The following is a 55747-nucleotide window of genomic DNA, read 5'->3' on the forward strand; positions in this document are numbered from 1 at the left end:
TGGTGGCGTTCCTTCGCGGGAATCAGGTGACGTGAACAATCACCAGCCTGCCATGACCGCCCCCTCTCAGCGAATTTGCAGAACTCTCAGCACACTACCTTGAATTGGTGGCGGCAGTGTATGTCACTGCCGGCGCAGCCACAGAGCCACTTTGCCGCAATGCCTTGCCAACGGCAGGCATCGGCCGTCGCACTCTACGGCGCCCCCCTCTGTCCTGCCGGACATCTCCCCCACAAGAAGGGAGATTGGCTGTCGCCTCAGCCTTCGCCAATTTTCACCGTCGCAAGAAAAGCACGGCGCCGACGCTGCTGATCTCCCCACTCGTGGGGGAGATGTCCGGCAGGACAGAGGGGGGCGCCGTAGAATGCTATTGCTGGCCAGTCACCCGTCCTCAACCCTGATGCGCGGCCGCGAGTTCCTTCACGTGCTTCTCGTGCATCTGCAGCGTCGGCAGCGTCTTCTTGGCGAATTCCTTCATCGCCGGGTCGTCGCCCGAGTTGGCATAGCTGCTGAACAGGGCTACGGCCTCCTTGTGCGCGTCCGTCTGCATCTGGATGTACTTGGCGTCAAAATCCTTGCCGCTTGCGCTCTTCAACTCGTCGAGCATTGCCTGCTCCTTCGGCTGCAGGGCCGGCCCCGCGGCTTTGGTCGAACCGGTGGTCTGGCCCTGGCTCAGCGCCGCCTTGAACTCCTTGCCGGCTTTGGTGTGGTCCTTGACCATCTGCTTGGCGAATTTCCTGACGTCAGCCGCCTTGGATTTTTCCTCGGCGAGCTTGCTCGACTGGATTTCGAATTCGTTGGAGCTAGGCACCGTCTTGACGAAGGTTGGGGTATCGACCTTGCTGGCGGCCATGGCAGGCGCGACCGCAGTCGAGTTGGCCGCAAAGGCGGCAGGGGCACCGGCGAACAAGGCGACGGCGGCAATGGTGAGAAGCGTTTTCATCTGAGTTCTCCGATTTGAAAATTTCCCTCGGCTAATCAAACGCGGCATTGGCGGCAGGGTTGCGTCCGGAGAACTATTCGTCAGCGACCATCTGCCGAAGAGCCGTCCCGAGCCCCTGGCGGACAAACCTCAGGACAGCACGCCTCGCCATATTGCAGCTGTTCGGTCCAGTTCGGCCGACCTCAGGCGTGACATCCATAAGGTTCCACAGGATCTCGCACGCGCCGATGGCGCGCGGATCCTGGTCCTGATGGACGGCGCGGCATTGGGAACCGGTTGCTTTTCCCGCATTGGGTCCGCAGGCTAGGCTTCCGGAGCTGGGGAGACACATGCAAGAGGATGAAGAGATCGATCTGCGCTGCCCGCAAGTGGTGGCCGACAATGCCGCCAAGGGGTTGAGGCTGCGCAAGCAGTTCGGCCGTGGCGGCACCGAGATCGGCGTCGCGCGGGCGACGGAACTCAAGAACCGCGAAAAGCTGGCGCCATCCACCATCCGCCGCATGGTCAGCTACTTCGCCCGCCACGAGGTCGACAAGCGCGGCAAGAATTACGGCAATGAAGACAATCCTTCGGCCGGCCATATCGCCTGGCTGTTGTGGGGCGGCGACGAGGGCCGCGCCTGGGCGATTGAGCTCAAAAAGAAGATCGGCAATGCGCCCGATATCTGAGGGCGACCGTAAAACGACTGGCGGGCCCCAAACCCCCGCCTGGGACCCGCCAAGGAGCGGCTGAACACATGCCGGTGCAGCCCCTCCACATCTGCCAGTCGTCGATCCGCCATCGGTCGAAAGGCATGGATGGTGAGGTAGCATCCGGTTGCGGCGGCCAATGTGAAGCAGTTCACAATCCGGAGGTTTTCAACAGCGCTCGAGCAATTCCAGGAAAGGTGGGAACCGGTTTTCCCGGGAAAAGCGCGTAGCGTTTTCCCCAGGGAATTGCGGCAAGAAAAAAGCCCTTACCCTTCCCAGGCGACAGGCATCATTCCCAGCCGCTCGTAGAGCCGGAGCGCGGCGGCGTTCTCGACCGTGTTGGTCTTGAGGTCGACATGGGCCGCGCCTCGATCGCGAAAGGCGTTGAAGGCCTGCCACATCAGCGCTTCGCCAATTCCTTTGCCGCGCGCTCCGGGATGGACCGCGAGGTCCTTGACGAAGGCCCTCGTCCAGCACAGCGCTGCCGCCGCCAGCCGTCCCTTGGCGTCGATGACCAGGAAACACAGCGCCGGGTCGAATTCGGCATCGCTGGATATGCGCGGCCACCATTCGTCGAACGGGCCGTCGGTGCCGTCGTCGAACACCTCGGTCAAAAGCGCGTGCAGGGGCTGCGCGTCACCATGTTCGAAGCAGCGCATGGCAAAGCCGTCCGGCCAGTGCGGCGCAACGAGCGTCTCGTCGAGGATCTTGCGCAGCCGGATGTCGTTTGGAGCCGGCGGGCGCGGTTCAGGCATCGCGCTCAGGCGTCGGGCTGCAGCCGGCGGCGCTTGCGGTCGACACCGAGGCCGGTGGCCTCGAGCAGGCCTTTGCGCTTGGCGTCGAAATAATAGCCGGTCTGGTAGAGCCAATCGGCCTTCTTGGCGTTGCCACCCGCCACCAGCCAGGCGCCACGCAGATATTTGACCGCGTATTTCAGATTGGTTTCGGCGTCGAACAAGCCCTTGGCCGGCCCGTCATAGCCCATGCCGCGCGCCGTCGCGTGCTTGATCTGCATCAGGCCCCAATGGCCGTTATTGTAAGCCTTCGGATTGTAGGTGCTTTCGCGGTTGACGACGTGGCGCACCAGATCGACCGGCACCTCGTAGAGAGCGGCGTATTTCTGGATCAGCCGGTCGACGTCGCCGCGCATGCCGGTCGCATGCTCTTCTTCCGGGAGACCGAGCGGCGCGGCGGGGAACAGGCCCAAGGAAGCCGGGTTCTGCGGCACGACATAGGCTACCTGCTGCACGCCGGGCATGGCGTTCTGGCCGCCCTTGGCGGTCGCCGGCATGACAAGGCTGGCGGTCGTATATTGCGCCGCGACCGGCTGTCCGGCGTTGGCGGGCGCAGGCGCCTGCCAAGCATTGGCGGCCATCACCGCAGGCACGGCCGGGGCCGTGGGCGTCGCGCCGGCAAAGGCCGCGGTCGCGGCAACCGGCTGCGCAGCGGCATCGAGCGCTGGCGTGGCCGGCGCCGCTTCGGCCGCCTGGACGGGTGTTATGCCCGAGGATTGCGGCAGCACCGAAACCGTATCGGGCAGCGGCACGGTAAAGCCGGCATCGCTGCCGGCAGCGGTCGCGGTTTCGGTCAGCGCAGGCGTGGCCTTCATCTGCGAGGTCGATTGGCAGCCGCTGAGGGCAGCTGCGCCGACGATCACAGAGATCGCGAAAAGGTTGAATTTTGCTGGCAAGCCGCGCGGGTCCGATTTGTCGGTTGTTAAGAAGTCCTTACACCAGCGATTCCTGGTGGGCAATCGGGACCATCTGGTGGTTTTCGGGTGGCGAGAGCCGGGATCAGATGCCATATTGTTCTGCATATGTACCGGTTGGCATCCCGGTTTTCGCCGCTTTGCGGAAAGGAGCGCATCATGGAAACGGCATCTTCGATCACAGCCGGCCACGCAGTGTTAGAAACAGTGATCGGCTTCATGGGCATCGCCTGGAGCGAAAAGGGCCTGATCCGGCTCTGCCTGCCCGAAAGGAGCCGCGAAGCGGTGGAGCGCCGGCTGATGCGGCATGCCGGTGTTGCCGCCAATACCACTGCGAACATTGGGCAGCCGCAATGGGTGGTCGAGCTGATCGCCTCGATCAAGGCGTATGCGTCAGGCGAGGACGTCGATTTCTCCGGCGTGCCGGTCGATCTCGACGGCGTCGACGACTTCCGTCTCGCCATCTACGAGGCGGCGCGGAAACTGCATTATGGCGAAACCACCACCTATGGCGAACTGGCCAAGCGCGCTGGCCAAGCCGGCCTGCCGCGCGAAACCGGGGCAGCGCTGGGCGCCAACCCGGTGCCGCTGGTCATCCCCTGCCATCGGATTCTAGCCGCGGGCGGCAAGATCGGCGGCTTCTCGGCGCCCGGCGGCTCGGCCACCAAGGAAAAGATGCTGGCCATGGAAGGCGTGCGCGTCGGCCCGCCGCCGGCGGCGCAGGTCTCGTTCGGGTTCTAAGAGCTTGAATGGTATGCCGGCTGGGTATGTTGAGATTCAGGTCAGGCCGCACCGAGAACTATGGTCTTCGAGAACCGGAGCGGAGCGTACTTAATGTACGTGGGCGCCGGAAGCGCAGAAGACCATCGTTCGCAGGCCGGCCTCACCCGAATATCAATATGCCCTAATGACGGCGCAGGAAGCGGCGGTGAAAATGGTCGTTCTCGATCCGCTTGCAGAGATAGACCGGGCAGGATTCGGTATCGGCGCTCGGTACATAGGCGCGCTTCCTGACCTCGCCGACATTGCAGAATTGCTGGCTCTGCACATAGCGGTCGAAGAGCGGCAGCCCCGGCACGCGCCTGGACTGATAGCGCAGGATGACCGCGCCCTGGCGGGCGATCGTGCCTTGCACCGTGTCGCAGCTCATACGAGTGGGGTCGTAGCGCGAAATTGCCTGCGCCTCGGCGGCCGCCAGCGTCAGGCAGGCGGCAAGCAGAATGGTTTTCACAACCGTTTTCATGACAGTCTCCCAAAACCGGACTAACGCCGTCGGGCGTCCCGGTCTTCCCGATTGCTCGACGCTTTCATGCGATTGGGGCGGCCTTTGGGCGGCGCCACCGCAACGCCATTTTTCGAGCCATCTTGTTTTTGGTGCGAAACCCGCCTATATCAGCTCCATTGATATTTCGGCCGATCGATCCGGGCCTCGCGATCTTCGCGTTTGCTGACGTCTATCTCCAAAATCTCGATACAAACCGGCTGAACCTCGGTTCGGTCAAACCAAAGCAAATGCGAGGACTATTCATATGGCAACTGGTACGGTCAAGTGGTTCAATGCCACCAAGGGCTTCGGCTTCATTCAGCCTGATTCGGGCGGTGCGGACGTTTTCGTTCACATCTCCGCTGTCGAGCGCGCTGGACTGTCGACCCTGGTCGAAGGCCAGAAAATCAACTTCGAGATCGAGCAGGACCGCCGCACAGGCAAGTCGTCCGCTGGTTCTCTGAGCAAGGCAGCCTGATTTTGCGATAGCGCGCGCCGGACGAGAGTTCGGGGCGCGCGGCAAGTCACGGATGTACTGACGGTCGCGCGAGAAGCGCGCTGGAGCGGAAAGACCCGACAAGCTGGATCAGCAGATAGCTGCCGGCCCGGACTTAAAGCTCCGATCAGGCTACCGAAAATGGGAAGGCGGGATTTATCCCGCCTTTTTGTTTGTCTGGAATTGGACGATGGCCATGCTATTAGTTTCGCCCCATGACCAAGCTCGAACAGATTGAAAGATCCATCGCAGCCCTGAACACCACAGAACTAAAGGCCTTTGCCAAATGGTTCGCAGCGTATCAGGCAGAGGTGTGGGATATGCAGATCGAGGCGGACGCCAAGGCTGGCCGGCTGGATAAGTTTGCCGAGCAGGCTTTGGCTGAACTTCACGCGGGCCGAGTTCGCCCTCTTTGAATGCGCGCTACGGCCGAAGGCCGCAAGCCCAACCGGGCATCGCGCCCGTTGGCGTCCCGTCCGGAACGAGCCGCGAAGCGGCGGCAAGCGTGAGGACAAAATCAGCGCCGCAGATGCAGCGGCACCACCTTGTTGTCGGCGCCAAGCAGCGCCTCGATCGACAGCGGCTCCCGGTTGAAGATCGTGCCGGCCAGCGCCGGGCGGCCGAGATGGAACCCCTGTAGCAGGTCGACGCCGCCATCCAGCGCGACGCGCAGATGCACGGATTGCTCGATGCCTTCCACCAGCACCTTGGCGCCGCGATCGTGCAGCGACGAGACGAGCGGCCGGAAGAAGCGCTCGGCGGCAGCGTGGCGGCAGAATTCGGCGAACCAGCCGCCGTCGATCTTCACAATATCCGGTTGAAGCAGGCTCATCCGCTCCGCGGTCGAGTGGCCGGTGCCGAAATCGTCGATGGCGATGCGGATGCCGTGGCGCCGCATCTCGCGCACCAGCGGGGCCAGCACATTATCGTCGGCCGCCTGTTCGGTGATCTCGCAGACCAGCATGGCGGCATGCAGGTCGAGATCGCCGAGATGCCGCGTCATCAGCCGGATCTCGGCCAGCGCCCGCCCGAGATGATCGTTGATCATCGGGTTGTAATTGAAGAACAGGCCGAGCCCGTCGACGCCGATGTTGCGGAAGTTTTTCAGATGCAGCATCCGGCACATCGTCTCGACAAACAGGCGGTCGCCCGGCGCAACACTGTCGAAGAACATGGCGGGTGCAACCGGCATGGAAGCGCGCTGCGGTTCGATCAGCGCCTCGACTGCAACCGCGGCCAACGCGCCGCCGCGTGGCGCAAAGATCGGCTGGTAGGCGCTCTTCAGCCGGAACGTGCCGTAGACGCCGTATTCGATGCCGACCTCGTCGGCAAAGATCGCTTCGCCGATATCGCGACGCCTCTCGCGCTGCCCGGTCATGGCCCGGTCCTGCGCCCGAACACCCTGCCCGGCCGCGCCGGAGGCGCTGCAGTCGGGCCGGCAGGCGTCTTGCCAGGCTCGGCCGCCGCGACAGACGGCTGCCCATCCCTGCCGAAAGCGCGAAAGCTGGTCGGCGCCAGTTCCGGCTTCGCCAGCACGAAGCCCTGCACCATCGATGCGCCGGATTTCTCGGCCAATTCAAGCTGCCAGCCTTCCTCGATGCCTTCGAACACGGTGCGGATGCCCTGTAGTTCGAAGTTCGTCACCATGGCAGTCAGCAGGGCAAAGCCGGCGCCGGATTCCATGAGCTGCGTGATCCAGTGCGCATCGAATTTGACGATGTCGGGCTTGAGCTCCTTGATGCGGTTGATGTCGGATTCATCGGCGCCGTAATCGTCGACGGCAATGCGAAAGCCATTGGCCCGCAGCGCCTCGACAAAGCTGTAGAGCGTTTCCTGCGACGCCGACTTCTGCTCGGTCACCTCGCACACGATGCGGCGCGGATCGATCCCGGCTTCGTGCAGCACCAGCCGCATGTCGCGCAGCGCGTTATCGGCGATGGAGCGCTCGGTAAACACCGACGGATCGAAATTGACGAAGATCGAAGCTTCTTGCGGCAGGCAGGCGCCGGCGTTGAGCAAATGCAGCGTGCGCGTCAGCGCCTCGATGTGCAGGCGGTCGCCGGCCGGACAGGTGCGGAAGAAGTTCATTGGCGATTGCGGCTCGCCGTCACGAAACGGCCGGATCAGCCCCTCGAACGCTGCGATCGAGAGCTTGCTCTCCTTGAAGGCGAAGATCGGCTGAAAGGCGCTCTGCAGCGTGTAGGGACCCCAGACACCTGAAACGGTGCCGTCATCGTGACGGATGATGTGGGCAAGCCCGGTGCTGCGCGACAAGGGTCCCTCGCTCCGCGAGACAGGCGAAATGGCTGGCGATCCTGCCGTCAAAGGTTTTAGCGGCCGTTGATGAATTTAGTCTTGCTGGGGATAGGCGTCGATTGCAGAGCCCGCAACGCAGAGTGAAACCGTCATGCACGCGCTCCAAAAAGGCATCTTCACAGGTCCTTGAGCCCTGGCTCATCCGACAATGCTTGCACTTGCCGGGTCGATGCGACATGAGAAGCGCCGCAGCTGTTTGCGGTTGCGCCGACCCCTCTGGAGATATCTGGTCATGGCCTTTCTTGCCGACGCCCTTGCCCGCGTAAAGCCTTCCGCCACCATCGCGGTGACGCAGAAAGCCCGCGAGCTGAAAAATGCCGGCCGCGACATTATCGGCCTCGGCGCTGGCGAACCGGATTTCGACACGCCCGACAACATCAAGAATGCGGCGATCGAGGCGATCCGCCGCGGCGAGACCAAATACCCGCCGGTTTCGGGCATCGCGCCGCTGCGCGAGGCGATCGCGAAAAAATTCAAGCGCGAGAACAATCTCGACTACAAGCCCGAGCAGACCATTGTCGGCACCGGCGGCAAGCAGATCCTGTTCAACGCCTTCATGGCGACGCTGAACCCAGGCGATGAGGTCATCATCCCCCGCCCCTATTGGGTGAGCTATCCCGAAATGGTGGCGATCTGCGGCGGCACCTCGGTGTTCGCCGACACCTCGATCGACAATGGTTTCAAGCTCACTCCCGCCGCGCTGGAAAAGGCGATCACGCCGAAGACAAAATGGCTGCTGATGAACTCGCCGTCGAACCCGTCCGGCGCCGCATACACGGAAGCCGAGCTGCGCGCGCTGGCCGACGTGCTCTTGAAGCATCCGCATGTCTGGACACTGACCGACGACATGTACGAACACCTGACCTATGGCGACTTCGTCTTCAGGACGATCGCCGAGGTCGAGCCGAAACTCTACGAGCGCACGCTGACCATGAACGGCGTCTCGAAAGCCTACGCCATGACCGGCTGGCGCATCGGCTATGCCGCGGGTCCCGTCCAGCTGATCAAGGCGATGGACATGATCCAGGGCCAGCAGACCTCGGGCGCCTGCACCATCGCGCAATGGGCCTCGGTCGAGGCGCTCAACGGCCCGCAGGATTTCGTCGCCAGGAACAAGGCGATCTTTCAGGGCCGTCGCGACCTCGTCGTGTCGATGCTCAACCAGGCGCGCGGCATAACCTGCCCGTCGCCGGAAGGCGCCTTCTATGTCTACCCGTCCTGCGCCCAGCTGATTGGCAAGAAGACCAAAGCCGGCAAGATAATCGACACCGACGAGACTTTCTGCTCCGAATTGCTCGAAGGCGAGGGTGTCGCAGTGGTGTTCGGCTCGGCCTTCGGCCTCGGCCCCAACTTCCGCATCTCCTACGCCACGTCGGAGACGCTGCTGGAGGAAGCCTGCGCCCGCATCCAGCGGTTCACGGCATCGCTGACCTGAACTGGCGGCACCGAGACGTGAAACCCGGCTTCGAGCCGGGTTTTTTGTCAGGAGCAGACCTCAGCCGCCACACTGCTCGCTGGTGACCGCTTCCATCCAATCGGCATGGACGCCGTCCAGCGCTTCCTGCATGGCGACGTGGGTCATTGTCGTCTTTGGACCCGCGCCGTGCCAGTGCTTCTCGCCGGGCTCGAACGAGATCACGTCGCCCGCCTTGATCTGCTGGATCGGCCCGCCCCATGTCTGCGCAAGGCCGGCCCCCGCAGTGACATAAAGCGTCTGGCCGAGCGGATGCGTGTGCCAGTGGGTACGCGCACCGGGCTCGAAGCTGACCAGCGTGGCTCTGAGCCGGGCCGGCGCTTCCTTCTCGATGATGGGCGTCTGCAGCACGCGGCCGGTGAAATACTGGTCCGGCGCGATGATGGTCGGCACGCTGCCGCAGGCAATGATCTTCATCTCTGGTGATCCCTAAGTTTGGCAGAACCTACCCTGCCCCGGTGCCGGCTACCACCCCAGCCGGGGCCAGAACAGGCCGGCACGTACGCGATAGTCCGCGTAGGCTCCGGCCAGCGGCGTGCGCGAAAATTTCTTCTCTTCGTCCAGCGCCGCAAACACATAGAGGATAGCGATTCCGGCGATCGGCACCACCGCCCAGATCGACCAGGTCGCGATCCCCCACCCGATCCAGAAGACGATGTAGGACGTATAGAAGGGGTGGCGGACATGGCCGTAGGGGCCGTCGGTCAGCAGGCTGTGTGGATCGTCGGGTGCGAAGGCGAAGCGCAATCGCGCCTTGCGCGACGTGACAATCGCCCACCAGAACAGGGCAGAGCTCGCCAGTTCGACGGCAAGTCCGGTGAGCTTTGCCGAACCCGGCTGCGATTGGATCCAAAGGATGGCGAGAAGGAACAGCGCCGTGGCGATGACCGCCGCCGAAATCACCATGGCGCCTGGAGACATCGCCTGCGATTGGAAATGCGCCCGCATCGACCAGACATATTGGCCAAGCGTCGCGATGCTGCAGATCGAGACAAGAAGATCAAGGACTGGTTCCATTGTCGGGATTCCGCGCGTGATTGCCATGGAGCCAGCGATCGTGCCGGCTATCTCTTTAGAAATCCTTTCTTAACCACATGTTTAAAGAACATATAGAGCCAGCGATGCGATGTTGGCGGTCAGGCAAATCTCAAGGTCTAATCCAGCATGAGCATCACTCACCGCACCATCCGCACGCCGCAGGCCGACTTGCGCCTCAGCCAGTCGTCTGGGTCCGGCATGCCCATCGTCATGATCCATGGGTCGGGCAGTTCGCGCGCCGTGTTTGCCCGTCAGTTCGATAGCCCGCTTGCCGACGGCCATCGGCTGATCGCCTTCGACCTTCCCGGCCACGGCGAGTCCTCCGATGCCCGCGACCCGGCGACCGCCTATACGATTACCGGCCTTGCCCAGACCACAGCCCGGCTTCTCGACGCTTTGGGCATCGGCCACGCCATCATCTTCGGCTGGTCGCTCGGCGGCCATGTGGCGGTCGAACTGGCCAGCTTCCACCATGCGGTGAACGGCCTGGTGCTGACCGGAGCGCCGCCGGTGTCGAGGGGGCCGTTCGGTATGCTGCGCGGCTTTCACGCAAACTGGGACATGCTGCTGGCCTCCAAGAAGGTCTACTCCGAACGCGACATCGAGCGCTTCGAGGCGCTTTGCTTCGGCGACACCGCCAGTCCGTCTTTCCGCGAAGCCATCAGGCGCACCGACGGCCGGCTTCGCGCCGGCGTGGCGCGCAGCATGTTTGCCGGCAAGGGCGCCGACCAGAAACAGGTGGTCGAGCACGCCCCGTTCCCGGTTGCGGTGATCAATGGGGAGCATGATCCGCTGGTGCGGCTGAGTTACTTCGAGACGGTGGCCTATGGCTCGCTGTGGGAACAATGCCATGTCATATCAGGCGCCGGCCATGCACCGTTCTGGGAACGCCCAGACCTGTTCAACCCGCTGCTGTCGCGCTACGCCGAGACGGTGGTGAAGCACAGTGCAGCCACGCCGGCGCGCCGCACCCAGGCCAGCTGAAATCTTCTGACGGTTTCTGAGCCGGGCTCTCGCCCTCTCCGCCTGATGGCGGCTGAGGTGTAATTTCTATTTTCCTTGCCCTGCCGGCTAACCCGTGGGACGATGGGTTGGGCAGGTGGCTAAATGAAAACAACCCCGCCCGCGACGGTCGAACAGGCCGGCCGCCGCTCACGACAGGGTGCGATCGGCGCAAAACGTTTCCACTTTTGCTGATCGCTTCCAAGGGCAACGCCTGAGTGGAGGTCAGCCATGGGTACTCGCGCCGGAGGACGACGCACGGGACCGAAATGCATTGCCATAGTCGGTCCCTTTGCAAGCGGTAAGACGACACTTCTCGAAGCCATCCTCGCCCGTACGGGCGCCATCCCCCGCCAAAATCCCGTTTCATCGGGAAGCACCGTTTCCGATCATTCGCCCGAGGCGCGGGCGCACGCCATGAGCGTCGAGGCGACCTTTGCCACCACCGAATTCATGGGCGAGCAGATCACCTTCGTCGACTGTCCCGGATCGATCGAATTCTCCTTCGAGGCCGAGCCGGTGCTGGCAGCCTGCGATCTCGCGGTGGTCGTCGCCGAGGCCGACGAGAAGAAGATCCCAGCCTTGCAGCTCATCATTCGCAAGCTCGACGATCTCGGCGTGCCGCGCATCCTGTTCCTCAACAAGGTCGACAAGGCAATCGCCGGCGTACGCGATACGCTGAAGATGCTGCAGCCGACGAGCGCGGCGCCGCTGTTGCTGCGCCAGATTCCGCTGCGCAAGGACAATGTGGTGATCGGTTCGATCGACCTGGCGCTGGAGCGCGCCTACATCTACCGCGAATATGCCGAAAGCCAGGTTGCCGAAATTCCAACTGACGACAAGGCGCGCGAACTGGAGGCTCGCTTCTCCATGCTGGAGACGCTTGCCGACCATGACGACCAGTTGATGGAGCAGTTGCTGGAGGAGATCGAGCCGCCGAAAGACGCGGTTTTCGACGATCTGTCCGCCGACCTGCGCGCCGGCGCCATAACGCCGGTGCTGATCGGCACCGCCGAAAAAGGCAACGGCGTGCTGCGCCTTTTGAAGGCGATCCGCCATGACGCACCGGATGTCGAGGCAACGCGCAAACGGCTCGGCGTCCCCGACGGCAATCACACCGTGGTCCAGGTGATGAAGACCATCCACACCGCGCATGGCGGCAAGCTGTCCGTGTCGCGCGTACTCTCCGGCCAAATCGCCGATGCCGCCGAACTCTATTTGTCGAATGGCGAGACGGCGAAGGTCTCCGGCATCTACAAGATGCTCGGAAAGGACCAGTCCAAGCTCACCGCTGCCAAGGCCGGCGACACGGTGGCGTTGGGCAAGCTGGACGAGGTCAAGACCGGCCAGACGTTGAGCTCCACGAAGGGCGGTATCAAGCCGCTGGTCACGCTGACGCCGCCGCAGCCGGTCTTTGCCTTTGCCCTGCGGCCGAAGGAGCGCAAGGACGAGGTCAAGATGTCGGCGGCCATCCAGCGCCTGGCCGAGGAAGATCCCTCGCTCACCTTGCGCCACAACCAGGACTCGGCCGAGACCGTGCTGTCCGGCCATGGCGAGATGCATCTGCGGGTCGTGCGCGAGCGGCTGGAAGGCAAGAATCAGATTCCGGTCGAAGGCCATGCGCCTGCCGTCCCCTATCGCGAGACGATCCGAAAGACGGTGCAGCAGCGCGGCCGCCACAAGAAGCAGTCCGGCGGTCATGGCCAGTTCGGCGATGTGGTGATCGAGATCAAGCCGCTGCCGCGCGGCTCCGGCTTTCAGTTCTCGGACACCATCACCGGTGGCGTCGTGCCCAAGACCTACATCCAGTCGGTCGAAACCGGCGTGCGCGATTATCTGAAATCCGGCCCGCTCGGCTTCCCTGTGGTCGATGTCGCCGTCAACCTCTCCGACGGCTCCTACCACGCCGTCGATTCCTCCGACATGGCTTTCCAGATGGCGGCCAAGCTGGCCATGAAGGAAGGCATGGCGGCCTGCTCGCCGGTGCTGCTCGAGCCGGTCATGAAGGTCGAGATCGTCACGCCGTCCGAAGCCACTTCGAAGATCATCGCGCTGATCCCGCAACGGCGCGGCCAGATCCTTGGCTACGACGCGCGGCCTGACTGGCCGGGATGGGATGTCGTGGAGGCGACCATGCCGCAGGCCGAGATCGGCGACCTGATCATCGAACTGCGCTCGGCGACCTCCGGCGTCGCCAGCTATCGTTGCGCCTTCGATCACATGGCCGAGCTGACCGGACGGTTGGCCGACGAGGCGATGAACGCCAACGGCAAGGCTGCCTGACAGGCCAAAGGATGATCCGCACAAAAAACGGCGCCCGGATGACCCGGACGCCGCTCTTATTGCGGACCGTCTTCTTGGGAGGAAAACGGCAGGTCCGCCGCACGTATCCGCCGCGCCATACGGCACTGGCAGACGAATAGGTTCGGACGCGGTAGCCGCCTGAGCCCGGATCTTCCGAGTGATGCCCCCATCTCCCGGTCGAACCACACCGCGTCCTATGATCTGCTTAAACGATGAATGGCGCTTGCGGCATGTTACCTGAGGTTACATGTCACTGTTACGCGGCGATTTTGCTCGATTTTTCGCTGGCTACGGCAGGCCCGGAAACAAAAAAGCCGGATCAATGAAGATCCGGCTGAGTTTGATTGGAAGTGCCTGTTAAGGCTAACCTCCAGAGGGGAACACTCGAGGGCGCTAATGGGAGGAGAACGCGCCCAGGAGATGATCTATATATGTGCTGTTCATGCCCAAGAAACAAGCATCTATTTTGCAACACACGCATGCAAAAAGGTACAGGCTGTGGTCTAACCCATGTCTAGGGGCCATAGGACCACGAAAAGTTGCCAAATGAATGGCGCGACCGTGCTGTTGCCTTCGCAGAACCGCAAGTCGGGCTGATTCTCGCGCTCGCGGGCAAAAAGCCGAATGACGTTGAATCGGGCAGCAGGCGTTTATTTTTGCGGCAGCGGGATGGGAAGGGTCGGCCGGAAGAAGGGAGACCTGACATGCGGACACCCCAGGCGATCGCCGGCAGCGCGGTCTTCTTCATCGCCGCACCTTGTGTCGTCGCCGGGCTGGTGCCCTGGCTGCTGACGGACCGCTACCGTCTGCCGCTGTCGACGGTGCCCGGCTTCGTGCCGGCTGGCTCCCTCCTGATCGTCGCGGCCATCGCCCTGCTCGTCCATTCCTTTGCCCGCTTCGCGCTCGAAGGCCTGGGCACGCCGGCGCCTGTAGCACCCACCGAGAGACTGGTGATCGGCGGCGTCTACCGCCATGTCCGCAACCCGATGTATGTCGCCGTGCTGTCGATCATCCTCGGCCAGGCGTTGCTGTTTTCAAGCTGGAGCCTCGCTACCTATGCCGCCATCGGCGCGATCGTCATGGGCTCTTTCGTCAGGTTCTATGAGGAGCCGACTCTCGCCCGCCGCTACGGTGGCGAATACGAGACCTACGCCGCAATGTTCCCGGCTGGCTGCCACGGCTGACGCCTTGGCGGGGGTGACCAGCACCTCCCAAGGGCATGTTTAAAATGACCAGCTGCGCGCTTTGGCGATGATGAAGTCGCGGAAGACGTGCAGCTTGGCCTGGTTCTTCATTGCATCGGGATAGGCGAAATAGGTGTCGAAGGACGGCACCTCGGTCTCCGGCAGCAGTTGCACCAGATCCGACTCCTTGGAGATCACATAGTCGGGCAGCATGGCGATGCCGGCGCCGCCCTGAACGGCGCGCTTGATCGACAAGATGTCGTTGATCTGCAGCGTCGGCACCCTTTGCCCGCCTTCGAAATCGCCGATCGTTTCCAGCCAGTTCAGCTCCGACAGATGCGACGGCACCGGCACGCCGAAGGTGACGATGCGATGGTTCTTCAGGTCGGCGACCGAGGACGGCTTGCCGTGCTTGCCGACATAGGCCGGCGAGGCATAGAGGTGGAAATGCACGGTGAACAGGCGGCGCTGGATCAGGTCGGGCTGCTGCGGCTGACGCAGTCGGATCGCGCAGTCGGCCTGGCGCATGGTGAGGTCGAGTTCCTCATTGGCGAGGATCAGCTGCAGGCTGATTTCGGGATAGAGCTCGATGAATTCCTGCACCCGCTCGGTCAGCCAGCCGGCGCCGAGCCCGACCGTGGTCGTTACCCTCAGCACGCCTGAGGGACGGTCCTTGGCCTCGGTCAGCTTCGACTTGATGGTCTCCAGCTTCATCAGCACGTCATGCGCCGTGCGGAACAGCATTTCGCCCTGCTCGGTCAGCACCAGGCCGCGGGCATGGCGATTGAACAGCGGCACCCCGACGTCATGCTCGAGCGCGCTGACCTGGCGTGAAATCGCCGATTGCGACAGGTGCAAAGTCTCGGCGGCATGGGTAAACGACCCAGCCTCCGCCGCTGCGTGAAACACGCGAAGCTTGTCCCAGTCCAACGCCATTGAATTCCCCTCGTTCTGTTCTTGGCGTCTGAATGAAAAATCAGGCTTTTGAACGGCTTGCGACGCCGTCTTGATAGATTTTATTCCGCCGCTTCGCGGTGCACCTCGATGCCGGCCAGGTATTTTTCCGCCTCGAGCGCGGCCATGCAGCCGAGCCCGGCGGCGGTCACCGCCTGACGGTAGATGTCGTCGGTTACGTCACCGGCGGCGAACACGCCGGGCACATCGGTGCGGGTCGAATTCGGCGCCGTCCACAAATAGCCGTTCGGCTTCTGCTTCAGCTTGCCGACAAACAATTCCACCGCCGGCGCATGGCCGATCGCCACGAACACGCCGTCCACCTGGAGATGGGTGACCTCGCCGGTCACCGCATTTCTGAGCTTCAGCCCTTCGACCGAAGGCGGCAGCGGCGTCTTGCCAGGCCGGCCGGTGATCTCGTCGACGATCGTGTCCCAGATGACTCGGACATTGTCCTTTTTCAGCAGCCGCTCACGCAGGATGCGCTCGGCGCGGAAATCGTTGCGCCGGTGGATGACGGTCACGCTCTTCGCCAGATTGGAGAGATAGAGCGCCTCCTCCACCGCCGAATTGCCGCCGCCGATGACAGCGACATCCTTGCCGCGATAGAAAAAACCATCGCAGGTGGCGCAGGCCGACACGCCGAAGCCCATGAAGGTCTGTTCGGTGGGGATGCCCAGCCATTTCGCCTGTGCGCCGGTGGCAATGATCAGCGCGTCGGTCGTGTAGGTGGTGCCGGAATCGCCCGTGGCGCGGAACGGCCGCACATTGAGGTCAACCTCGGTGATGATGTCGTTGATGATATCGGTGCCGACATGCTCGGCCTGCTTCAGCATCTGCTCCATCAGCCACGGGCCCTGGATCGGATCGGCGAAGCCTGGATAGTTTTCGACATCGGTGGTGATCATCAGCTGCCCGCCCTGCTGCAAGCCTGCTACGAGCATCGGCTTGAGCATGGCGCGCGCGGCGTAGACTGCGGCGGTATAGCCGGCCGGGCCGGAACCGATGATAAGGACAGGCGCGTGCTTGGTGGTCATCTAAAGCCTCTGCGGGGCAGACAATCGAGTGTGCCTTGGAAAACGACGTGAAATGTTGCTGGTAATGTAAGGGTTGCCAACCACACCAGCAAGACAATCAGGCCGTCGTCCCCGGAAAGCTTCGGCCTACGGGCTTATTCGCGCAATGGCCGCTTTCGTACGGTTGCGAAATCGCCCGACCAAGGGCTGGCATCGCCACAAAAGTCGTTTAAGGACGAGATCGCGAAAGATTCTTGCGCTTAAGCTGAGACAGCCATGCCCCTGAAAGCCGACCTCGACGCCATCGACTGGAAGATTCTGCGCGAGCTTCAGGCCGATGGGCGCATGACCAATGTCGAACTGTCGAGCCGCGTCGGCATTTCCGCGCCGCCCTGCCTGCGCCGCGTCCGGCGGCTGGAGGAAACCGGCATCATCAGAGGCTATCGCGCTTTGCTCAACGCGCCGGCGCTCGGCATGGACGTCGTCGCCTTCTGCCTGATCGGCCTGCATCACCAGGCCGATGCGGAGCTCAAAGCTTTCGCCGAGCGCACTCGCGGCTGGCCGATCGTGCGCGACGCCTGGATGGTCTCGGGCGAATCCGACTTCCTGCTGCATTGCGTGGCGAGCGATCTCGGCACGTTCCAGACCTTCGTCATTGAAGAACTGGCCTCGGCCCCCAATGTCGACACGGTGCGCACCGCGCTGACCATCCGCCGCGTCAAGGACGAAGGGCTGGTGGCGTTCAGCGCCTGATAAGCGAGATTAACTTCGAAAAAGCATGTGCGACGCCGACCAAGACATACCCCAACAGACACACTGCTACCTCTCCGACAACTGGCAAAAGAATGAAGCCGTCCCCAGGGCCGGGGCTCTCACCAGGGGACATCTCCGGCAAAGCTAAAAAGGCTAGCAAAATAGGTGAGCAAGCAAGCCAGACGAATGTGATGACATGCGGCAACCATTTGAGACGGAAAATGTTTTTTGACGCGAGAAACGCCGCGCCGATCACAATTATGTTGACGACGAATATGAGCCAGAAAGCGAATTCTGGCGCCGAAATCGTAGGGTATTCCGGGTCAGATTGCGTGAACATGAGCGGCCAAGGTTGAATATGCCATCCGGTTTCAGCTACGGAATCGGGAGTACTTTGACCCACCCTGCCAAGGGCAGGATCTGCTACCTGCGCTCCACCGTGAGTACAACAGGCAATCCCCAGGGCACATCTAGCGGTGCTTGAAGCAGTGAGACGTCGCCATCCGCGACCTGGGCTTCCCACTTGGCATAGTGTTTCAACCGGTAGTTCCCAGAGCGGACGCTGAGGCAGGCAACAGGCCCGCCATCGAGGTTTAGCGCCGTCTTGAGATCGAGGTCGGTCTGCAACAGGAAGTTTGCTAGCCGGTCCAGCGAGAAGAAAGCGTCCTTGGTCGAACCGACGATGATCCAGCCCTGACGATCTTCCGCGATAAAGGTGCGGTTGGCCAACCAGTTGCTCTTGGCGCGTACATTGTTGCGGCCGTCCTCACCGACAAGCAATGGATAGGAAACCATAGCGTTTTCGGCATTCTCCGTGACTGCGCGCCAGTCACGTGAATTGAGATCGACCACATGCGTGCCGGAGGCATTCACGAACCAGGCGCCGGCCTTCGCTTCGTATTCATCCGGCCCGAGCCTCGCACCCATGCTGACAAAGGGCGTGTCGGCTTCGCCCTTCAGTCCGAAATAACTGCCATTGACGATCAGAACGGTGCCGCCTGTGCCTTGTGGATTGAGTGCCGCTTCCCACTGGTCGATGTCCTTGGCACCACTGGGCTCGTTACGGGCAACGAAACGGAATTTGGCTGGATCGAAACGGTTGAGATAGAGCCGGTCAATTTCACGGTCGCCCGCCATGACGGGGATTTCTCTGACCTGGAATCCAGGCTCGGTTTCATTCCATGAGCTGGCTCCAGCGGTCACATCAGGAATTTCCGATTTCAACGCAAGCTGCATGGCAGGCGAGAGACGCGCATCGTCGGGTGCAACGGCGATCCAGTAGCTTCCGCCGCGGCGAAGAAGTGCATTGAGCCCATACACGCCGTGTTTTTGCCAGACATACCCCACGGCTGAAAGCACAGCCAATATCAACAAGACAACGGCAACAGAGATTGCTTTCTTCAATGAATTCCCCTCGTTCTTCGATGGAATGACATCTGCAAATTTCTTGCTTGAATGATGTCTGATCTCTGCAGTTTTTCCGCAAAAGAGCGTGGTGCTTTCCTGGGGAATAGCGTCAAAGCAAAGAAATGGATCGGCTCGCCGTTTCTGCGAAACGGTGAAACGCTCAAGCTAACCCATTGAGATTGCGTCGCAACAGATCCGGAAAGCTAAATCAGTCTCGATCCGAGCGACTCGACAGCCCTCAAAAGCCGTTCCAGATCATCGGGGTTGCGCAGCGGCAGAACCTCGAAGCCCGGCTCATTACTTCCCTCGCCATCCACCAGCCAGCCGCGCGGCAGGCCGGCACGTTGTCCGGCCTGCATATCCGCGGCCTTGTCGCCGACTATCAGCGAGCGCTTGAGATCGAGGCCGAGACGCTGCCGGGCCTGTAGCAGCATGCCCGGATTGGGCTTGCGCATTGGATGGTCGGCGACCGCCAGTGGCCCGCTGCCCGCCTCGTGGTAGGCGCAGGCCAGAACCATGTCGACGAAGGCATCGCCAGCGGCAAGCAGCTTGAGAACCCGGCCGTTGACCGCGGCAAATTCCTTCCAGCCGAAATAGCCGCGCGCGATGCCGGACTGGTTGGTGACGATGACCACCGGGATGTTGCCCCGGTTGGCCGCCGCGATGACCGGCACGATGCCGTCGCGCAGCGCCATCTTGGCTGGATCGTCGGGATAGCCCGTATCGACATTGATGGTGCCGTCGCGGTCGAGGAACAGCGCCGGTGCGTTGGCTGGAAACACCCGCGAACCGACTCGCTCGACCCACAGGCCGGGCGCAGCCAGCGGGTATGGGCCGGAGGCGCCGCTGTCAGCCATCGCTGAGGCGCGCTTCGACCACTTCGCACAGATAGTGGTAGAGGCAGAGATGTCCCTGCTGGACGATCGGCGTCGAGGTCGAGGGCACGTTGAGCAGGATGTCGGTGAGCGGCTTCAGTTTGCCGCCGCCGTCGCCGGTGAGGCTGACCACCGTCATGCCCATCATGCGCGCCTGTTCGGCGGCAGCCAGAATGCTCGGCGAATTGCCGCTGGTCGAGATCGCCAGAAGCACGCCGCCGGCCGCGCCATGCGCTTCGACCTGGCGCGAAAACACGGTGTCGAAGCCATAGTCATTGCCCCAGGCGGTCAGCATGCCCGCGTTGGCCGGCAGCGCAATCACATTGTAGGCCTTGCGCTCCTTAAGGAAGCGGCCGACCAGTTCGGTGGCAATGTGGATGGCGTCGCTGGCCGAGCCGCCATTGCCGCAGACCAGCAGCGCCTTGCCCGAGGAAAGCGCGGCGACGACCGCACTCACAGCACGTTCCATCTCGGCGGTCAGGTCACGCTCGACTGTCGCGGTGATCGCGGCCGCCGAGCGGACCAGATAGTCATTCAGTCCGGACATGAAATCCCTCAGTTGGTACCGCCGCCGGCGCGCAATTTGCCGATCGTGCCGGTGGTGCTCTTGCCGGCGACAAGGTCGACCAGGACGACGCGCCCGCCCGCCTTCTGCACCACATCGGCGCCGACAACGGTTTCGACCGTGTAGTCGGCGCCCTTGACCAGAATGTCGGGCAGAAGCGCCTCGATCAGCGCCAGCGGCGTATCCTCTTCGAACACCACGACCGCATCGACCGAGGCCAGGGCGGCGAGCACGCAGGCACGATCATGCTGATCGTTGACCGGGCGCCCGGCGCCTTTCAGCCGACGCACCGAGGCATCGCTGTTGAGGCCGAGCACCAGCCGGTCGCACTGGCTGCGCGCCGCGTGGAGAAGACTGACATGGCCGGCATGCAATATATCGAAGCAGCCATTGGTGAAGCCGACGCTCAGGCCCTCGTCCTTCCACGCCGCCACCATGCGCGCGGCCGATGCGGCGTCGAGGATGGCGTCCTTGTGGGCGGTGGGGCCGTGCGAGCGGAACAGCGCGCCGGTGAGTTCCTCCACGGTCAGCCGCGCGGTGCCGCGTTTGCCCACCACCACACCGCCGGCGGCATTGGCGATGGAGGCGGCCATGACGCGATCGGCGCCCGCGGCCAGAGCCAGCGCGAAGCTCGCGATGACCGTATCGCCGGCGCCCGAAACGTCGAACACTTCGCGCGCCTGGGTGGCGATGTGGCGCGCCTCATCCGCGCCGACGACGCTCATGCCCTTTTCGCTGCGGGTGGCGACGACGAAGTCGAAGCCATGTGCCGAAATCAGCTGGCGTGCCGCCGCGACGATCTCGTCGTCGGCGAAAACCGGGCGACCGACAGCTTCGCCAAGCTCCTTGCGGTTGGGCGTGATGGCGGTCGCGCCGGCATAGCGCGCATAGTCGCGGCCCTTGGGATCGACCAGCACCGGTTTTCCCGCCTCGCGGCAGATGGCGATCAGGTCGGCGGCGACGCCGTCGAGCAAGATGCCCTTGCCATAGTCGGACAGAATGACGATGTCGGCGCGCGTGAGTGCGGCGCGAAAATGCCGGACCAGGTCCGCCCGTTCCTTGTCGTCGAGCGGCTTGATCTCTTCCTCATCGAAGCGCAGCACCTGCTGATTGAGCGCGCTGAAGCGGCTCTTCGACGACGTCATGCGACCGCGCTCCTGCGCCATATCAGCCGTATCGGCGCCGAGTTCGCGCAGCATGCGCACCAGATTGTCGCCGGCCACATCGGTGCCGATCACCGATATGGGAATAGCGCTGGCACCCAGCGAGACGATGTTGGCGACAACGTTGCCTGCGCCGCCCATCGTCGAGGTCTCGCCGCGCCCGTGCAGCACCGGGATCGGCGCTTCCGGCGAGATGCGCTCGATGACGCCGTTGACGAAACGGTCGAGGATGAAGTCGCCGACCACCAGCACGGCAACGTCGCCAAAGCGGGCAATGGCGCGGTGCAAAGGTTCGGGCGAAGGCGGATTGTGCTTGATCATGTCACTGGCAATGCGAGGGAAAGGCCGACCTCAATCACGCTGAAAATTGTCAATTTACGGGCCGGATCGTTCATGGCGAAGCCGATATACCGCAAATCCGCGCAGCGCAACGTCAGGGCGGCCGTCAGCTCTTCTGCAACGCGACGTGGACGCCCAGTCCGACCAGCACCGCCCCGCCCGCCCTCTGCATGATGCGCTGCGCACGGCTGGAGCGATTCAGCCGGGCGATCACCATGCCTGCCAGCAACACGCAGACAATATCTGCCGAAGAGAACATTAAATTGACGATGGTGCCCAGCACGACGAATTGCAGCCACACCGGGAAACCCGCCGAGGCATCGATGAACTGTGGCAGGAACGCCATGAAGAAGATCGCCGTCTTCGGATTGAGCACTTCGACGGTGATGCTCTCGAAAAATGCCCGGCGCGCCGATTTGCGCTCGATCGCCGGCAGCGCCGTGTCACCGTCCCCGCGCTTGCGGAACAAGGACACGCCAAGCCAGATCAGATAGAGCGCGCCGATGAGCTTGACCGCCATGTAGAGCGGCGGCACCGCATGGAAGAGCACCGACAGCCCGGCGGCAGCCGCAAAGACATGGAAATAACCGCCAAGATGGATGCCAAGTGCCGCCGTCAGCCCCGACCAGCGCCCGCGCGCCATGGTCTGCGCGGCGGCATAGAGCATCGCCGGTCCTGGAATATAGGCAAAGATCGCCGTGGTGGCGAAAAACGCAATGAGCAGTTCGGTCGACGGCATTTTTTGTCCCCTAGCTTGCGGGCCTCGAATAAAGCGGGCCGCTCCGCGGTCTCACTATGGCGTCGTGGTGCTTCATCGACAGCCCGGCTGCCCTCCCTTATAAGGACCGGAATCGCAAGCAACCAGAGGCCTTCATGATCATCGTCACGGGCGGGGCCGGCATGATCGGCTCCAACATCGTCGCCGCACTCAATGCCGAAGGCCATGATGACATCCTCGTCGTCGACGACCTCACCGACGGCCACAAGATCGCCAACCTGGCCGATTTGCAGATAGCCGACTATCTCGACAAGGACGAATTCTTGGCCACCTTGGAAGCCGGCGACCTAGGCCGCGTCGAGGCCGTCTTCCACCAGGGCGCCTGCTCGACCACCACGGAATGGAACGGCAAGTTCATGATGGACGTGAACTACGCCTTCTCAAAGCGCTTGCTGCATGGCTGTCTTTCGCTGCGCATACCGTTCCTCTATGCCTCCTCGGCTTCCGTCTACGGCGGCGGTTCGGAGTTTCGCGAGGATCCCGCACTTGAGCGGCCGCTCAACGTCTACGCCTATTCGAAGAAACTATTCGACGACTATGTCAGGCGCACCGTGTTCGACACCGATCATTCGCAGGTCGCGGGCCTGCGCTACTTCAACGTCTATGGCCCGCGCGAGGCGCACAAGGGCGCCATGGCCTCGGTCGCCTTCCATCTGTTCAATCAGGTCGGGCGCGGCGAAAACCCAAAGCTGTTCGGCGCCCATGACGGCTTCGGCCCCGGCGAACAAAGCCGCGACTTCATTCACGTCGGCGATGTCGCCGACGTCAATCTGTGGCTGTGGAAGCGCGGCTCGAGCGGCATCTTCAACTGCGGCACCGGCCGCGCCCAGCCGTTCCGCGCCATTGCCGAGACCGTGATCGATACGCTGGGCCAGGGCGAGATCGAGTTCATCGAATTCCCCGATCACCTCAAGGGCAGCTACCAGAGTTTTACCCAGGCTGATATGTCCCGCTTGCGCGCAGCCGGCTATAATGGGCAATTCCGCAGCGTGGAAACCGGCGTCAGAGACTATGTCGAATGGCTGAAAGCCCAACGATCCTCGTGATCGGCCCACGCTGGGTGGGCGATATGGTCATGGCGCAGTGCCTGTTTTCAGCGCTGAAGGACGTCCATCCCAACGCCGCCATCGACGTGCTGGCCCCGGCCTGGGCGGCCCCGCTGGTCAAGCGCATGCCCGAGATTCGCCAGCAGATCGATTTCCCGCTGCAACCGGGCGCGCTCGAATTCACCATTCGCCGCCGCTTCGGCCGCCTGCTGCGCGGCCGCTACGACATGGCCTACGTCCTGCCGGGCAGCTGGAAATCGGCGCTGATCCCGTTCTTTGCCCGCATCCCCCGCCGCTTCGGCAATCTCCGGGAAATGCGCTACGGCCTGCTGACCGACATCGTGCCGCTGCCCGATGCCGTCAAACGGCGCACCGCGCAGGCCTATTTTGGCCTCGCCCAAGGCGGACATTTCCGGCCGCCGCGGCTCACCGTCGACGCCGGCAATCAGAAAGATCTGCTCGCTCGCTTCGCAGTGCAGCCGGGAAAATTCGTCGCCATGATGCCCGGCGCCGAATTCGGTCCGGCCAAACGCTGGCCTAGCGAAAGCTATGCCGGCCTCGCCGGAGAGATGATGGCGAAAGGATTCAAGGTCGCGTTGTTCGGCTCGAAGAACGATCGCGACGTCACCGCCGAGATCGCAGCACTCGCGCCCGGTGTCGTCGATCTGGCAGGAAAGACACGGCTGGAGGACGCCATCGACCTGATCGCCGCGGCCAGGCTGGCGGTGTCCAACGACAGCGGGCTGATGCATGTCGCGGCCGCCGTCGGCACGCCGGTCGTTGCCGTCTACGGTTCGACCTCGCCGGAAAACACGCCGCCGTTGGCTGAACAGCGCGAACTGATCTGGTTGCATCTGTCCTGTTCGCCCTGCCACCGGAAGGTCTGTCCGCTCGGCCACCTCAACTGCCTGAAGACGCTGGACGTTGCCCGAGTGGCAGCGGCGGCGGACAGGTTGCTGGAACTCCCGGCCGCCGCATGAAGGTGTTGATCGTCAAGACCTCCTCGATGGGCGACGTCATCCACACCTTCCCCGCCGTCGAAGATGCACGCCGCAAGCGCCCCGATATCGCCTTCGACTGGTGCGTCGAAGAGGCCTTTGCCGGCATCGTCGCGCTGCATCCGGCGATAGCAAAGATCCATACCGTCGCCATCCGGCGCTGGCGCAAGCATCTGTTCAACGCCGGCACATGGCGGGAGGCGACAAGCTTGCGCCGCGCTCTGCAAGCAGGCGAGTACGACCTCGTCATCGATGCGCAGGGGCTGCTGAAATCGGCCCTGGTTGCGAAACAGGCAGCGGCACCAATCGCAGGTTTCGACCGCGCAAGCGCGCGGGAGCCCTCGGCAACGTTGTTTTACCAGCGCAAATACGCCGTGCCGCGCAACCTGCACGCCATCGAACGCACGCGCCGGCTGTTCGGGCTGGCGCTCGGCTACGAGCCCGATCTTTCGGCGCTCGCATCCGGGATTGTGCCGCCTCCCGGCGGCCTGGCCGGCATTGACGGCAAGACGGCCTTCCTGCTGCACGGCACCAGCCGCGAGGACAAGAAATGGCCCGCCGAAGACTGGATCGAAACGGCTCGCCTGCTGGTTGGTAGCGGAATGACGCCGGTCACCACCTGGTCGAACGAGCGTGAGAAGGCGGTGGCCAAGGCGATCTCGAAAGCCGTGCCGTCAACGATCGTGGTGCCGAGATCGCCGCTGGCAGACATTGCCGCGATCCTTGGCCGCTCGACGCTGGTTATCGGCGCCGACACCGGTCTGACCCACCTCGCCAGCGCCTTCGGCCTGCCGACGGTCGCGGTGTTCCTGGCGACCGAGCCGGGTTTGACCGGCCCGCGCGGGCAATATGCCTCAACGTTGCTGGCCGCAGCGGGGGAGCGCCTCATGCCGGCACAGGTGGTGCCGGAAGCAGAAAAGCTATTAGCCCTTAAGCTCCAAGCTTCGGCATAGGACCTTCCAGCAATTCTGAGGTGCTAGATAAATTGCACCTGGACGATCTCATAACCCCTGGCGCCGCCGGGGGCGTTGACCTCGATGGCGTCGCCGACTTCCTTGCCGATCAGCGCGCGCGCGATCGGCGAGGAGATCGAAATACGGCCCGATTTCACATCCGCTTCCTGGTCGCCGACAATCTGGTAGGTCTTCTTTTCCTCGGTGTCCTCGTCGACCAGCACCACCGTGGCGCCGAACTTGACCTTGTCGCCGCTAAGCTTGGTGACGTCGATCACCTCGGCCCGAGCAATATAGTCTTCCAGTTCGTTGACACGGCCCTCATTGAGGCTCTGCGCCTCTTTGGCGGCATGATATTCGGCATTTTCGGACAGGTCGCCATGCGAGCGCGCTTCGGAGATCGCCTCGATGATACGCGGCCGCTCTTGCTGCTGGCGCCAGCGCAGTTCTTCCTTCAATGACGCGAACCCCTCGCCTGTCATCGGGACCTTGTTCATGATGCCTGACCTTTCCTGCCGCCACCCCCGCATTTCGGGGAAAGCCTTGTCGATGGGTATAAAAAGAAAACGGGTCCGGCAGCCTCGGGCTAACGGAACCGTTTCACCGCAATTTTCCCCAATATAGCGATCCTCGCGCGTTTTTCACGCTGAAAAAGCAGGCTTTTTGAAAAATCATGAGCCGACTTGCGCAATTGCCGTCACGGCGTGTGCAGCGTGTTGCAGTTGCGACAACAAAAACCGGCTGCGATTGCTCGCAGCCGGCCCAGAGAAGCCGTTGGGGTGGGGTCAGCTTCTCATGAAATGGTAGATCTGTTCGGCCAGCATGCCGTATTCGCGCGAATCTTTGCCCGTCCGCTTCTCGATCTCGGCCAGCTGCGCCTGGGCGCCGACCAGATCGCCGATCTGCAGATGGGCCTCGCCGAGATATTCGCGCACCAGCGTGTAATCCGGGTTGATGCGGAGCGCTTCCTCGTAATAGCCGAGGCCGACGGTGACACGGCCGGAATGGCGATGCGAATAGCCGAGATAGTTGAGGATGCGTGGATCCTGCTTGTTGGCGGCAAGGCTGAGCACGGCGATCGCCTCGTCATAACGCCCGGCCATGGCCAGGTCGTGACCAGCATCATAGATGTTGTCGTCGTCCAGCATGCCGTACTTCGGCGCGACGCATTTCTGCTTTTTCTTGTCCCAGACCTGCCCCTTCTTGCACTGGGTGGTGGTCTCGGTACCACCGCCACCGCCGCCGGCCGCAAACACCGGAACCGCAAAGAACTGCAGCGCCACAAGCGCCGCAGCCGCCTGGATCAACACTCTTTTATGCATCGAAGCCTCCTTGAGGGATAATGACGATCTTGAGGGAAAATGACGATAATGAAAAGCTAACGCCGGGATGCAGACTTTTCATCCCGGAAACCCGCAGCCGCCGAAACTATTTGTGCGGCCGTGCCTAACCTGAATTCGGTCAAAGGCGGGAGCCAGGGATCAGAACATGACGTGACGCGCGCTGCAAATCCGCTATCATTCGGGAAATGATCAGCGGGGGTGCCCGAGAGTGCAACAGCGCCGTGAGCGGGAATGGGAGCTATCGATCGGCCCGGACACCGTGCGCCTGTTCATTCTCAAGGCAAAGGGACTGAGTGCTGCCGTCAACGAAGACTATGCCGACGGTGCCGAGCATGAGGTCGAGCTCGATGGTGAATCACATGCCAATCACCACCATGACGGTCTGGCGGAGGAAAGCGCGGAAGACCTCACCGAGGAAGAGCTGCGCGAGCTGATCAACGACCTCAACGTCGACGAAGCGGCCGAGTTGATCGCGCTGGCCTGGGTCGGCCGCGGCGACTATGACGCAGCGGAATGGTCCGATGCGGTTGCCGCCGCGCGCGACCGCGCCAACAAGCGCACGGCGAAATACCTGCTCGGCATGCCGCTTTTGGCCGACTGGCTGGAAGAAGGGCTGGAAGCGATTGGCGCGTAACGACGTCGTTACCGTTCGTGATGGGCCGCAGGCAACCTCCGGGCGTTCGCGCCGTTGAGGACGATGGGGTCGCTTGTACTTTCCCGAACATCCAGGGTTGCACTGGTCATGGTCGTCACGGCTCTGCTGCTGACGCCCCTGCTGACGCAAGCCGACGCCAAACAGCGCAAAAAGCATTACACGCCGCTGTCACAGCGGTTGGAGCAGCTGTTTTCACCGCAGGTCGACTCGCATCCTAAGCCGCGCCGCAAGCACCGCCAGAAGCCCAGTCCAAAGCGGCACATCACGCCAAAGCAGGTGGAACAAAAGACCCCGGATAAAAAGCCCTCGCCCGCCGATGTTCCGGTGCAGCCCTCGCGCGTTGTCCCGCTGCCCGAGGCGCGTCCTTCAGAGGCGCCGAAGACCGGCGCGGCACTGATCGAAAAGCAAAAGGCCGAAGGTCCGAACCCCCTTGGCGCGCCCAACCGGTCCAATGACGATCGATTCAACGAAGAAAAATCCGGTTTTAAAAAGCAGGCGCGGCCCGGACCGTCAGCCCCGAAGCCATCGACCGATAGGCAAAGCGAGCCCGAGCCGCCGGCCGCGGCGCCGATTCCGACACAAAAGCCAGACACTTCGGAACCTGAAGCTCAGCCGCCGGCCGTTGCTCCGCAACCACCTGAAAAACCCGATGCCGGCGACAAGAAGATGCTGCCCGATGCGCGCTCGGCCGATTTGCCCGATGCAAAAATGCCGGCGGCGGAAGTCGCCTGTCGCGAGCGGCTGACGGCCCTTGGTGTCGAATTCGAGGAGCATAAGGCGGAAAGCAATCCCGACATCGGCTGCTCGATCCCCTATCCCCTGGTGCTGAAGTCGCTCGGAAAATCCATCGCCATCGGCCCCGCGACCGAACTCAACTGCCCAATGGCCGAGGCTGCAGCCCGCTTTGCCGCCGAAATCATACAGCCGGCGGCGAAAGCCGAGTTCGGAGCCGACCTGAAATCGATCAACCAGGCATCGGCCTTTGTCTGCCGGCCGCGCAACGGCACGCGCCATCTGTCGGAACATGCCTTCGGCAACGCGCTCGATATTGCCAGCTTCACGTTGTCAGATGGCAGAAAGGTCGAAGTCGGTCCAACGCCGCCCGAGAAGGACGGCAAATTCCTCAATGCGGTGCGCAAGGCCGCCTGCGGACCGTTCAAGACCGTGCTTGGACCGGGCGCGGACCCGGACCATTCCCTGCATTTCCATCTCGATCTCGAACCGCGCCGGAATGGTGGCACTTTCTGCCAGTGATGGCCCTTCAGTGATCGTCATGCCGGTGATGGTCTGGCTGCCGCATTTCGGCCGCAGGCATGAACGGGAACGCTGAGTTTTCCTTTACCCTTGATCGTTAAAATCCCACCGATCAAGGACAGGATTCCGCCCATGGCCGCAATATTTCGCGCCGCGAAGGCAAAAAGCGCAGCGATACTGGCCGCCGGTCTTGCGCTGGCCGCCGTTTCGGCTTGCAACACTGGCAGCGTGCTGTCGCTGCAGCCGGCCGTCGATGTCGGCTCGCAGACCGCGGCCGTGCCGCAATATGAAGGCATGCAGAAGCTCGTCCCGTCCAATCCCTATATGACTGCCGCCTATCCGCACATGGACGAGCCGATGTCGGAGTCGGAGCCGCAGCAGATGCCGGCCAGCGAAACCGATTGCCGTGGCGAGCTGAAGCGGCTTCGCGTCGTCTACACCGATGTCCAGCCGATCCACGAGGGACAGTGCGGCATAGACTGGCCGGTCAAGGTCTCCGCCATCGGCGGCATCCAGATGAAGCCCGCCGCAACATTGACCTGCGACATGGCCGCAAGTTTCGCCGCCTGGACCAGCAACGAACTGGTTCCCTCCGCCCGCTGGCGCTATTTCTCGGGCGTCAAGACCATCCACCAGGGCTCAAGCTATTCCTGCCGCAACATCGCCGGCGAAGGTGTCCTGTCCGAGCACGGCAAGGGCAACGCCCTCGACGTCATGAGCATCGAGCTCAACAACGGCGACGACATCGACGTGCGCAAGCCCGGCCTGTTTGCCTTCCGCACCCGCGGCTTCCTCAACAATGTGCGTGCCGACGGCTGCCAGTATTTCACCACCGTGCTCGGTCCCGGCTACAATTACGATCACCGCAACCATTTCCATTTCGACATCAAGAACCGCAAAAGCGGCTACCGCGCCTGCCGCTAAGGCGTTTCACCGTTCAGAAATCAGTCGGGATTGGCGTTCCCGGTGGAAGCGATGATTTGCTGGGCCACCAGATCCTGGATGCGCCAAAGGTTCCTGTCGCGGATACCGCTCTCTTCCAACTTGCTGACGGTTCGGAACAGGTATTGAGCCGACGAGCCCCAATGCCCGGCAGCCCGCGCCAGCGTGTCGGCAACCTGCTCCAATGGCAGCCGGCCCGCATAGGCCCTGCCGTCTGGCGCGGCGACGAAAGCCAAGGCCCGCAACGGCCCATCCTTGGTCTTGACCTTGATCCAGCATGGCACGTTAGTCGGCGGATTGGCATCGATCTCGCGGCGCATCAACTGGCCAAGTTGCCCGACATGGTCTTCCGCGGGCAGCCGATAGACGATGCCGTTGCAGCTGCCGCCTCGATCGAGCGCCAGCATCAGCGCCGGCAAATCACGGGTTCCGCGCCAACGGGTCAGCGTCAGGCAGAACGAGCGGTGCCATCCTGGCGCCGTGGCCGGGCGCTGCTCGACATGGGCAAATTCGGGGTTCCAGATCAGCGACCCGTAGGCAAAGACCCATAGCGCTTCAGGCCGATGCTCCGACAGAAGTTGCTCGACAAGACTATCGAACTCCGCGTCTGTATGCTCGGTTGTTCCGGGCTCGGGACCCGGATCCGGTTCGACACGCTCGACCCTTGCGACAAGGTCCGCGGTCAATGCCATCGAGCTGCGACCCACCGGCTTCTTATCCATTCCTGCTCACCCCCCGCAAAAACGATGGCCGACGATAGAACGGCTGCTCGCCGCTGGCCATTGATTTCCAGGGTCCGTCAGGCACAGATACCGCACGGATCGAGCCGCTTTCATGAGCCGACGAAGCCTGCAACGACGCGCATTGACCTGGCTCGCCGCTCTTCTGGCGGTCTGGCTGGCCCTCGCCTATGTCGCTGCGCCGGAATTCTGGACGGTTCGCGACCGCGGCTTTCGCACGCAGACTTTCGAGATGGTGACACACACGCCGCAAGGCATTCCCGGCGACCCGATCAATATCGGCCTTGTCGGTACCGAAAAAGAGATGGTCCATGCCTTCGCCATGACCGGATGGGATACGGCCGATGGCGTGACGCTAAAGACCGCGATCGAAATCGGTGAGAGCGTGCTGTTCGACCATCCCTATCCTGACGCCCCGGTCAGCCGGCTGCTGTTCGAAGGCCGCGCCCAGGATCTCGCCTTCGAAAAGCCGGTCGGCGGGAGCGCCGACCGGCGCCATCATGTCCGCTTCTGGCGCAGCGATGCGACCGGCGACGACGGCCGAACGCTCTGGATGGGCTCGGCCAGCTTCGACCGCGGCGTTGGTCTCAGCCACGATACCGGCGCCATCACCCACCATATCGCCCCTGACATCGACGCCGAGCGCGATCTCGTGATCCACGACCTGTCGGCGGCCGGCATGGTGACCTCGGCGAGCGACATCCCGGGCATCGGCGCCACCAGGACCGGACGCAACGGCGGCGGCGATCCCTATTTCACCGACGGCAAGACTCTTGTCGGGGTGCTCAGGCAATTCCCCTGAACCACCGTCATTTCCCAAAAATCATCGCGGACTATTTTCCTGCGGCCCGCCGCAATGCTATTGAGCCCTGATGCTATACGTCGAAATCGCCACCGTGGTCGTCCTCATCTGTGTGAACGGCCTTCTGTCGATGTCCGAGCTCGCCATCGTGTCGTCGCGCCCGGCGCGGCTCAAGGCGATGATCGACCGCGGCGTCAATGGCGCCGGGCGTGCGCTGACGCTCGGCTCCAATCCCGGCAAATTCCTGTCGTCGGTGCAGATCGGCATCACTCTGGTCGGCGTGCTGTCGGGCGCCTTCTCCGGCGCCACGCTGGGCGACAGGCTTTCGGTGTACCTGGCCACGACCGGCATGCGCGAAAACATCGCCGACCCGCTCGGCGTCGGCATTGTCGTTGCGATCATTACCTATTTCTCGCTGATCGTCGGCGAGCTGGTGCCCAAGCAGATCGCGCTGCGCGATCCCGAGCGTGTTGCGGCCCGCGCGGCGCCTGCGATGACCATCCTAGCCACCGTCTCGGCGCCGCTGGTGTTCCTGCTCGACATTTCCGGCCGCGCCATATTGTGGCTGCTCGGCCAGCGCGGCGAGAGCGAGGAGAAAGTCACCGACGAAGAGATCAAGATGCTGGTCGCCGAGGCCGAGCACCACGGCACCATCGAATCCGACGAGCGGCGCATGATCGCCGGCGTCATGCGGCTCGGCGATCGCGCCGTGCGCGCCGTGATGACGCCGCGCACCGAGGTCGACTGGATCAATTTGCAGTCCGATGAGGGTGCCATCCGCAAGCTCTTGATGGAGACCCAGCATTCGCGCCTGCCGGCCGGCGACGGCGGCGTCGACGTCATGGTTGGCGTTGTTCAGACGCGCGACGTGCTGGCCGCCCTGCTCGCCGGCCGCGCACTCGATCCGCGCAAGCATGTGCGCGCCGCCCCCATCGTCTACGATCAGGCCGACGCGCTGGATGTGCTGCAGAAGCTGAAGGAATCCGACGTGCCGATGGCGCTGGTGCATGACGAATACGGCCATTTCGAAGGGATCGTCACACCTGCCGACATTCTCGAGGCCATCACCGGCGTCTTCCGCGCCGACCTTGATGCCGGCGACGAGGAAAACGCCGTCAAGCGCGAGGACGGCTCATGGCTGCTCGCGGGATACATGCAAGCCGACGAGATGGCTGACGTTCTCGGTATCGACCTGCCGGAAAATCGCGATTACGAGACCGTCGCCGGTTATGTGCTGTCGCACATGCACCATCTGCCGGCGACCGGCGAATGCGTCGACGCGCAAGGCTGGCGTTTCGAGGTCGTCGACCTCGACGGCCGCCGCATCGACAAGCTGATCGCCACCCGGCTGCCCAGCGGCCATCGCGAAGTGGTGCGTTGACGCTCTGCCGTCAAAGCGAATAGCGCGCTCAGACCGCGGCTTCGATCGGTTCGGCAAGCTTCGGATTGGAGCGCGAGGCGATCAGGCAACTGGCCACGATCAGGGCCGCTCCAGCCAGCGTGGTCCAGGTCGCCGCCTCGTCGAAGAACAGCCAGCCAAACACGATCGCCCAGATGAAGGCAGAATACTCCGTCGGGATCAGATATTGCGCTTCGGCCCGCGCGTAGGACCAGCTCATCAGGAACTGGCCGGAGAGCGACAGCGCCGTCACCCCGGCCAGCGGAAGCCAGAGATTGCCCGGCAGGGCAACCGCGAGCCAGGGAGCGGCGGGGAGAAGGACGGCGGCAACGCACAGGTTCTGGAACAGCATGATCTCGACTGGCTTGGCCACCAGCGCCTGCCGCCGCGAGAGGATCAGATTGTAGGCGTAGAACACCGTCGATGCGAGCACCGCCACCGTGCCAAGCAGGGCATCCCCGGTATAATTCCCTTGCCCGAACTGTCCGGCCATGATGATGACGACGCCGGCGATGCCCGCCAGCGACGCCCAGATCGCCTGGCGCTGTATGCGTTCGCCCAAAAGCAGCGCCGCCAGCAGGAGAGCGAACAGCGGCGCGACGAAACTAAGCCCGATCCCATCCGCTAGCGGCAATCTGGCAAGGCCCCAGAAGAACGACAGCAGAACGATGCCCACGATCACGGCGCGCAGCGCGTGTAGCCGCAGCACGGAAGGCGTGGGAAGGGAACGCGGCCCCGCCGCCCAGGCCGTGCCCGCGACCACGCTCGCAAGCATGCTTCGCCACAGCACCGTGTTGTAGACACCGACGGCGATGACCAGGATTTTCATCGCCGCATCCATGGCGGACAGAAGGAAGATCGCAAGTGCACAGACCAGCACCGGGGTCATGGGGGAAACGACGCCTGACAGGCTGGGTGACTTCACGGGGCATGCTCATGTGATGGATCGCAGCCGGATATATCAGGGGAGGACGGCCAGGCCAGATGGCAGGGCCGTGCATATGGCGGTCCAACCGATCTTCGCAGCCCCTCGATTTGAATTCGGTGCGTCGGCAGCGCCTTTCGCTATCGGCCCCAGCCTGCCCTCACCCATGATTGATCCGCTGGGCGAATGGCAAAAGCAGCCAAAGCCTCTATATCGATTGTCATGGATGCATCGAACGAACACGCGCTAAACGACGAGCTTCTCCAAGATATCCAGCGCCTGTCCTTCGAGTATTTTCTCAACGAGGCCAACCCTGCCAACGGCCTGGTCGCCGACCGCAACACGCAGGCGTCGCCTGCCAGCATAGCCGCCGTCGGGCTCGCTTTGTCGTCCTATCCCGTCGGTGTCGAGCGCGGTTTCATGACGCGCGATGCCGCAATCGAGCGGACGCTCGCCACGCTTCGCTTCTTCTGGAACGCCCGGCACGGGCCGGAGCCCGATGCCACCGGCTACAAAGGTTTCTACTATCATTTCCTCGACATGAAGACCGGCCGCCGCGTCTGGAATTGCGAACTGTCCACGATCGATACCGCCCTTTTGCTTGCCGGTGTTCTGGCCGCCGGCGCTTATTTCGACGAGGACGATGAGCTCGAACTGGAAATCCGCCAGCTTGCCGATGCGCTCTACCGCCGTGCCGACTGGCGCTGGGCGCAGAACGGCGGCGCCACCGTCACCCATGGCTGGCGGCCTGGAAAAGGCTTTCTCCGCTACCGCTGGGAAGGATTTGACGAGGCGCTGATCCTGTACGTCCTGGGTCTCGGTTCGCCGACCCACTCGCTAACTCCCGAGAGCTACGCGGCCTGGCTGTCCACTTACAAATGGAAGACCATCTACGGCCGCGAGATGGTCTATGCCGGCCCGCTTTTCATCCACCAGTTCTCGCATATCTGGATCGATTTTCGCGACATCCGCGATGCCTTCATGCGCGATCACGACCGGGACTATTTCGAAAACAGCCGCCAGGCGACGTATCTGCAGCGCGATTACGCAATCCGCAATCCGAGGGGGTTCGCGGGCTATGGCGAGAATTGCTGGGGCGTCACCGCCAGCGACGGCCCAGGTCCGATCGCGCGGCGAGCCGATGGACGCCGCTTCTTCGGTTATCTCGCCCGCGGCGCACCGTTTGGCGCCGATGACGGCACGCTGTCGCCATGGGCGGCAATCGCCTCCTTGCCTTTTGCGCCGGAAATCGTGCTGCCGGCGCTGCGCCATTTCCACGAGATGGACCTGCGCGACGGCAACCCTTACGGCTTCACCGCGAGCTTCAACCCGACGATCGCTGCCGACGACGGCCGCGCCTGCGGTTGGGTATCGCCGGACCATGTCGGCATCAACCAGGGGCCGATCGCCCTGATGATCGAGAACTACCGGTCCGACTTCCTGTGGCGATTGATGCGCCGCGTGCCGGCCATCACCACAGGACTGCGCCGGGCCGGGTTTTCCGGCGGTTGGCTGTGACAGGCGGCGATCCTTCGCGCGGGATCGTCAAGGCATCAGCGCGACCTTGCCGGTCCGACTCCACCATCCGGCCAAGGGAGCCGAGAGCGCCTCTTCACGTGAATGAAAAAGGGCGGCGCAAACGCCGCCCTTTGGAAAAATCATCGGTCCTTGGGAGGATAAGGCTCAGGCCGCCTGGGCTTCGCCGGCAATCGCGTCGGCCTGACGCGCTGCCTTGAGCACGCGGGCCCACCAGGCAACGTCGTTGACCAGCGCCGTGGCAGCCTGGTTCAGATGCTCGATCTCCTCGAGCTTCTTCTCGCCCTGGCGCACCGCCAGGAAATCGCTCCAGGCAATGTGAACGGCGGATTTGACCGGCGCCATCTGCAATTCGACCGCGGCAAGACGCAAATGTTCGACAGCGCGCGAGCCGCCGACGCTGCCATAGCCGACGAAACCGGCCGGCTTCTTGTTCCATTCATTGGCGGCGTAATCGATGGCGTTCTTCAGCACGGCCGTCGGGCCATGATTGTATTCGGCGGCGGTGAAAATGAAGCCGTCGAATTCGGCGACCTTCTTTTGCCAGCGCTGGGCAACTTCGTTCTGCGACGGCGCCCAGGCGGACGAGGCGACCTCGTCGAAGAAGGGCAGCGGCCAGTCGCGCAGGTCGACGGTCTCGACGTCGATGTCGGCATGAGATTTCGCGATCTTGGCGATCCACTGGGCGGGCACATCGGCGAAACGCGCGGCGCGTGTCGAACCGACGACGATGGCGATTTTGGGCTTGGACATGGGGCTCTCCATATATGCAAAAGCTGGTATCGTTTGGATACCGGCGCTATATGAGATACTGACAAATGGCAGCGCAAGGAGGCACCGTTATGTTACTGAGGCACCCGCACAACACCGAAGACTGCCGCGCCGTCTCGGAAATCCTGCAGCGCGTCGGCGACAAATGGACCGTTCTGGTCGTCGGCAAGCTGGGCGGCGGACCGCTGCGTTTCAATGAGTTGCGCGCCGCTGTCGGCGGCATTTCGCAGAAGATGCTGACCACCACCTTGCGCGGTCTTGAGCGCGACGGCTTCGTCACCCGAACCGTGTTCCCGACCATCCCGCCACGCGTCGACTATGAGCTGACGGAGCTCGGCCATGAGCTGCTGGTGCCGGTCGGCGCGCTCGGCGAATGGGCGCGGAAGAACACCTCGCGGGTCCAGGCGGCGCGTGAAAGATTCGATGGCGTGCACGCCTGAAAACCGTTGCCCAGCAATAGTTTACGGATTTTGCCGTCGACGACGCGTACCCGGGTTTAACTGGATCCGCCCTGGCATCGTTGGTCGCGCCATCGCGACATAGCTGCAGCGTTTCGTTCGCCGGCGCATGATCATTTTGAGGCTGACGAGGTCTTCCGCTGACGGGCCCTCAGGCCTTTGACGCAGGGTTGCTGCAACACACTGCGCCGCACGTCTCTACCCTTGCAGACCGCTGGGCAGTCCGCTCGTTGCCAACGGTCCGGTCGTGCGTGCAGGCAACGCTTGGAAGCTCTTTCCTGATCTCGGTATAAGCGGTCGTGCCAAGCAGGCAGATCACCGCGACGAGGGCCGCCACGAGCCAGCCGTTCAGCATGTGTTGACGCATTGTCTTCCCTCCGCCGCCCGCAGAATCGGATGTGAAGGCAACCATTGGATGTCGCGCAGCGCATCGCCCGCGCGGGGGATGTTACATAAGCGCAAGCTTGGCAGAATCGACGATGTCAACTTTCGGTTGGAATCGGCTTCGGCTTGCCGTCGCTATCCAGCGCCACCATGACGAAATCGGCGTGGGTGACCTTCTCCATCAGGTCGGAGAGGTAGCGTTGCGCCCAGGCCTCGACCTTGAGCGTCATGGAGGTGCGGCCGACGCGCTCCACATGGGTGTAGATGCACAGCGTGTCGCCGATCTTCATCGCTTTGGCGAAGGACATTTCCTTGACAGCCGCCGTCACCACGCGGCCCTTGGCCCGCTCGGCCGCACGGATGCCGCAGGCAAGATCCATCTGCGCCATCACCCAACCACCAAAGATGTCGCCGGCCGCATTTGCATCGGCCGGCATGGCGAGCGTACGCAAGGTCAGATCACCGATCGGCCGTCCGTCCGCGTAATGCACCATCCGAGATTCCCCTGAAGCGATAGCCCTTGATCCCGTAGCGTCATGGACCCAAGAGGTCAACGCGACGGGCGAGGCTCCCGGCGCAATGTCGGTTCCATGGTGGCTTTTCCGACCAGGCGTCTCACGGTCGCTTTTTTCACAAGCCATGCCGGAAGCCGCAGGGGCGCGGCCAAGCCGTCGCGGATAGGCTGCGCTCAGTTTTGCGGAGCCGCCAACACCAATCATGCAGACTTATGACTTCATTATCGTCGGCTCCGGCTCGGCCGGCTCGGTTCTGGCCGACAGGCTGTCGATTTCGGGCCGCTTCTCCGTGCTGGTGCTGGAGGCCGGCGGCAGCGACCGCCGCTTTTATGTCCAGATGCCGCTCGGCTACGGCAAGACCTTCTTCGATCCGGCGGTCAACTGGAACTACAAGCCCGAGCCGGACCCCGGCCTTGCCGGCAATGTCGACCATTGGCCGCGCGGCAAGCTGCTTGGCGGCTCCAGCTCGATCAACGCCATGGTCTGGATCCGTGGCGCGCGCGAGGACTTTGACGACTGGCGCGATGCCGGAAATCCCGGTTGGGGCTATGACGATCTGTTGCCGGGCTTCAAGGCGCTTGAGGACAATGAGGCCGGCGCCGACAGATGGCGCGGCACCGGCGGGCCGCTGCATATCACCGACACGACGAACGCCGTCCATCCGCTGACCAGGCGCTACCTCGCAGCCGGCCAGCAGGCTGGGCTGCCGCTCAACCCTGACTTCAACGGCGCCGCCCAGGAAGGCGTCGGCGTCTACCAGATCTCGACCAGGAATGGCCGCCGCATGTCGGCCGCGCGCGCCTTCCTGCGCCCCGCGATGAAGCGCAAAAACGTCCGCGTCGAGACGAATGCGCTGGCGAGCAGGATCCTGTTCGAGGGCAAGCGAGCCGTCGGCATCGAATATCTGCAGAACGGCGAGACCAAGACGGCGCGGGCCGGCCGCGAAGTCATCCTGTCCGCCGGCTCGATCAACTCGCCGCAGCTCTTGCAACTGTCCGGCGTCGGCCCCTCGTCACTGCTCAAGGGGCTTGGCATCCCGGTCGTCCACGCCAACGAAAATGTCGGCGCGCATCTGCAGGACCATGTCGGCATCAACTATACCTTCAAGGGAAACGTGCCGACGCTCAACCAAATCCTGCGGCCCTGGTGGGGCAAGCTGCTGGTCGGCATGCAGTACATCCTCACCCGCTCCGGCCCGCTGTCGCTGTCGATGAACCATGGCGGCGGCTTCTTCCGAACCGACCCGGCGTTTTCGCGCCCCAACATGCAGCTTTATTTCCAGGCTTTCTCGACCGTCATTCCGAAGAGCGGCGAGCGGCCGATCCTGACGCCAGATCCGTGGCCGGGCTTTTCCATCGGCCTCTCCAACTGCCGCCCGTCCAGCCGCGGCGAGATCATGATCCGCTCCAGCAATCCGCTGGACTATCCCAGGATCGTCGCCAACGCCTATTCCACCAACGCCGATGTCGACGAGATGCTGGCGGCGGTGAAATTCGTGCGCAAGATAGCCTCGATGCCCGCCATGGCCGAGATCATCGCTGAGGAGGTTTTGCCGGGCCCATCGATCCAATCGGATGCCGACCTGATCCAGGATTTCAGGAAGCGCTCGGGCACCGTCTATCACCCGGTCTCGACCTGCCGCATGGGGCCGGACGCCGGGGCCGCCGTCGTCGACCCGCGCCTGAAAGTGCACGGGCTCGAAGGTCTGCGCGTCATAGACGCCTCGATCTTTCCCGCCAACATCACCGGCAACACCAACGCCGCCTCGGTCATGACCGGATGGAAGGGCGCCGAACTGGTTCTGGAGGACCAAAAATGAAGATCACCGACGTCAACACCTGGGTAGTCGGCAACCCGCCGCCCGGCATCGGCGGCAAGTATTTCATCTTCGTCAAGCTGACCACCGATGGCGGCGTCGTCGGTTACGGCGAGGCCTACAACGCCACCTTCTCGGCTCACATAACAGCGAAGCTGGTCGAGGACATGGCCGAGCGTTACCTGATCGGCCACGATCCGCATGACATCGAGACCTTCTTCCGCCGCGCCTATTCCTCAGGATTTACCCAGCGCCCCGACGTTACCGGCATGGGCTGTTTCTCGGCGCTGGAAATGGCCTGCTGGGACATTGTCGGCAAGGAAGCCGACAAGCCGGTCTACAAACTGCTCGGCGGCCAGGTGCACGAGACGCTGCGCTCCTACACCTATCTCTATCCGCACACCGGCAGCGTCCATTCGGAGGACGCGCCGGACGGCCGGAACGTCTACAATGACCCCGAATTGGCGGCCGCCTGCGCGCTCGAATATGTCGAGCAGGGGTTCAACGCCGTCAAGCTCGACCCGGCAGGCCCCTACACCGCCTTCGACGGCCACCAGCCGCGCCTGATCGACATCGATGTCTCCACCCGCATGGTCAAGGCGATCCGCGAAGCCGTCGGCACCCGCGCCGATATTCTGTTCGGCACGCATGGCCAGTTCACCGCGTCGGGTGCGCTGCGCATGGCACGAGCCATCGAGCCCTACGATCCCTTGTGGTTCGAAGAGCCGGTCCCGCCGGACATGCCCGAAGTGATGGCGCAGGTCGCCCGCGGCACCTCGATCCCGATCGCCACCGGCGAGCGGTTGACCACGAAGTTCGAATTCGCTCGCGTGATCGAGAACCGCGCCGCCACCATCCTGCAACCGGACCTTGGCCGCTCAGGCGGCATTCTCGAAACCAAGAAGATCGCCGCCATGGCCGAGGCCTACCACATCCAGATCGCGCCGCACTGCTATTGCGGGCCGATCGTTGGCGCCGCCAACATCCAGCTGGCGGTGACGCTGCCCAATTTCCTCATCCTGGAATCGCTGAAGCAGTGGGACGGCTTCCACGCGACGCTCTTGAAGAAGAAGATCGAGTGGCAGGACGGCAATGTCATTCCATCGAAGGGGCCGGGCCTCGGCGTCGAGCTGGACGAAGCGGTCTGCGACGCGCATCCCTACACCGGCAAGGACCTGCATTTGCAGATGATGCAAACGCCGCTGATGCCGTGAGCGAACGCTACGCCTTCATCGGCCTTGGCCATCTCGGCGGCAACCTTGCCGCCAGCCTGTTGCGCAACGGTTTTGTCGTCATCGTCTTCGACCGCGACCCCGCCGCCGTCGAGCGCCTCGTGGCGCTCGGCGCCACGGCCGCGACCAGCCCGGCCGAAGCGGCGGCACAGGCCGGCAATGCCATTACTTGCCTGCCCTCGCCCAAGGTCAGCGAAGCGGTGCTGGCTGGTCCCGGTGGACTGCTGGAAGGATTGCCCAAGGGCGGCACATGGATCGAGATGTCGACGAATGGCCGCGACGAGATTCTGCGCCTCGCCGCCCTCGCCTCGGCCAAGGGCGTCGAAACGCTTGAGTGCCCGGTCACCGGCGGCGTGCATCTGGCCGCGGTCGGAAAGATCACCGCGCTTGTCGGCGGCGATGCTGCGCTTTACGAGCGCCATCGTCCGGCCATCGAAGCGATGTGCGCAAAGTCGTTCCTGATGGGTCCGGTCGGCTCGGCGGCGGTGATCAAGGTGATCACCAACATGCTGGCCTTCATCCATCTCGTCGCCGCCGGCGAGGCGCTGATGTTGGCCAAGCAAGGCGGCCTCGACCTCGCGCAATCCTACCACGCCATCGTCGCCTCCTCCGGCAACAGCTTCGTCCATGAGACCGAAAGCCAGCTCATCCTCAACGGCTCCTACGACATTGGCTTCACCATGGACCTGGCACTGAAGGACCTCGGCTTTGCGCTTGCGATGGGCAGGGAGTTCAGACTGCCACTCCAACTGGCGCCGCTTGTGAGTGAGATTTTCCTGATGGGCAAACAGGAATATGGCGGCGGCGCCTGGTCGACCCAGATCGTCAAACTGCTCGAGGATGCCGTCGACATGGATCTGCGCGCGCCCGGTTTCCCAGCCAAGCTGGAAAGCTAAGCCGGGTAAATATGTCCTGCGATTTCAAGCCCTTGGCCGGTTCGCCGGAATCGCCGCTCAAACCACCTGAATCAATCCCTCAACGCCTTGATTCAATATCTCAGCGTCAGCGCTCCGGGCAGGATCTCAAACGTCGCGGGTATACGCCCCGGCGACTCGCCATCTATGTCGACCAGCGCGCCGTTCTTCTCGACATCGCCGATAGGTTCGACCACCACTTTCCGGCCACGCAATATGGTGATGGCGGGATGGTTGCGGTGCCGGCCGCCATAGAGCAGCCGAATATCCCAGATCAGCTTCAGCTTGCCGGCCGCGCGCAGGATGACGATGTCGAACTGGCCGTCGGCGAGTTCGGCGTCCGGGGCGATCATCATGCCGCCGCCGAAGAACTTTCCGTTGGCGACCGCCACCAGCGCCATGCGCGCCTCGACCGGGGTGCCATCGTCGACGGTGATCCTGACGTCCTGGAAGCGGTAGCGGATGAACTCGACCACGGTGCGCCAGAAAAACAGCGCCTTGGCCGACATCCTGCCCTTGCGCTTGTCGGCATTGACCGCACGGTCCGTGGCGCCGGACAGGCCGAGGCTGGCGATATTGATGAAGTGCCGGCTGGCCAGCGCGCCATGGTCGTCGATGTAGCAGATGCGCCCGGCATCGACCTTGCGCGCCTTGGCTTCGGCGATCCGCTTCAACGCCGCATCCACCTCTTTCGGCAGGCCAAGTCCGCGCGCGAAATCGATGCCGGTGCCGCAAGGCAGCAAGCCAAGTTCGGTTGTCCGGCCGCTCTCATCGAAAGCCTGCAGCAATCCGTCGGCCACCTCGCTGGCGGTGCCGTCGCCGCCGGCCGCGATCACCAGCTCGAAGCCGCTTGCCGCGAGGTCGAGTGCCAGCCTTTCGGCGTCGCCCTCGGCCTGCGTCTCGCGCAGCTCGAATTCGCCGAAATGCTTTTTCAGCGATGCGGCGACCTCCGGCCAATGCCGTTTCAGCCGGCCGCCGCCGGCAATCGGATTGAGCACCACCCCGACTTTCAATGCGCACCCTCCCCGCACCGAGCCGATAGGCTCGATGCTTTGCCTGCATTGAAGCCCGCGCCAGCCGGCGGAGCAAGGGGCACAGCCGATCAGGCGCCAAAAAGCGGGCGGGCTGTCTAATGCAGCTGGAGTCGAAATTCCGAGCTTTGTGGCAAACGATCCCCGATAATCCCGTTATCCACAGGCTCACGCCTATTCCCCAAAACCCTTACCCGGCGTAAGTTTAACCATCTCAGGCGGCTACCGATCGCCACGCCGAAAGGCAAAGCGAAAAGGCGGATTTCCTGAGGCCCGTACGGCCCGAAGCGAGAGCAGGCTTGCCTGTTGGAGGGACGGATGCCGAGACCTACGGGGCCGCGGAAAGCGTGCGAACGCCAACGGCGGACCGATGCTGCCATGAAGGACGGCGAAAACCTTCGATGGCGCGCCGAACGAAGCTCGCAAGGGTGGAGAACGGCGAGGTCTGGAACGGGCACTGCCCTCGGGCGGTGACTGGCAGGACCGTCAAAATCAAGGCCGGCATGGCGCGACGACTTTGCGGAAGTTGCTGCCGCGACCGTGTCCTGATCTGACAGGGAGGCGCTGGGAGAAATCCCGGCGCCGACTGTCTTTTGGGCCAAGGTCCGGTCGGCGAAGCGACGCGTAAGAAGCCGATACTTTGCTGGAACGAGATTTCGGCGCTGACGGAACCATCTTCATCACCAGGCGCGATCAGCAATTCACCGACATGATCCCGCGCCTGATCGACAGAGGCGTGTCCTTCGTCGAGATCGGTGGCAATGACGCGATCATGCTCACCGTGCTTTCGGCGGCAGACTTCGCTCCGCCCGAAGGCGCCCGGGCGCTGTTCAGCCAACCGTTCCGATCGATCCGCCACCCGTCGCACCGGGCTGATCGTCGCCGTGCGCAAGCTGCACATCGTGCTGCCGGCGCTGTTCGAAGCAGGCGCGAGGCTGGAGCGCGTCTACAACTGAAGCCGCGCCCGCACCGCGGCCTGCCCGGCGGGCCAAGCTACTTCTTCGGGCCGATGCCCGGGATCAAATTGAGGCCAGCGTTTATATATTCCGGCCGTATGGCGCCGCTGATGAGCGTGAAGGTGGCGAGCATGATGCTGGCCAGCGCACCGTCATGCCATGGCCTGAGGGCCAGCGCGTTGACGGCATAGGCCCAGAATGGGAAGGCGAGCATCGACATGACGATGTTGGCTCCCGGAGCCTCCGCATTGTCGGCTGAATCGCTGACCGATTTCAGATACACCGGCGTCATCGCCAGCGCGACGATCAACATGATCCATGAAATGGTCCAGACGCTGATACCGGCCATTTCAATCTTATAGATGGCTGCCTGCACCTTACCCGGAATGTCCCCCGGATTGCCTTTGGTCTCTTCCGCCACCGCATCGGTCAACGCCTTGGCAACCGGCTGCTCAGTGGCATTGACCAGGATGGAGTTGACGAAGATGAAAAATGCCACGACTTCGGCAGGCACGTACTTCGCAACCCGGTCGAGATAGCCGTCGCCGCCTTTCGATCCTTGATCTTCTTGCTTGTCATCGTCGACGCCGAGCGGAGCATCGCCTGGAATGCCCTCGAGCGTTGAATCCCTTTTCGGCACAGGCTCAGCGGACCGGACAATTCTTCCCATGACAAACCCCTCCTATATTGTTGTATCGCCCCGTGAGTATCGTAGTAGAAAACCGGGCCAAGAAACAGTTGTCGCGGCCATAGCCGACAAGATTTATTCAGGCTTCTTCCTGCAAATGCATCACGCTCCCGCCCTATCTGCTACCGGGTGCCTCGAAATCCACCTATAGTGAGCCGTACCCGAAAAACGCATCCCCCGGCTCATCGCGTGATCGCGGCCAAAATCCCGCCTTGTTCGCGCGCGATGGAAGGACTGGCTGCCGGGGGGCAATCCGAAGGACAAGACCGTGATCAAGACCGCCCTTGTCGCCATGACCATTGTCGGCTGCGACTGCGACGCCAAGCTTTGCGAATATATCGGCGAGACGCCGGCGAAGTGGGCGACTATCGCCGACTGCGAAGCGGCGATGAAAAGCCAGATGCTGCACCAGAAGAACTTCGACTATCCGCTGGTCTCCGGCATCTGCCGCAGCAAGGGGTCGGCGTCTTCTTCGCAACTGGCGGCGGCCGCATCCCGCCCGGAACTGAAGCCGGCCAGCCGGAATGTCCAAACCCCGTTGCCGCCGGAACTGAGCCATCGGCCGAGCGTTCCCGTCGGCTCCCCGACGACGGCCATGGAGGCAGCAGCGGTACGGCCCGTCGCCTACGAGCAAGTGGTCGATGGCGGAACAGGCGTGCTCTACCGCACCAGGAACGGCTACGCCGTGGTCAAGACAGATCTCGGCCGCGTCGCGTCGGCAACGGTCGGCATTGCCAAGCGGTCCGCGAACTGGCTGGCAGGGCTGGTGCCGAGCGGGTTGTGAGCGGCCTGCCGTTCGGACCATACCACGCTGTCGCACTGCCGTTGAAAACTCCAGATAGATGCATGATGGTGTCAGGCATCGACACGCAGGAGCGCCATTTCATGAAGCATGCAGTTCGAACCGTGCTGTCCCTGGTGCTGGCCTTGGCGCCGATTCCAGCCGGTGCGCAGGATTCCGGCCAGGGCGGCGACAAGGTTGTAGGCGTCGCCAGGGACGATCCGGAAATGGCGGCGGCCATTGCGCAGGCGCGCGCCAGCCTCGATGAATTCCTGTCCTTGTCGGATGCGCCGCCAGCCGGGACAACCAGCTACAAATTGAAGGTCGAGGTCAGGGACGGAGACGCCTCGGAACATTTCTGGATCATCCCCTTCCACAAGACCGCGACCGGCTTTGCAGGAACATTGGCCAATGAGCCGCAAGCGGTGCACAATGTCGTGGCCGGCCAGGAACTCGAATTTAACCGGGACGATATTTCCGACTGGGGCTACACCAGAAACGGTCGCCAGGTCGGCAGCTTCACCGTCTGCGTGATGTTCAAGACGATGGCGCAAGAAGATGTCGAATATTATCGCCAGAACTACGGCTTCGACTGCTGAGGCGCGGCGACATGAAAGGGGCTGAATATCCCGGCGAAAAATGGAACGTCGTATCGGCGGCCGATGCCGGATGGAACGTCGATCTCCTCGCCGAGGCGAAAGCAGCGGCACGGCAATTTGGTTCGATAGCGTCTGTGGCCATCCATCGCGGATCTGTCGTCGCATCCAGCGGTTCGGCCTCGAAAAAAGTCGTCATCCGCTCGGTCCGCAAAAGCCTGCTGAGCGCTCTAATCGGCATCGAGGTCAAGCGCGGACGCATTCGTCTGGACAACACGCTGGGCGAGCTCGGCATCGATGATGTCGCGCCGTCGTTGAGCGAAGCCGAAAAGCAGGCAACAGTCGGCGATCTCATCAAGGCTCGGTCCGGGATTTACCACCCGGCGCTCGCCGAATCCGAACAGATGAAAGCCAACCGGCCCGTCCGCGGCAGCCACCCCAGGGACAGCCACTGGTATTACAACAATTGGGACTTCAACGCCCTTGGCACCATCTATGAGAGGGCAACCGGCCGCTCCGTTTTTGACGGCTTCCATGCCGACATCGCCGTCCCGCTCGGCATGCAGGATTTTCACCCTGACGACGGCGCGTATTTGCGCGGCCCCGAATCGGAGCACCCCGCCTATCATTTTCGCATGACCGCGCGCGATCTTGCCCGATTCGGCCTTCTGTACCTGCGCAAAGGCAGCTGGCGCGGCACGGAGATCGTGCCGCGGGCGTGGATCGAAGACAGCACAAAGGCTTATTCGATCACTCCAGACGGAAGCGGCTATGGTTACATGTGGTGGACGACCGGCCGTGATGGCGAAGCCCAGTCCGAAGCCACCGTTCTTCGCAATGCGGATTTGCCCAGGGTTCGCTATTTCGCCCATGGCGGTTTCGGTCAGATGATCGGCGTCTTGCCGGCAGCCGAACTGGTAGTCGTCAACCTCGCGGTCAGCCGCTCCAGATCCGCCGAGGAGCAGCGCAGGCTCGGCGATATTGTCCGCCTTGTCGCGAGAGCCGCACCCGGATGAATGGCGGCTTGTTGCAATCGGGAACTGCCTAGCTTGCGGCCGCCTCGCCATCCGTCGCGCCGATCTTGCGCACCAGCGCCGCGGTCGCCAGGATCGCGCCCATATCGGCGATCATCGGGGCGATGTGCTTGGTGTAATCGAGTGGCACGGAAATGGCGGGCAGTTCGAAGAAATTCTTCGGCTGCGGCAAGAGCAGGAAACCATCGCTGCCATTAAGTGCCACCCGCGCCGGATCATCGCGCCATGTCTCGTGCAGCCATTTCAGCGCCTGCGCCAACCGGCCGCTCACCAGCGGCTGCGCGGCGGCGACATTGTCGGTGCGAAATTCGTAGTCGCCGTCGAGCAGCGGATCGCCGCTGGACAGTTCCTGCATCTTGCCGGCGAAGATGCCGCGGAAGAAACCGACCACCGCGTTGCTGCGGCGCGTCGCGACCAATATGCCGGGGAACGGCGCGATCGTCTCGAACGCAACGATGACGCCCTTGAAGACCGTCGACGAGCCTTTGCCCGAACCTTGGCGCAACTCCGCCTCGTAGAGCTCGAACGGAAAATCCTCGTAGCGGCCTGACACGATGTCGTCGAAGCTCTGCCGGTTGAAGGCGCCGACCACGGCGCGCGGCAGCCGGTCGAAGGAATTCGGCGTCACGCTGTGCTGATAGCGCACATCCCTGATGAAGCCGAAGATGATCGGCAGCAGCGTGTCACGGAACGATTGCTGCAGCCGCGTCGCCGGCCTGATCGCCAGGAAGTACAGCAGCAGCGCCGCGAAGAAACCGCCGACATAGAGGAACACATGCGGCGTCGAGAACCATTGCTCGTTCAAGTCGGCGACCTTGTTGAACAGCCAGGCCACCAGCACGACAAAAACCAGCAGCAGCCCCAGAAACACCGGCACCCGCCAGCGCACCTGGCGGCAGGCCGAAGCCCGTCCAGCCTCATAGATCTCGATATTCTTCCTGATGCCGGCGACCACCGCTTCATCAGGCATGAACTCAGCTGCTTCCATCGCCCCCTCGCAAAGTCCTATTATACCTATGATAACGGGAAAGTTGTCAGTCGCCAAAGATCGCCTTCAGCCTGGCCTGGACCTTGCCCTTCATCCGGCCAGTCAGCGCCTCGACCGGAACCAGCCGCTCATGCCCGCCTGCGCGCAGCCGCATGAAGGGATGCATCCGGTACCCGGCGATCGCACCGCGCATGCCGAGATCTGCGCTGACATCGACGACGAAAATGCCGGCGATGCGGCCGGGCCAGGGCTGCCGCGCCAGCGCCGTGCCGAGGAAGTCGCCAAGCCCGTAAGCCACGAGCGTCTTGCCGACCCATTGCACCGGCTGCACGACATGGGCGTGGTGCCCGGCAATCAGCCCCACGCCGTGACCGGCCAGCAACCTCGCCAGCGTTTGCGTTTGCGGCTGCGGAAAATGCCGGAACTCCCAGTCCCAGTGCGGCACCGCACAGGTGAGATCGATGTTCTTGTCGGCCGCGCCTCTCGGCCATGCCGCCGGATCGCCTTGCATCGAGACAAGCTCGGTGAATGGCCCGGCGTCACCATTGCGCCACAGTGTGAAGGCGGCAAAGCCGATCGTCAGCGGCCCGGCCTTGACCTGCTCGACCGATCCTTTTTTCGCGGTGCCGATGGTGCGGATTCCAAGCCGCTTCAACGCCGCAACGGTCTCGTCGAAACCGGCGACGCCCTGGTCGAGCACATGGTTGTTGGCCAGCGACAGCACGAGCTTTTCACGCGCGATGCCTACGGCAGCAAGCGCCGCGGCAAGAAACCGCTCGCTCATCGCATGGTGAGTGCCAAGCCGCGTGCCAAACGCCACGCTCGGCCGCTCGACGACCGGACTTTCGCAATTGCCGATCACCAGATCGGCTGAGCCCAAGAGCTTTGCGATTTCCGGATCGCACTCCGGCGCACTACGGTTGGCCACCGCCGAAATATCGCCTACAAAGGCCAGCCGCACCTTCCGCCCCGGCGGCGGATCGATGATCGTCGTCGCCGCCCTCGGTGCGAGATCCCTGACATCGCCGCCGAGAGACGGTTTCAGGAAGCGCGGCAGCCATGACAGTTTGTAGGAAAGCGGATAGTTCGACACGCGACGCCCAATCGTTTGCCCAATCGGTTAGCTTGTGTAGACGGTCTGCCCGGGAAGTGTCGACCGTCAGTCCTTGAAACACTGCCGCCGGCAGACACGGCGCCAAATGCGTGTAATGTCTGCGCATCGCATAGTGGAGGGATGAGATGACACGTTTTGCAGGCCTGCTGGCGTCCGCCCTCCTCCTGTTGCTGCCTTTATCTTCGGCCCGCGCCGCCGCGCCCAAAGCGGCAACCGCTTTGTTCGAGGCCAAAACGGTGACCGAGCGCAACGCCGCGCTTACCACGCTCGAGGCTGCAGCCCAGGGCGATCCGGCGTCAGCCTATGCCGCCGGGGCCGGCGAATTCTTCACCGCGCTGGAAATCCTCGCCGGCGGTCTGCACCGCCACGGGTTCGAAAGCCCGCAATCATTCATGCTGCCGCTGATGCGGCTGCCGATTCCGGACAATCCCAATCCCGAACCGCTGACCTATGAGCAGTTCCGCGCCATTCTGGTCGCCTTCCGCGACCGGCTGGAGACATCCGCGGCCACTCTGGGCTCGGTACCCGCCGATGCCGATATCGGCATGGTCGTCGACCTCACCCATGCCGGCATCGATCTCAACGAAGACGGTGCCATCGCGCCGGATGAAAGCATGGCCGCGATCATGGCCTCGCTGTCGCGCGGCGGTATCTCGTCGGACGGCGCCGCTCCCTCGCTCACATTCCGCTTCGACCGGGCCGACGGTTTCTGGCTGCAGGGCTATGCCGAATTCCTGATGGCGCAGGCCGATTTCTGGCTGGCGCATGATTTCAGGACCATGTTCGACGGCTCGTTCCACATGCTGTTCCCGCGCGCCAAACTGCCGCTGCAGGACGTTCTGGTGCCTCCCGCCGGGGACATGGGCAGCAGCATCTTCTCATCGGAATGGCGCATCGCGGATTTCATCTCCATGGTTCACCTCGTCAACTGGCCGGTGGTCGAGCCCGAGCGACGTCAAGCGGCGCGCCGCCATCTGCTCGAAATGATCCGGCTGTCGCGCCAGGACTGGAAGGCGATCCGCGCCGAGACCGACAATGACCGCGAATGGCTGCCGGGACCGCAGCAGAAGGGCGAGAACCCGCTCACCGGGCTCGAAGTCGGCGAGGAGCAGGTCGAGGCCTGGCTCGCCACTCTGACCATGGCCGAAGACCTTTTGGAAGGCCGCAAGCTGCTGCCGCATTTCCGCATCACGGTCAGCACCGGCCAGGGCATCAACATGAAGCGTTTCTTCGAAGAACCGAAGCCTTTCGACCTAGTGCTGTCGATTACCGGCCCGGCCATCGCGCCCTACCTCGAGAGCGGTGAGATCGTAACCAGCGGCGAGTTCGACCAGATCCAGCGCCAGTTCGGTGGCGGTGGGTTTTTGACCTTCGCGCTGTGGTTCAATTGAGCAGGCGGCCTGGCTTCGCGTAACACAGCTCCTGACACCCTTGTGTCAGGAGCTTCGACCCGCTTAGCGCCCTTCGCCACTGCACTCTTTCCATTTTGGCGGACTCTGCCCATATTTGGGGCATGGCCAAACTCCCTGACAAAAAGACACCGTCTCCGGCGGGTGACAACGGCGCTTCGCCGCCGAAGCGGCGCAGCCCGCTGACCGATTTCCTCGATGCCTCGGAGCCTCTGCACAGAGGCGGCTTCGCCGAGGCGCCGCAGGCCGACTTCACCGGCACGCCGCTGAGCGGCTCGATTGCCGACTGGGCAGAGCAGATAGAGCAGGAGGCCGAGAAGGAAGGGCGTAGTTCCGGCGGCGCCAAGCCGCCGAAGGTGGCGAAGAAGATTCCGGAACGCTCAACCTCCCCCGGCCGCAGTTCGCGCGGCACCTCGATGGGCGGCGCGGCCACGGCCCGCGAGCGCACCGCCGCCGGCCTCAACCCGGTCGCCGGTCTCGACATCTCGCTGGAAGACGCCGAGACGATGGCCTCGGGCAGCGTCACCGCGACGGTCGCGGCGCTGTCGGCGCTGATCGAATCCGGCAACCCGCTGCACAAGGACGGCGTGCTGTGGACGCCGCACCGCCCTGCCCGCCCGGAAAAATCCGAAGGCGGCATCGCCATCAAGATGGTGTCGGATTTCGAGCCGGCCGGCGACCAGCCGACCGCCATCAAGGATCTTGTCGAGGGCGTCGACAACAATGATCGCACTCAGGTGCTGCTCGGCGTCACCGGCTCCGGCAAAACCTTCACCATGGCCAAGGTGATCGAGCAGACGCAGCGCCCTGCTTTGATCCTGGCGCCCAACAAAACGCTGGCCGCGCAGCTCTATTCCGAGTTCAAGAAATTCTTCCCCGACAATGCGGTCGAGTATTTCGTCTCCTACTACGACTACTACCAGCCGGAAGCCTACGTTCCGCGCACCGACACCTTCATCGAGAAGGAATCCTCGATCAACGAGCAGATCGACCGGATGCGCCATTCGGCCACGCGTTCGCTGCTCGAGCGCGACGACGTCATCATCGTCGCCTCGGTGTCCTGCATCTACGGTATCGGCTCGGTCGAGACCTACACGGCGATGACCTTCCAGATGCAGATCGGCGACCGGCTCGACCAGCGGGCTCTGCTCGCGGATCTCGTCGCCCAGCAATACAAACGCCAGGACATCAATTTCGTCCGCGGCTCGTTCCGCGTGCGCGGCGACACGATCGAAATCTTCCCGGCTCACCTTGAAGACCGGGCGTGGCGCATCTCGATGTTCGGCGACGAGATCGAGGCGATCACCGAATTCGATCCGCTCACCGGCCAGAAGACCGGCGAGCTGAAGAGCGTCAAGATCTACGCCAACTCGCACTATGTGACGCCGCGTCCAACGCTCAACCAGGCGATCAAGTCGATCAAGGAGGAGCTCAAGCACCGGCTGGTCGAGCTCGAGCGCGCCGGCCGCCTGCTGGAGGCACAGCGGCTCGAACAGCGCTGCCGCTTCGATCTTGAGATGCTGGAAGCCACCGGCTCCTGCGCCGGCATCGAGAACTATTCGCGCTATCTCACGGGACGCCAGCCGGGCGATCCGCCGCCGACTTTGTTCGAATATATCCCCGACAACGCGCTGGTCTTCATCGACGAAAGCCACGTCACCGTGCCGCAGATCGGCGGCATGTATCGTGGCGACTTTCGGCGCAAGGCGACACTGGCGGAGTATGGTTTTCGCCTGCCCTCCTGCATGGATAATCGCCCGTTGCGCTTCGAGGAATGGGACGCCATGCGCCCGCTCTCCGTCGCGGTTTCTGCGACACCCGGCGCCTGGGAGATGGAACAGGCCGGCGGCGTGTTCGCCGAGCAGGTCATCCGCCCGACCGGCCTGATCGATCCGCCGGTCGAAGTCCGCCCGGCGAAAAGCCAGGTCGACGATGTCGTCGGCGAAATCCGCGACACCACGGCCGCCGGCTACCGCACGCTGGTCACCGTTTTGACCAAGCGCATGGCCGAAGACCTGACCGAATATTTGCATGAGCAAGGCGTGCGCGTTCGCTACATGCACTCCGACATCGACACGCTGGAGCGCATCGAGATTCTACGCGATCTCCGCCTCGGCGCTTTCGACGTGCTGGTCGGCATCAACCTGCTGCGCGAAGGCCTCGACATTCCTGAATGCGGTTTCGTCGCCATCCTCGACGCCGACAAGGAGGGCTTCCTGCGCTCCGAGACGTCGCTGATCCAGACCATCGGTCGCGCCGCCCGCAACGTCGACGGCAAGGTCATCCTCTATGCCGACCAGGTCACCGGCTCGATGGAGCGGGCGATGGCCGAGACCAACCGCCGCCGCGAAAAGCAGATGGAATGGAACGCGGCCAACGGCATCACCCCGGAATCGGTGAAGTCGCGCATCTCCGACATTCTGGACTCGGTCTACGAGAAGGACCATGTCCGCGCCGATATCTCGCAGTTCACCGACGGCGCCGGTGCGATGATGGGCAACAATCTCAAGGCTCATCTCGACGCCATGGAAAAGCAGATGCGCGACGCCGCCGCCAATCTCGACTTCGAGAAGGCCGCCCGCATCCGTGACGAGATCAAGCGGCTGCGCGAGATGGAACTGTCCATCTCGGAAGACCCGCTGGCCAAATACGCCGACATGGAAAGCCCGGTCTCCGGCCGCGAGAAGGGCAAGCACAACAAGGGCGTGGCCAAGCACCGTACGGCTGAGGAACAGGAGCGTTTCCGCAAGTTCGACGACGCACGCGCGGCTGAAGAGGCGGCCAGGGCTGCCCGGTCCAACCTCTTCCGCAAGCCGGCGCTCGACGAAATGGGTGCCGAGGGCGCCGTGCCGGTGAAGAAGCCGCTATTTGCCAAGCCGTCGATCGACGATATGGGGCCTGGTACCGACATGCCGACGCCGTCAGGCGCGGTGTCGCGCTCGCTGTTCAAGAAACAGTCGGCGCAGGAAGCGCACGGCTCCGACTTCGGCATTCCGGGCGACGCGACTAGGCCCCTGTTCAAGAAGAACTCACTGGACGAGATGACGGTTCGGCGGACCGAAAAGCCGGTCGAAGGAAAAATGCCGGCCAAGCCCCAGCCAATCTCCCCCCAGCTGGGGGAGATGTCCGGCGGGACAGGCGCGAAGGATCGCGACGCCAAGCCAATGATTCGCCAGCGCGCCGGCATCGGCTCCTACGAAGACCCAGGCGACGCCCGCCGCGAAAAGCGCCGGCCGGGCAAGACGGGACGGCCGGGGAAATAGACCTCTTCCCTTCTCCCCTTGTGGGAGAAGGGAAGAGCGCTCCACCACCGCCGCATCCGTCGCCCACTTGCCTCCACCCCCGCCTTTGGTGTAATCGCTCCACACACTCAAAGTTTTGTCTTGAAAGGAGGGCTGCGTGTCTATCGATCACCATCGTCAGCGTGGCCCGATTTCTGCCCTGCGAGTTCGCTTGCAGGGCTGACCAGGGACATCACGGGTTTTTTCCCGCTTCGATTTTTTTGGTCTGCCCTTCGTGGTGCGCAAAGCTGAGCCTGATGGCCGGCACGCGCACCGTCAAAGTGCATTGAGCCGGACACCGGCAAGACCAGAGAAATCACAATGGCCCTGATCAGCCTCAAATCCCTCGGCGTCACCATGAGTGCGCCGCTGTTTTCCAACCTCGACCTCACCATCGGCACCGGCGACCGGCTCGGCATCGTTGCCGCCAATGGCCGTGGCAAGTCGACCTTGCTGAAGTGCCTGACCGGCGCAATGGAGCCGACCTCCGGCGACATTTCCCGCACGCGCGGCCTGCGCGTCGGCCATGTCGAACAATCCGTTCCTCCTGCCCTTCTCGGCCGCAGCTTCCACCAGGTGGTGGCCGACGCCTTGCCGGCGGGGCAGGCCGACAGCGAGATGTGGCGGGTAGACGTGGCGCTGGATTCGCTCGACGTGCCCGAGCCGATGCGCGAACGGCCGATGCAGGCGCTGAGCGGCGGATGGCAGCGGCTGGCGCTGATTGCCCGCGTCTGGGTCACCGACCCCGATGTGCTTTTGCTCGACGAGCCCACCAACCATCTCGACCTCGCCAAGATCAGCCAGCTGGAAAGCTGGCTGAACGCCCTGCCTCGCGAGGTGCCGGTGGTCATCGCCAGTCACGACCGCGCCTTTCTCGACGCCGTCACCAACCGCACGCTGTTCTTGCGCCCGGAGGACTCGCCGGTGTTTGCACTGCCCTATTCCAGGGCGAGGCAAGCGCTCGACGACCTGGACGCTTCGACGGCGCGCCGGTTCGAGCGCGACATGAAGGTGGCGCAGCAACTGCGCAAGCAGGCCGCCAAGCTCAACAACATCGGCATCAATTCCGGCAGCGACCTTTTGACGGTGAAGACCAAGCAACTCAGGGAACGGGCGGAGAAGCTGGAAGACGCCGCGGTATCGGCGCATCGCGAGAAATCAGCCGGCGCGATCCGGCTGGCCAACCGCGGCACCCATGCCAAGGTGCTGATTACGCTGGACGACGCCACGGTGGAAACGCCGGACGGCATGCTGCTGTTCAAGACCGGCAAGCGCCACATCTGCCAGGGCGATCGCATCGTGCTGCTCGGCCGCAACGGCGTCGGCAAGTCGCGTTTCGTCAACCTGATCCGCAATGCCATCTCCGAGCCTGACACGGTGCCGAACGTCAAAGTGACGCCGTCGACGGTGCTCGGTTACAGCGACCAGGCGCTGGCCGGCATCAGTGGCGACGACACGCCTCTGGCCATGGTCTCGCGCCGCTACGATGTCGGCGAGCAGCGCGCCCGTTCGCTGCTTGCCGGCGCCGGCGTTGTCATTGAGATGCAGGAGAAGAAGATCGGCGTGCTGTCCGGCGGCCAGAAGGCGCGGCTGATGATGCTGGCGCTGAGACTCGCCAACCCCAACTTCTACCTGCTCGACGAGCCGACCAACCATCTCGACATTGACGGCCAGGAAGCGCTGGAGGAGGAACTGCTCAAGCACCAGGCGAGCTGTGTGCTCGCCTCGCACGACCGTTCCTTCATCCGCGCCATCGGCAACCGCTTCTGGCTGATCGACAAGCGGAAGCTGACCGAAGTCGAAGACCCCGAGGATTTCTTCCGCTCAGTGGCTGAAACGGCGGGCTGAGGAACTACCACCATGGGCCGCACTGTGTTGCGGCCCATGGTTTCACATCTCTCAGAATATTTTCAGCGCTCTGTCGGATCGCCTGAACCTGCTGCGTCCTTGGGATGCCGACACGATGATGCCGGCTTCATCTGAGGAGAACGCATCATGTCCATCCTGTCATCCATAGGCCGCGTCGCCGCCCGTTACGCACAGAACCGCGCCCGCTATCGCAGCGAGCGCGAGCTTCTGGCCCTGCCGATCGAACTGCGCAAGGATATCGGCTGGCCGGAAATCCTCATCGACGCGCAAAACGGCCCGCGGATCTGCAGGGCGCCCTGACCATGCGGTCGGGAAAGATCGATGCAGGCCGCCGCGGGGCGACCGTTGCTCAGTCATGCGTATCGCCAGACAGCGGCGTCGCCTGCATCGATCGACGCTTTTCGAACGCCTCGAACCAGCGCGTCAGCCGCGCCCGCGCGCGAAAGGACGGCAGCTGGCGGAACGCCATCCAGGACAGCGTGGTGGCAAGCGCTATATGGCCGACATGGAGCGATGTCTCGGCGTCCAGCGCGCTTTCGATCCAGTCATAGCTGGCCTCGATTTTTTCCCGGTAGCCTTCGGCAAGCGCTGCATAGCGCAACTGTTCGGGCCGCCTTTCCGTCTCCCAGCGCAGGCCTATGCCCGTCTGCGCCAGGCCTTGGGCGACCGCCTGCAGCCGCAACGCCTGCCAGCGCGCTTCGCCGTCCTGCGGCAGCAATTTGCGGCCGTCATGCAGCGTATCCAGATAGGCGCAGATGACATCGGAATCGAAGAGCGGCGGCGCATCCGGCCGCAGCAGCACCGGCACCTTGCCGAGCGGGTTTTCGGCGTAGACACGGGCATTGCGCAAGGTCGGGCTGGTCTCGTGATGAATGACCTCGAGCCGGTCGGCAAGCCCGACCTCATGGGCGAAGACGAGCGCCTTGCGCGCAAAGGGCGAATGGGTCTGGTAATAGAGGATCATTGTCGTCTCAGCGGGTTGGAGAAGCAGTCCCCTTTTCTAGCCTGCTCATACCGAGGATTGCGCTCTGATTGGGCGCCGCCGACGC

Annotated in this window: 55 protein-coding genes and 1 pseudogene; 29 read left to right on the forward strand and 27 right to left on the reverse strand. The window is 63.2% G+C overall.

The window, feature by feature from the left end:
- Nucleotides 1-391: 391 nt before the first annotated feature.
- On the reverse strand, nt 392-943 hold the full coding sequence (locus NKJ88_RS00005; RefSeq protein ID WP_023672417.1) for a DUF4142 domain-containing protein: 552 nt from the start codon (nt 941-943) through the stop codon (nt 392-394).
- Nucleotides 944-1272: 329 nt separating this feature from the next.
- Here NKJ88_RS00005 and NKJ88_RS00010 point away from each other — a divergent pair, with 329 nt between their 5' ends.
- Nucleotides 1273-1611 (forward strand): hypothetical protein, encoded by a 339-nt coding sequence (locus NKJ88_RS00010; protein WP_023672415.1) that lies wholly within the window; start codon nt 1273-1275, stop codon nt 1609-1611.
- Nucleotides 1612-1898: 287 nt separating this feature from the next.
- On the opposite strand, the gene NKJ88_RS00015 is transcribed toward NKJ88_RS00010, so the two are convergent.
- Both NKJ88_RS00015 and NKJ88_RS00020 read right to left on the reverse strand, forming a co-directional pair.
- Nucleotides 1899-2387: a GNAT family N-acetyltransferase gene (locus NKJ88_RS00015; RefSeq protein WP_023705860.1), complete on the reverse strand. Its 489-nt coding sequence runs from the start codon at nt 2385-2387 to the stop codon at nt 1899-1901.
- A 5-nt stretch (nt 2388-2392) separates the two neighbouring features.
- Nucleotides 2393-3322 carry a lytic transglycosylase domain-containing protein gene (locus NKJ88_RS00020; RefSeq protein ID WP_023748191.1) on the reverse strand — a complete coding sequence of 310 codons (930 nt, stop codon included), beginning with the start codon at nt 3320-3322 and terminating at the stop codon, nt 2393-2395.
- A gap of 177 nt (nt 3323-3499) precedes the next feature.
- On the opposite strand from NKJ88_RS00020, the gene NKJ88_RS00025 reads away from it, so the two are divergent.
- Nucleotides 3500-4081 carry a methylated-DNA--[protein]-cysteine S-methyltransferase gene (locus tag NKJ88_RS00025; protein ID WP_023828092.1) on the forward strand — a complete coding sequence of 194 codons (582 nt, stop codon included), beginning with the start codon at nt 3500-3502 and terminating at the stop codon, nt 4079-4081.
- Nucleotides 4082-4244: 163 nt separating this feature from the next.
- Here NKJ88_RS00025 and NKJ88_RS00030 read toward each other — a convergent pair whose 3' ends face one another.
- A complete protein-coding gene (locus NKJ88_RS00030) occupies nt 4245-4571 on the reverse strand; it encodes a hypothetical protein (protein ID WP_023748190.1) in 327 nt (108 codons plus the stop codon).
- A gap of 298 nt (nt 4572-4869) precedes the next feature.
- Between NKJ88_RS00030 and NKJ88_RS00035 the strand changes: the two genes are divergently transcribed.
- Nucleotides 4870-5082, forward strand: coding sequence for a cold-shock protein (locus tag NKJ88_RS00035; protein ID WP_015316174.1), 213 nt, complete (start codon nt 4870-4872; stop codon nt 5080-5082).
- 233 nt (nt 5083-5315) lie between these two features.
- Nucleotides 5316-5516, forward strand: coding sequence for a hypothetical protein (locus NKJ88_RS00040; protein WP_023748189.1), 201 nt, complete (start codon nt 5316-5318; stop codon nt 5514-5516).
- 101 nt (nt 5517-5617) lie between these two features.
- On the opposite strand, the gene NKJ88_RS00045 is transcribed toward NKJ88_RS00040, so the two are convergent.
- Together NKJ88_RS00045 and NKJ88_RS00050 are read right to left on the reverse strand one after the other, a co-directional pair.
- Complete coding sequence (locus tag NKJ88_RS00045; protein WP_023671962.1) at nt 5618-6478, reverse strand: EAL domain-containing protein; 861 nt, start codon at nt 6476-6478, stop codon at nt 5618-5620.
- Nucleotides 6475-7374, reverse strand: coding sequence for an EAL domain-containing protein (locus NKJ88_RS00050; protein WP_352443333.1), 900 nt, complete (start codon nt 7372-7374; stop codon nt 6475-6477). The genes NKJ88_RS00045 and NKJ88_RS00050 overlap by 4 nt, the downstream gene beginning before the upstream one ends.
- 274 nt (nt 7375-7648) lie before the next feature.
- Here NKJ88_RS00050 and NKJ88_RS00055 point away from each other — a divergent pair, with 274 nt between their 5' ends.
- Nucleotides 7649-8851 carry a pyridoxal phosphate-dependent aminotransferase gene (locus tag NKJ88_RS00055; RefSeq protein WP_023671964.1) on the forward strand — a complete coding sequence of 401 codons (1203 nt, stop codon included), beginning with the start codon at nt 7649-7651 and terminating at the stop codon, nt 8849-8851.
- A 60-nt stretch (nt 8852-8911) separates the two neighbouring features.
- Here the strand turns inward: NKJ88_RS00055 and NKJ88_RS00060 are convergent, their stop codons facing one another.
- Nucleotides 8912-9307 carry a (R)-mandelonitrile lyase gene (locus tag NKJ88_RS00060; protein ID WP_023833500.1) on the reverse strand — a complete coding sequence of 132 codons (396 nt, stop codon included), beginning with the start codon at nt 9305-9307 and terminating at the stop codon, nt 8912-8914.
- A 48-nt stretch (nt 9308-9355) separates the two neighbouring features.
- Nucleotides 9356-9907 (reverse strand): methyltransferase family protein, encoded by a 552-nt coding sequence (locus tag NKJ88_RS00065; protein WP_023833501.1) that lies wholly within the window; start codon nt 9905-9907, stop codon nt 9356-9358.
- A 147-nt stretch (nt 9908-10054) separates the two neighbouring features.
- On the opposite strand from NKJ88_RS00065, the gene NKJ88_RS00070 reads away from it, so the two are divergent.
- The 3 genes and pseudogenes from NKJ88_RS00070 to NKJ88_RS00080 all read left to right on the forward strand — a co-directional run bounded on the left by NKJ88_RS00070 (nt 10055) and on the right by NKJ88_RS00080 (nt 14435).
- The gene (locus NKJ88_RS00070) at nt 10055-10912 is read left to right on the forward strand and encodes an alpha/beta fold hydrolase (RefSeq protein ID WP_352443334.1); all 858 of its coding nucleotides are present in this window, start codon (nt 10055-10057) and stop codon (nt 10910-10912) included.
- Nucleotides 10913-11161: 249 nt separating this feature from the next.
- Nucleotides 11162-13213 (forward strand): elongation factor G, encoded by a 2052-nt coding sequence (locus tag NKJ88_RS00075; protein ID WP_023823437.1) that lies wholly within the window; start codon nt 11162-11164, stop codon nt 13211-13213.
- Nucleotides 13214-13938: 725 nt separating this feature from the next.
- Nucleotides 13939-14435: pseudogene (locus tag NKJ88_RS00080) on the forward strand (methyltransferase family protein).
- A gap of 22 nt (nt 14436-14457) precedes the next feature.
- Here NKJ88_RS00080 and NKJ88_RS00085 read toward each other — a convergent pair.
- On the reverse strand, nt 14458-15354 hold the full coding sequence (locus NKJ88_RS00085; protein WP_023823435.1) for a LysR family transcriptional regulator: 897 nt from the start codon (nt 15352-15354) through the stop codon (nt 14458-14460).
- Between the two features lie 80 nt (nt 15355-15434).
- Nucleotides 15435-16409 (reverse strand): thioredoxin-disulfide reductase, encoded by a 975-nt coding sequence (trxB, locus tag NKJ88_RS00090; protein WP_023823434.1) that lies wholly within the window; start codon nt 16407-16409, stop codon nt 15435-15437.
- A gap of 255 nt (nt 16410-16664) precedes the next feature.
- On the opposite strand from trxB, the gene NKJ88_RS00095 reads away from it, so the two are divergent.
- Nucleotides 16665-17141: an Lrp/AsnC family transcriptional regulator gene (locus NKJ88_RS00095; protein WP_023689719.1), complete on the forward strand. Its 477-nt coding sequence runs from the start codon at nt 16665-16667 to the stop codon at nt 17139-17141.
- 423 nt (nt 17142-17564) lie between these two features.
- On the opposite strand, the gene NKJ88_RS00100 is transcribed toward NKJ88_RS00095, so the two are convergent.
- From NKJ88_RS00100 to NKJ88_RS00120, 5 genes are all read right to left on the reverse strand, one after another.
- Nucleotides 17565-18545 carry a phosphodiester glycosidase family protein gene (locus NKJ88_RS00100; protein WP_352443335.1) on the reverse strand — a complete coding sequence of 327 codons (981 nt, stop codon included), beginning with the start codon at nt 18543-18545 and terminating at the stop codon, nt 17565-17567.
- 206 nt (nt 18546-18751) lie between these two features.
- The gene (locus tag NKJ88_RS00105; RefSeq protein ID WP_023823432.1) at nt 18752-19405 is read right to left on the reverse strand and encodes a D-glycero-alpha-D-manno-heptose-1,7-bisphosphate 7-phosphatase; all 654 of its coding nucleotides are present in this window, start codon (nt 19403-19405) and stop codon (nt 18752-18754) included.
- Nucleotides 19398-19970 (reverse strand): D-sedoheptulose-7-phosphate isomerase, encoded by a 573-nt coding sequence (locus NKJ88_RS00110; protein WP_023817628.1) that lies wholly within the window; start codon nt 19968-19970, stop codon nt 19398-19400. Before NKJ88_RS00110 ends, NKJ88_RS00105 begins: the two co-directional genes overlap by 8 nt.
- Nucleotides 19971-19978: 8 nt before the next feature.
- On the reverse strand, nt 19979-21472 hold the full coding sequence (gene rfaE1, locus NKJ88_RS00115) for a D-glycero-beta-D-manno-heptose-7-phosphate kinase (protein WP_023671976.1): 1494 nt from the start codon (nt 21470-21472) through the stop codon (nt 19979-19981).
- A gap of 124 nt (nt 21473-21596) precedes the next feature.
- Nucleotides 21597-22229 carry a LysE family translocator gene (locus NKJ88_RS00120; RefSeq protein WP_023823431.1) on the reverse strand — a complete coding sequence of 211 codons (633 nt, stop codon included), beginning with the start codon at nt 22227-22229 and terminating at the stop codon, nt 21597-21599.
- 134 nt (nt 22230-22363) lie between these two features.
- Here NKJ88_RS00120 and rfaD point away from each other — a divergent pair, with 134 nt between their 5' ends.
- Genes rfaD through waaC form a run of 3 tightly spaced genes read left to right on the forward strand, consistent with a single transcriptional unit; the run spans nt 22364 to nt 25265 of the window.
- A complete protein-coding gene (gene rfaD, locus NKJ88_RS00125) occupies nt 22364-23314 on the forward strand; it encodes an ADP-glyceromanno-heptose 6-epimerase (RefSeq protein ID WP_023683756.1) in 951 nt (316 codons plus the stop codon).
- Complete coding sequence (gene waaF / locus NKJ88_RS00130; protein ID WP_023695762.1) at nt 23287-24294, forward strand: lipopolysaccharide heptosyltransferase II; 1008 nt, start codon at nt 23287-23289, stop codon at nt 24292-24294. The genes rfaD and waaF overlap by 28 nt, the downstream gene beginning before the upstream one ends.
- Nucleotides 24291-25265, forward strand: coding sequence for a lipopolysaccharide heptosyltransferase I (waaC, locus tag NKJ88_RS00135; RefSeq protein WP_023683754.1), 975 nt, complete (start codon nt 24291-24293; stop codon nt 25263-25265). The genes waaF and waaC overlap by 4 nt, the downstream gene beginning before the upstream one ends.
- A 23-nt stretch (nt 25266-25288) precedes the next feature.
- Here waaC and greA read toward each other — a convergent pair whose 3' ends face one another.
- A complete protein-coding gene (greA, locus tag NKJ88_RS00140; RefSeq protein WP_023683753.1) occupies nt 25289-25762 on the reverse strand; it encodes a transcription elongation factor GreA in 474 nt (157 codons plus the stop codon).
- A 288-nt stretch (nt 25763-26050) separates the two neighbouring features.
- Nucleotides 26051-26587, reverse strand: coding sequence for a tetratricopeptide repeat protein (locus NKJ88_RS00145; RefSeq protein ID WP_023705872.1), 537 nt, complete (start codon nt 26585-26587; stop codon nt 26051-26053).
- A gap of 229 nt (nt 26588-26816) precedes the next feature.
- Between NKJ88_RS00145 and NKJ88_RS00150 the strand changes: the two genes are divergently transcribed.
- The 3 genes from NKJ88_RS00150 to NKJ88_RS00160 all read left to right on the forward strand — a co-directional run bounded on the left by NKJ88_RS00150 (nt 26817) and on the right by NKJ88_RS00160 (nt 29441).
- Entirely contained in the window at nt 26817-27242 is a 426-nt protein-coding gene (locus tag NKJ88_RS00150; protein ID WP_023683751.1) for a DUF3775 domain-containing protein, read from the forward strand.
- Between the two features lie 198 nt (nt 27243-27440).
- A complete protein-coding gene (locus NKJ88_RS00155; RefSeq protein ID WP_352443534.1) occupies nt 27441-28517 on the forward strand; it encodes an extensin-like domain-containing protein in 1077 nt (358 codons plus the stop codon).
- A gap of 132 nt (nt 28518-28649) precedes the next feature.
- A complete protein-coding gene (locus tag NKJ88_RS00160) occupies nt 28650-29441 on the forward strand; it encodes an extensin-like domain-containing protein (protein ID WP_023695766.1) in 792 nt (263 codons plus the stop codon).
- A 20-nt stretch (nt 29442-29461) separates the two neighbouring features.
- On the opposite strand, the gene NKJ88_RS00165 is transcribed toward NKJ88_RS00160, so the two are convergent.
- Nucleotides 29462-30181, reverse strand: a complete 720-nt coding sequence (locus NKJ88_RS00165) for a gamma-glutamylcyclotransferase (protein ID WP_502904714.1) — start codon at nt 30179-30181, stop codon at nt 29462-29464.
- A gap of 112 nt (nt 30182-30293) precedes the next feature.
- Between NKJ88_RS00165 and NKJ88_RS00170 the strand changes: the two genes are divergently transcribed.
- Nucleotides 30294-31001 (forward strand): LssY C-terminal domain-containing protein, encoded by a 708-nt coding sequence (locus tag NKJ88_RS00170; protein WP_352443337.1) that lies wholly within the window; start codon nt 30294-30296, stop codon nt 30999-31001.
- Nucleotides 31002-31071: 70 nt separating this feature from the next.
- Nucleotides 31072-32382: a hemolysin family protein gene (locus tag NKJ88_RS00175; protein WP_023689708.1), complete on the forward strand. Its 1311-nt coding sequence runs from the start codon at nt 31072-31074 to the stop codon at nt 32380-32382.
- Between the two features lie 28 nt (nt 32383-32410).
- Here the strand turns inward: NKJ88_RS00175 and NKJ88_RS00180 are convergent, their stop codons facing one another.
- Nucleotides 32411-33289: a DMT family transporter gene (locus NKJ88_RS00180; protein WP_023701605.1), complete on the reverse strand. Its 879-nt coding sequence runs from the start codon at nt 33287-33289 to the stop codon at nt 32411-32413.
- 258 nt (nt 33290-33547) lie between these two features.
- On the opposite strand from NKJ88_RS00180, the gene NKJ88_RS00185 reads away from it, so the two are divergent.
- On the forward strand, nt 33548-34843 hold the full coding sequence (locus tag NKJ88_RS00185) for a glucoamylase family protein (protein ID WP_352443338.1): 1296 nt from the start codon (nt 33548-33550) through the stop codon (nt 34841-34843).
- A 165-nt stretch (nt 34844-35008) separates the two neighbouring features.
- Here NKJ88_RS00185 and NKJ88_RS00190 read toward each other — a convergent pair whose 3' ends face one another.
- On the reverse strand, nt 35009-35614 hold the full coding sequence (locus NKJ88_RS00190) for an NADPH-dependent FMN reductase (protein WP_023671992.1): 606 nt from the start codon (nt 35612-35614) through the stop codon (nt 35009-35011).
- Nucleotides 35615-35703: 89 nt separating this feature from the next.
- On the opposite strand from NKJ88_RS00190, the gene NKJ88_RS00195 reads away from it, so the two are divergent.
- Nucleotides 35704-36072, forward strand: coding sequence for a winged helix-turn-helix transcriptional regulator (locus NKJ88_RS00195; RefSeq protein WP_023683744.1), 369 nt, complete (start codon nt 35704-35706; stop codon nt 36070-36072).
- 500 nt (nt 36073-36572) lie between these two features.
- On the opposite strand, the gene NKJ88_RS00200 is transcribed toward NKJ88_RS00195, so the two are convergent.
- Nucleotides 36573-36968 (reverse strand): acyl-CoA thioesterase, encoded by a 396-nt coding sequence (locus tag NKJ88_RS00200; protein ID WP_023671995.1) that lies wholly within the window; start codon nt 36966-36968, stop codon nt 36573-36575.
- Between the two features lie 223 nt (nt 36969-37191).
- Between NKJ88_RS00200 and NKJ88_RS00205 the strand changes: the two genes are divergently transcribed.
- From NKJ88_RS00205 to NKJ88_RS00215, 3 genes are read left to right on the forward strand one after another with little or no spacing between them, the layout of a single operon-like run.
- Nucleotides 37192-38808: a GMC family oxidoreductase gene (locus tag NKJ88_RS00205; RefSeq protein ID WP_352443339.1), complete on the forward strand. Its 1617-nt coding sequence runs from the start codon at nt 37192-37194 to the stop codon at nt 38806-38808.
- Nucleotides 38805-40019 carry a mandelate racemase/muconate lactonizing enzyme family protein gene (locus NKJ88_RS00210; RefSeq protein ID WP_352443340.1) on the forward strand — a complete coding sequence of 405 codons (1215 nt, stop codon included), beginning with the start codon at nt 38805-38807 and terminating at the stop codon, nt 40017-40019. The genes NKJ88_RS00205 and NKJ88_RS00210 overlap by 4 nt, the downstream gene beginning before the upstream one ends.
- Nucleotides 40016-40933, forward strand: a complete 918-nt coding sequence (locus tag NKJ88_RS00215) for an NAD(P)-dependent oxidoreductase (RefSeq protein ID WP_023823425.1) — start codon at nt 40016-40018, stop codon at nt 40931-40933. Before NKJ88_RS00210 ends, NKJ88_RS00215 begins: the two co-directional genes overlap by 4 nt.
- Nucleotides 40934-41025: 92 nt before the next feature.
- Here NKJ88_RS00215 and NKJ88_RS00220 read toward each other — a convergent pair whose 3' ends face one another.
- From NKJ88_RS00220 to NKJ88_RS00230, 3 genes are all read right to left on the reverse strand, one after another.
- On the reverse strand, nt 41026-41964 hold the full coding sequence (locus NKJ88_RS00220) for a diacylglycerol/lipid kinase family protein (protein WP_023728217.1): 939 nt from the start codon (nt 41962-41964) through the stop codon (nt 41026-41028).
- 346 nt (nt 41965-42310) lie between these two features.
- Nucleotides 42311-42874: a hypothetical protein gene (locus NKJ88_RS00225; RefSeq protein WP_352443341.1), complete on the reverse strand. Its 564-nt coding sequence runs from the start codon at nt 42872-42874 to the stop codon at nt 42311-42313.
- 101 nt (nt 42875-42975) lie between these two features.
- Complete coding sequence (locus NKJ88_RS00230) at nt 42976-43608, reverse strand: hypothetical protein (RefSeq protein WP_155923215.1); 633 nt, start codon at nt 43606-43608, stop codon at nt 42976-42978.
- 286 nt (nt 43609-43894) lie between these two features.
- Between NKJ88_RS00230 and NKJ88_RS00235 the strand changes: the two genes are divergently transcribed.
- From NKJ88_RS00235 to NKJ88_RS00245, 3 genes are all read left to right on the forward strand, one after another.
- A complete protein-coding gene (locus NKJ88_RS00235) occupies nt 43895-44410 on the forward strand; it encodes a hypothetical protein (RefSeq protein WP_023672002.1) in 516 nt (171 codons plus the stop codon).
- A gap of 101 nt (nt 44411-44511) precedes the next feature.
- On the forward strand, nt 44512-45006 hold the full coding sequence (locus NKJ88_RS00240) for a YegJ family protein (RefSeq protein ID WP_023823423.1): 495 nt from the start codon (nt 44512-44514) through the stop codon (nt 45004-45006).
- 11 nt (nt 45007-45017) lie between these two features.
- Entirely contained in the window at nt 45018-46019 is a 1002-nt protein-coding gene (locus NKJ88_RS00245; RefSeq protein WP_023823422.1) for a serine hydrolase domain-containing protein, read from the forward strand.
- Between the two features lie 28 nt (nt 46020-46047).
- Here the strand turns inward: NKJ88_RS00245 and NKJ88_RS00250 are convergent, their stop codons facing one another.
- Both NKJ88_RS00250 and NKJ88_RS00255 read right to left on the reverse strand, forming a co-directional pair.
- A complete protein-coding gene (locus NKJ88_RS00250) occupies nt 46048-47025 on the reverse strand; it encodes a DUF3137 domain-containing protein (RefSeq protein ID WP_023741083.1) in 978 nt (325 codons plus the stop codon).
- 46 nt (nt 47026-47071) lie between these two features.
- A complete protein-coding gene (locus tag NKJ88_RS00255; protein ID WP_031199227.1) occupies nt 47072-48118 on the reverse strand; it encodes a CapA family protein in 1047 nt (348 codons plus the stop codon).
- 146 nt (nt 48119-48264) lie between these two features.
- On the opposite strand from NKJ88_RS00255, the gene NKJ88_RS00260 reads away from it, so the two are divergent.
- From NKJ88_RS00260 to NKJ88_RS00275, 4 genes are all read left to right on the forward strand, one after another.
- The gene (locus tag NKJ88_RS00260; RefSeq protein ID WP_023754565.1) at nt 48265-49530 is read left to right on the forward strand and encodes a hypothetical protein; all 1266 of its coding nucleotides are present in this window, start codon (nt 48265-48267) and stop codon (nt 49528-49530) included.
- Between the two features lie 122 nt (nt 49531-49652).
- Nucleotides 49653-52811, forward strand: a complete 3159-nt coding sequence (gene uvrB, locus NKJ88_RS00265; protein ID WP_023672007.1) for an excinuclease ABC subunit UvrB — start codon at nt 49653-49655, stop codon at nt 52809-52811.
- A 339-nt stretch (nt 52812-53150) separates the two neighbouring features.
- Nucleotides 53151-54677 (forward strand): ABC-F family ATP-binding cassette domain-containing protein, encoded by a 1527-nt coding sequence (locus tag NKJ88_RS00270; RefSeq protein WP_023823420.1) that lies wholly within the window; start codon nt 53151-53153, stop codon nt 54675-54677.
- Between the two features lie 147 nt (nt 54678-54824).
- Nucleotides 54825-54998, forward strand: coding sequence for a hypothetical protein (locus NKJ88_RS00275; protein WP_023672009.1), 174 nt, complete (start codon nt 54825-54827; stop codon nt 54996-54998).
- 49 nt (nt 54999-55047) lie between these two features.
- Here NKJ88_RS00275 and NKJ88_RS00280 read toward each other — a convergent pair whose 3' ends face one another.
- Nucleotides 55048-55662 carry a glutathione S-transferase family protein gene (locus NKJ88_RS00280; protein ID WP_023691562.1) on the reverse strand — a complete coding sequence of 205 codons (615 nt, stop codon included), beginning with the start codon at nt 55660-55662 and terminating at the stop codon, nt 55048-55050.
- Nucleotides 55663-55747: the final 85 nt, after the last annotated feature.

This window comes from Mesorhizobium sp. M0016 (genome assembly GCF_040324035.1).
Classification (GTDB): Bacteria; Pseudomonadota; Alphaproteobacteria; order Rhizobiales; family Rhizobiaceae; genus Mesorhizobium.

Coding starts and splice junctions, on each gene's coding strand:
- uvrB (WP_023672007.1), top strand. CDS start 49,653: ATGGCCAAACTCCCTGACAAAAAGACACCGTCTCCGGCGGGTGACAAC.
- NKJ88_RS00035 (WP_015316174.1), top strand. CDS start 4,870: ATGGCAACTGGTACGGTCAAGTGGTTCAATGCCACCAAGGGCTTCGGC.
- NKJ88_RS00025 (WP_023828092.1), top strand. CDS start 3,500: ATGGAAACGGCATCTTCGATCACAGCCGGCCACGCAGTGTTAGAAACA.
- NKJ88_RS00280 (WP_023691562.1), bottom strand. CDS start 55,662: ATGATCCTCTATTACCAGACCCATTCGCCCTTTGCGCGCAAGGCGCTC.
- NKJ88_RS00070 (WP_352443334.1), top strand. CDS start 10,055: ATGAGCATCACTCACCGCACCATCCGCACGCCGCAGGCCGACTTGCGC.
- NKJ88_RS00095 (WP_023689719.1), top strand. CDS start 16,665: ATGCCCCTGAAAGCCGACCTCGACGCCATCGACTGGAAGATTCTGCGC.
- waaC (WP_023683754.1), top strand. CDS start 24,291: ATGAAGGTGTTGATCGTCAAGACCTCCTCGATGGGCGACGTCATCCAC.
- NKJ88_RS00205 (WP_352443339.1), top strand. CDS start 37,192: ATGCAGACTTATGACTTCATTATCGTCGGCTCCGGCTCGGCCGGCTCG.
- NKJ88_RS00145 (WP_023705872.1), bottom strand. CDS start 26,587: ATGCATAAAAGAGTGTTGATCCAGGCGGCTGCGGCGCTTGTGGCGCTG.
- trxB (WP_023823434.1), bottom strand. CDS start 16,409: ATGACCACCAAGCACGCGCCTGTCCTTATCATCGGTTCCGGCCCGGCC.
- rfaD (WP_023683756.1), top strand. CDS start 22,364: ATGATCATCGTCACGGGCGGGGCCGGCATGATCGGCTCCAACATCGTC.
- NKJ88_RS00075 (WP_023823437.1), top strand. CDS start 11,162: ATGGGTACTCGCGCCGGAGGACGACGCACGGGACCGAAATGCATTGCC.
- NKJ88_RS00160 (WP_023695766.1), top strand. CDS start 28,650: ATGGCCGCAATATTTCGCGCCGCGAAGGCAAAAAGCGCAGCGATACTG.
- NKJ88_RS00230 (WP_155923215.1), bottom strand. CDS start 43,608: ATGGGAAGAATTGTCCGGTCCGCTGAGCCTGTGCCGAAAAGGGATTCA.
- NKJ88_RS00165 (WP_502904714.1), bottom strand. CDS start 30,181: ATGGATAAGAAGCCGGTGGGTCGCAGCTCGATGGCATTGACCGCGGAC.
- NKJ88_RS00060 (WP_023833500.1), bottom strand. CDS start 9,307: ATGAAGATCATTGCCTGCGGCAGCGTGCCGACCATCATCGCGCCGGAC.
- NKJ88_RS00175 (WP_023689708.1), top strand. CDS start 31,072: ATGCTATACGTCGAAATCGCCACCGTGGTCGTCCTCATCTGTGTGAAC.
- rfaE1 (WP_023671976.1), bottom strand. CDS start 21,472: ATGATCAAGCACAATCCGCCTTCGCCCGAACCTTTGCACCGCGCCATT.
- NKJ88_RS00245 (WP_023823422.1), top strand. CDS start 45,018: ATGAAAGGGGCTGAATATCCCGGCGAAAAATGGAACGTCGTATCGGCG.
- NKJ88_RS00270 (WP_023823420.1), top strand. CDS start 53,151: ATGGCCCTGATCAGCCTCAAATCCCTCGGCGTCACCATGAGTGCGCCG.
- greA (WP_023683753.1), bottom strand. CDS start 25,762: ATGAACAAGGTCCCGATGACAGGCGAGGGGTTCGCGTCATTGAAGGAA.
- NKJ88_RS00185 (WP_352443338.1), top strand. CDS start 33,548: ATGGATGCATCGAACGAACACGCGCTAAACGACGAGCTTCTCCAAGAT.
- NKJ88_RS00275 (WP_023672009.1), top strand. CDS start 54,825: ATGTCCATCCTGTCATCCATAGGCCGCGTCGCCGCCCGTTACGCACAG.
- NKJ88_RS00015 (WP_023705860.1), bottom strand. CDS start 2,387: ATGCCTGAACCGCGCCCGCCGGCTCCAAACGACATCCGGCTGCGCAAG.
- NKJ88_RS00260 (WP_023754565.1), top strand. CDS start 48,265: ATGACACGTTTTGCAGGCCTGCTGGCGTCCGCCCTCCTCCTGTTGCTG.
- NKJ88_RS00065 (WP_023833501.1), bottom strand. CDS start 9,907: ATGGAACCAGTCCTTGATCTTCTTGTCTCGATCTGCAGCATCGCGACG.
- NKJ88_RS00005 (WP_023672417.1), bottom strand. CDS start 943: ATGAAAACGCTTCTCACCATTGCCGCCGTCGCCTTGTTCGCCGGTGCC.
- NKJ88_RS00110 (WP_023817628.1), bottom strand. CDS start 19,970: ATGTCCGGACTGAATGACTATCTGGTCCGCTCGGCGGCCGCGATCACC.
- NKJ88_RS00045 (WP_023671962.1), bottom strand. CDS start 6,478: ATGACCGGGCAGCGCGAGAGGCGTCGCGATATCGGCGAAGCGATCTTT.
- NKJ88_RS00240 (WP_023823423.1), top strand. CDS start 44,512: ATGAAGCATGCAGTTCGAACCGTGCTGTCCCTGGTGCTGGCCTTGGCG.
- NKJ88_RS00085 (WP_023823435.1), bottom strand. CDS start 15,354: ATGGCGTTGGACTGGGACAAGCTTCGCGTGTTTCACGCAGCGGCGGAG.
- NKJ88_RS00250 (WP_023741083.1), bottom strand. CDS start 47,025: ATGGAAGCAGCTGAGTTCATGCCTGATGAAGCGGTGGTCGCCGGCATC.
- waaF (WP_023695762.1), top strand. CDS start 23,287: ATGGCTGAAAGCCCAACGATCCTCGTGATCGGCCCACGCTGGGTGGGC.
- NKJ88_RS00195 (WP_023683744.1), top strand. CDS start 35,704: ATGTTACTGAGGCACCCGCACAACACCGAAGACTGCCGCGCCGTCTCG.
- NKJ88_RS00120 (WP_023823431.1), bottom strand. CDS start 22,229: ATGCCGTCGACCGAACTGCTCATTGCGTTTTTCGCCACCACGGCGATC.
- NKJ88_RS00055 (WP_023671964.1), top strand. CDS start 7,649: ATGGCCTTTCTTGCCGACGCCCTTGCCCGCGTAAAGCCTTCCGCCACC.
- NKJ88_RS00105 (WP_023823432.1), bottom strand. CDS start 19,405: ATGGCTGACAGCGGCGCCTCCGGCCCATACCCGCTGGCTGCGCCCGGC.
- NKJ88_RS00210 (WP_352443340.1), top strand. CDS start 38,805: ATGAAGATCACCGACGTCAACACCTGGGTAGTCGGCAACCCGCCGCCC.
- NKJ88_RS00200 (WP_023671995.1), bottom strand. CDS start 36,968: ATGGTGCATTACGCGGACGGACGGCCGATCGGTGATCTGACCTTGCGT.
- NKJ88_RS00190 (WP_023671992.1), bottom strand. CDS start 35,614: ATGTCCAAGCCCAAAATCGCCATCGTCGTCGGTTCGACACGCGCCGCG.
- NKJ88_RS00180 (WP_023701605.1), bottom strand. CDS start 33,289: ATGACCCCGGTGCTGGTCTGTGCACTTGCGATCTTCCTTCTGTCCGCC.
- NKJ88_RS00170 (WP_352443337.1), top strand. CDS start 30,294: ATGAGCCGACGAAGCCTGCAACGACGCGCATTGACCTGGCTCGCCGCT.
- NKJ88_RS00040 (WP_023748189.1), top strand. CDS start 5,316: ATGACCAAGCTCGAACAGATTGAAAGATCCATCGCAGCCCTGAACACC.
- NKJ88_RS00010 (WP_023672415.1), top strand. CDS start 1,273: ATGCAAGAGGATGAAGAGATCGATCTGCGCTGCCCGCAAGTGGTGGCC.